The sequence below is a fragment of the Corynebacterium gallinarum genome, from assembly GCF_014837045.1.
GTDB classification, from domain to species: Bacteria; Actinomycetota; Actinomycetes; order Mycobacteriales; family Mycobacteriaceae; genus Corynebacterium; species Corynebacterium gallinarum.
The window spans coordinates 56,857-114,527 of record NZ_JACSPR010000007.1 but is presented as its reverse complement, the minus strand read 5'-3'; the positions used below and the strand labels follow the sequence as shown (position 1 = coordinate 114,527).

At 64.3% G+C, this 57,671-nt stretch carries 54 protein-coding genes (2 of these 54 only partly in view); 31 read left to right on the top strand and 23 right to left on the bottom strand.

Annotation, left to right across the window (positions count from 1 at the left end; all coding sequences use genetic code 11):
- The 3 genes in view from H9627_RS10640 to H9627_RS10630 are tightly spaced (at most 9 nt apart) and all read left to right on the top strand, a layout consistent with a single transcriptional unit that may run on beyond the window.
- On the top strand, positions 1-4,076 hold the 3' portion of the coding sequence (locus H9627_RS10640) for an ATP-dependent helicase (RefSeq protein WP_191734011.1). 697 nt of this gene lie to the left of the window's left edge; only the last 4,076 of its 4,773 coding nucleotides appear in the window; the start codon falls outside the window, past its left edge; it ends in the stop codon at positions 4,074-4,076.
- 9 nt (positions 4,077-4,085) lie between these two features.
- Complete coding sequence (locus tag H9627_RS10635; protein ID WP_191734010.1) at positions 4,086-4,868, top strand: Fpg/Nei family DNA glycosylase; 783 nt, start codon at positions 4,086-4,088, stop codon at positions 4,866-4,868.
- A complete protein-coding gene (locus H9627_RS10630) occupies positions 4,865-5,278 on the top strand; it encodes a YccF domain-containing protein (RefSeq protein WP_191734009.1) in 414 nt (137 codons plus the stop codon). The genes H9627_RS10635 and H9627_RS10630 overlap by 4 nt, the downstream gene beginning before the upstream one ends.
- A gap of 12 nt (positions 5,279-5,290) precedes the next feature.
- Here the strand turns inward: H9627_RS10630 and H9627_RS10625 are convergent, their stop codons facing one another.
- The 6 genes from H9627_RS10625 to H9627_RS10600 form a co-directional block, all read right to left on the bottom strand.
- Entirely contained in the window at positions 5,291-6,016 is a 726-nt protein-coding gene (locus tag H9627_RS10625; RefSeq protein WP_191734008.1) for a DedA family protein, read from the bottom strand.
- Positions 6,013-6,438, bottom strand: coding sequence for a DUF1707 SHOCT-like domain-containing protein (locus H9627_RS10620; RefSeq protein WP_191734007.1), 426 nt, complete (start codon positions 6,436-6,438; stop codon positions 6,013-6,015). Before H9627_RS10620 ends, H9627_RS10625 begins: the two co-directional genes overlap by 4 nt.
- A gap of 9 nt (positions 6,439-6,447) precedes the next feature.
- Complete coding sequence (locus H9627_RS10615) at positions 6,448-7,629, bottom strand: MFS transporter (protein ID WP_191734006.1); 1,182 nt, start codon at positions 7,627-7,629, stop codon at positions 6,448-6,450.
- A gap of 23 nt (positions 7,630-7,652) precedes the next feature.
- A complete protein-coding gene (pgi, locus tag H9627_RS10610; RefSeq protein ID WP_191734005.1) occupies positions 7,653-9,281 on the bottom strand; it encodes a glucose-6-phosphate isomerase in 1,629 nt (542 codons plus the stop codon).
- A 196-nt stretch (positions 9,282-9,477) separates the two neighbouring features.
- Positions 9,478-10,566 carry a baeRF3 domain-containing protein gene (locus H9627_RS10605; protein WP_191734004.1) on the bottom strand — a complete coding sequence of 363 codons (1,089 nt, stop codon included), beginning with the start codon at positions 10,564-10,566 and terminating at the stop codon, positions 9,478-9,480.
- 71 nt (positions 10,567-10,637) lie between these two features.
- Positions 10,638-10,940 (bottom strand): chorismate mutase, encoded by a 303-nt coding sequence (locus H9627_RS10600; RefSeq protein ID WP_191734003.1) that lies wholly within the window; start codon positions 10,938-10,940, stop codon positions 10,638-10,640.
- A 91-nt stretch (positions 10,941-11,031) separates the two neighbouring features.
- Here H9627_RS10600 and pcrA point away from each other — a divergent pair, with 91 nt between their 5' ends.
- Positions 11,032-13,464 (top strand): DNA helicase PcrA, encoded by a 2,433-nt coding sequence (gene pcrA, locus H9627_RS10595; protein ID WP_225213755.1) that lies wholly within the window; start codon positions 11,032-11,034, stop codon positions 13,462-13,464.
- On the opposite strand, the gene H9627_RS10590 is transcribed toward pcrA, so the two are convergent.
- The 4 genes from H9627_RS10590 to H9627_RS10575 form a co-directional block, all read right to left on the bottom strand.
- Positions 13,461-16,025 carry an FtsX-like permease family protein gene (locus H9627_RS10590; protein WP_191734002.1) on the bottom strand — a complete coding sequence of 855 codons (2,565 nt, stop codon included), beginning with the start codon at positions 16,023-16,025 and terminating at the stop codon, positions 13,461-13,463. The two genes, pcrA and H9627_RS10590, sit on opposite strands and share 4 nt — an antisense overlap.
- The gene (locus H9627_RS10585) at positions 16,022-16,696 is read right to left on the bottom strand and encodes an ABC transporter ATP-binding protein (RefSeq protein WP_191734001.1); all 675 of its coding nucleotides are present in this window, start codon (positions 16,694-16,696) and stop codon (positions 16,022-16,024) included. Before H9627_RS10585 ends, H9627_RS10590 begins: the two co-directional genes overlap by 4 nt.
- The gene (locus H9627_RS10580; protein ID WP_191734000.1) at positions 16,689-17,228 is read right to left on the bottom strand and encodes a PadR family transcriptional regulator; all 540 of its coding nucleotides are present in this window, start codon (positions 17,226-17,228) and stop codon (positions 16,689-16,691) included. Before H9627_RS10580 ends, H9627_RS10585 begins: the two co-directional genes overlap by 8 nt.
- A gap of 208 nt (positions 17,229-17,436) precedes the next feature.
- Positions 17,437-18,207, bottom strand: coding sequence for a M23 family metallopeptidase (locus H9627_RS10575; RefSeq protein ID WP_191733999.1), 771 nt, complete (start codon positions 18,205-18,207; stop codon positions 17,437-17,439).
- 632 nt (positions 18,208-18,839) lie between these two features.
- Here H9627_RS10575 and H9627_RS10570 point away from each other — a divergent pair.
- The 4 genes from H9627_RS10570 to H9627_RS10555 all read left to right on the top strand — a co-directional run bounded on the left by H9627_RS10570 (position 18,840) and on the right by H9627_RS10555 (position 23,333).
- The gene (locus H9627_RS10570; protein WP_191734047.1) at positions 18,840-20,258 is read left to right on the top strand and encodes a cell division protein PerM; all 1,419 of its coding nucleotides are present in this window, start codon (positions 18,840-18,842) and stop codon (positions 20,256-20,258) included.
- Positions 20,233-20,865, top strand: a complete 633-nt coding sequence (gene purN, locus H9627_RS10565) for a phosphoribosylglycinamide formyltransferase (protein ID WP_404826208.1) — start codon at positions 20,233-20,235, stop codon at positions 20,863-20,865. The genes H9627_RS10570 and purN overlap by 26 nt, the downstream gene beginning before the upstream one ends.
- 6 nt (positions 20,866-20,871) lie before the next feature.
- Entirely contained in the window at positions 20,872-22,437 is a 1,566-nt protein-coding gene (gene purH / locus H9627_RS10560) for a bifunctional phosphoribosylaminoimidazolecarboxamide formyltransferase/IMP cyclohydrolase (RefSeq protein WP_191733997.1), read from the top strand.
- A gap of 74 nt (positions 22,438-22,511) precedes the next feature.
- A complete protein-coding gene (locus H9627_RS10555; RefSeq protein ID WP_191733996.1) occupies positions 22,512-23,333 on the top strand; it encodes an HpcH/HpaI aldolase/citrate lyase family protein in 822 nt (273 codons plus the stop codon).
- On the opposite strand, the gene H9627_RS10550 is transcribed toward H9627_RS10555, so the two are convergent.
- From H9627_RS10550 to H9627_RS10515, 8 genes are all read right to left on the bottom strand, one after another.
- A complete protein-coding gene (locus H9627_RS10550; protein ID WP_191733995.1) occupies positions 23,311-23,982 on the bottom strand; it encodes a TetR/AcrR family transcriptional regulator in 672 nt (223 codons plus the stop codon). The genes H9627_RS10555 and H9627_RS10550 overlap by 23 nt on opposite strands.
- A 98-nt stretch (positions 23,983-24,080) precedes the next feature.
- Positions 24,081-24,938, bottom strand: a complete 858-nt coding sequence (locus H9627_RS10545; protein ID WP_191733994.1) for a putative nucleotidyltransferase substrate binding domain-containing protein — start codon at positions 24,936-24,938, stop codon at positions 24,081-24,083.
- A gap of 153 nt (positions 24,939-25,091) precedes the next feature.
- Entirely contained in the window at positions 25,092-25,343 is a 252-nt protein-coding gene (gene rpsR / locus H9627_RS10540; protein ID WP_003858407.1) for a 30S ribosomal protein S18, read from the bottom strand.
- 11 nt (positions 25,344-25,354) lie between these two features.
- A complete protein-coding gene (gene rpsN / locus H9627_RS10535; protein WP_006770094.1) occupies positions 25,355-25,660 on the bottom strand; it encodes a 30S ribosomal protein S14 in 306 nt (101 codons plus the stop codon).
- A gap of 3 nt (positions 25,661-25,663) precedes the next feature.
- Positions 25,664-25,828 (bottom strand): 50S ribosomal protein L33, encoded by a 165-nt coding sequence (rpmG, locus tag H9627_RS10530; RefSeq protein ID WP_042530058.1) that lies wholly within the window; start codon positions 25,826-25,828, stop codon positions 25,664-25,666.
- A gap of 2 nt (positions 25,829-25,830) precedes the next feature.
- A complete protein-coding gene (gene rpmB / locus H9627_RS10525; RefSeq protein WP_011075209.1) occupies positions 25,831-26,067 on the bottom strand; it encodes a 50S ribosomal protein L28 in 237 nt (78 codons plus the stop codon).
- A gap of 242 nt (positions 26,068-26,309) precedes the next feature.
- The gene (locus H9627_RS10520) at positions 26,310-27,911 is read right to left on the bottom strand and encodes a SulP family inorganic anion transporter (RefSeq protein WP_191734046.1); all 1,602 of its coding nucleotides are present in this window, start codon (positions 27,909-27,911) and stop codon (positions 26,310-26,312) included.
- Positions 27,912-28,045: 134 nt separating this feature from the next.
- Positions 28,046-28,459: an ArsR/SmtB family transcription factor gene (locus H9627_RS10515; protein ID WP_225213753.1), complete on the bottom strand. Its 414-nt coding sequence runs from the start codon at positions 28,457-28,459 to the stop codon at positions 28,046-28,048.
- Positions 28,460-28,761: 302 nt separating this feature from the next.
- Here H9627_RS10515 and H9627_RS10510 point away from each other — a divergent pair, with 302 nt between their 5' ends.
- The 6 genes from H9627_RS10510 (at position 28,762) to H9627_RS10485 (ending at position 33,668) form a co-directional block, all read left to right on the top strand.
- Positions 28,762-29,028 carry a type B 50S ribosomal protein L31 gene (locus tag H9627_RS10510; protein ID WP_191733993.1) on the top strand — a complete coding sequence of 89 codons (267 nt, stop codon included), beginning with the start codon at positions 28,762-28,764 and terminating at the stop codon, positions 29,026-29,028.
- A gap of 11 nt (positions 29,029-29,039) precedes the next feature.
- A complete protein-coding gene (gene rpmF, locus H9627_RS10505; RefSeq protein WP_011075210.1) occupies positions 29,040-29,213 on the top strand; it encodes a 50S ribosomal protein L32 in 174 nt (57 codons plus the stop codon).
- 234 nt (positions 29,214-29,447) lie between these two features.
- Positions 29,448-30,146 (top strand): response regulator transcription factor, encoded by a 699-nt coding sequence (locus H9627_RS10500; protein ID WP_191733992.1) that lies wholly within the window; start codon positions 29,448-29,450, stop codon positions 30,144-30,146.
- A gap of 41 nt (positions 30,147-30,187) precedes the next feature.
- The gene (locus tag H9627_RS10495) at positions 30,188-31,609 is read left to right on the top strand and encodes a HAMP domain-containing sensor histidine kinase (RefSeq protein ID WP_191734044.1); all 1,422 of its coding nucleotides are present in this window, start codon (positions 30,188-30,190) and stop codon (positions 31,607-31,609) included.
- Between the two features lie 79 nt (positions 31,610-31,688).
- On the top strand, positions 31,689-33,023 hold the full coding sequence (locus H9627_RS10490; RefSeq protein ID WP_191733991.1) for a S1C family serine protease: 1,335 nt from the start codon (positions 31,689-31,691) through the stop codon (positions 33,021-33,023).
- Positions 33,024-33,077: 54 nt separating this feature from the next.
- On the top strand, positions 33,078-33,668 hold the full coding sequence (locus tag H9627_RS10485; protein ID WP_191733990.1) for a MogA/MoaB family molybdenum cofactor biosynthesis protein: 591 nt from the start codon (positions 33,078-33,080) through the stop codon (positions 33,666-33,668).
- Positions 33,669-33,927: 259 nt separating this feature from the next.
- Here H9627_RS10485 and mscL read toward each other — a convergent pair whose 3' ends face one another.
- From mscL to H9627_RS10470, 3 genes are all read right to left on the bottom strand, one after another.
- On the bottom strand, positions 33,928-34,380 hold the full coding sequence (mscL, locus tag H9627_RS10480; RefSeq protein ID WP_191733989.1) for a large conductance mechanosensitive channel protein MscL: 453 nt from the start codon (positions 34,378-34,380) through the stop codon (positions 33,928-33,930).
- Between the two features lie 149 nt (positions 34,381-34,529).
- Entirely contained in the window at positions 34,530-35,186 is a 657-nt protein-coding gene (locus tag H9627_RS10475) for an SAF domain-containing protein (protein ID WP_191733988.1), read from the bottom strand.
- A 15-nt stretch (positions 35,187-35,201) separates the two neighbouring features.
- Complete coding sequence (locus H9627_RS10470) at positions 35,202-35,777, bottom strand: 5-formyltetrahydrofolate cyclo-ligase (protein ID WP_191733987.1); 576 nt, start codon at positions 35,775-35,777, stop codon at positions 35,202-35,204.
- Between the two features lie 72 nt (positions 35,778-35,849).
- On the opposite strand from H9627_RS10470, the gene H9627_RS10465 reads away from it, so the two are divergent.
- The 8 genes from H9627_RS10465 to H9627_RS10430 all read left to right on the top strand — a co-directional run bounded on the left by H9627_RS10465 (position 35,850) and on the right by H9627_RS10430 (position 43,749).
- The gene (locus H9627_RS10465) at positions 35,850-36,794 is read left to right on the top strand and encodes a UTP--glucose-1-phosphate uridylyltransferase (RefSeq protein ID WP_191733986.1); all 945 of its coding nucleotides are present in this window, start codon (positions 35,850-35,852) and stop codon (positions 36,792-36,794) included.
- A gap of 134 nt (positions 36,795-36,928) precedes the next feature.
- Positions 36,929-38,188: a molybdotransferase-like divisome protein Glp gene (glp, locus tag H9627_RS10460; RefSeq protein ID WP_191733985.1), complete on the top strand. Its 1,260-nt coding sequence runs from the start codon at positions 36,929-36,931 to the stop codon at positions 38,186-38,188.
- Positions 38,189-38,210: 22 nt separating this feature from the next.
- Positions 38,211-38,888 (top strand): GNAT family N-acetyltransferase, encoded by a 678-nt coding sequence (locus H9627_RS10455; protein ID WP_191734043.1) that lies wholly within the window; start codon positions 38,211-38,213, stop codon positions 38,886-38,888.
- Between the two features lie 92 nt (positions 38,889-38,980).
- A complete protein-coding gene (gene sepX / locus H9627_RS10450; protein ID WP_191733984.1) occupies positions 38,981-40,144 on the top strand; it encodes a divisome protein SepX/GlpR in 1,164 nt (387 codons plus the stop codon).
- A 71-nt stretch (positions 40,145-40,215) separates the two neighbouring features.
- Entirely contained in the window at positions 40,216-41,469 is a 1,254-nt protein-coding gene (locus H9627_RS10445; RefSeq protein ID WP_191733983.1) for a CynX/NimT family MFS transporter, read from the top strand.
- A gap of 15 nt (positions 41,470-41,484) precedes the next feature.
- Entirely contained in the window at positions 41,485-41,892 is a 408-nt protein-coding gene (locus H9627_RS10440) for a DoxX family protein (protein ID WP_191733982.1), read from the top strand.
- Entirely contained in the window at positions 41,885-42,556 is a 672-nt protein-coding gene (locus H9627_RS10435) for a zf-HC2 domain-containing protein (protein WP_191733981.1), read from the top strand. Before H9627_RS10440 ends, H9627_RS10435 begins: the two co-directional genes overlap by 8 nt.
- 14 nt (positions 42,557-42,570) lie before the next feature.
- Entirely contained in the window at positions 42,571-43,749 is a 1,179-nt protein-coding gene (locus H9627_RS10430; RefSeq protein WP_191733980.1) for an alpha-amylase family protein, read from the top strand.
- Positions 43,750-43,789: 40 nt separating this feature from the next.
- Here H9627_RS10430 and H9627_RS10425 read toward each other — a convergent pair whose 3' ends face one another.
- Complete coding sequence (locus tag H9627_RS10425; RefSeq protein WP_191733979.1) at positions 43,790-45,340, bottom strand: dolichyl-phosphate-mannose--protein mannosyltransferase; 1,551 nt, start codon at positions 45,338-45,340, stop codon at positions 43,790-43,792.
- Positions 45,341-45,387: 47 nt separating this feature from the next.
- Here H9627_RS10425 and rsmI point away from each other — a divergent pair, with 47 nt between their 5' ends.
- The 4 genes from rsmI (at position 45,388) to H9627_RS10405 (ending at position 52,222) form a co-directional block, all read left to right on the top strand.
- Positions 45,388-46,236, top strand: coding sequence for a 16S rRNA (cytidine(1402)-2'-O)-methyltransferase (gene rsmI, locus H9627_RS10420; protein ID WP_191733978.1), 849 nt, complete (start codon positions 45,388-45,390; stop codon positions 46,234-46,236).
- Between the two features lie 160 nt (positions 46,237-46,396).
- Positions 46,397-48,178 carry a BCCT family transporter gene (locus H9627_RS10415; protein ID WP_191733977.1) on the top strand — a complete coding sequence of 594 codons (1,782 nt, stop codon included), beginning with the start codon at positions 46,397-46,399 and terminating at the stop codon, positions 48,176-48,178.
- Positions 48,179-48,227: 49 nt separating this feature from the next.
- Positions 48,228-50,060 (top strand): methionine--tRNA ligase, encoded by a 1,833-nt coding sequence (metG, locus tag H9627_RS10410; RefSeq protein WP_191733976.1) that lies wholly within the window; start codon positions 48,228-48,230, stop codon positions 50,058-50,060.
- 110 nt (positions 50,061-50,170) lie between these two features.
- A complete protein-coding gene (locus H9627_RS10405) occupies positions 50,171-52,222 on the top strand; it encodes a RecQ family ATP-dependent DNA helicase (RefSeq protein ID WP_191733975.1) in 2,052 nt (683 codons plus the stop codon).
- Here the strand turns inward: H9627_RS10405 and H9627_RS10400 are convergent.
- Positions 52,209-52,826, bottom strand: a complete 618-nt coding sequence (locus tag H9627_RS10400; RefSeq protein WP_191733974.1) for a cyclase family protein — start codon at positions 52,824-52,826, stop codon at positions 52,209-52,211. The two genes, H9627_RS10405 and H9627_RS10400, sit on opposite strands and share 14 nt — an antisense overlap.
- A 20-nt stretch (positions 52,827-52,846) precedes the next feature.
- On the opposite strand from H9627_RS10400, the gene H9627_RS10395 reads away from it, so the two are divergent.
- The 5 genes from H9627_RS10395 to H9627_RS10375 form a co-directional block, all read left to right on the top strand.
- Positions 52,847-53,683 (top strand): TatD family hydrolase, encoded by an 837-nt coding sequence (locus H9627_RS10395; protein WP_191733973.1) that lies wholly within the window; start codon positions 52,847-52,849, stop codon positions 53,681-53,683.
- Between the two features lie 174 nt (positions 53,684-53,857).
- Positions 53,858-55,051, top strand: a complete 1,194-nt coding sequence (locus tag H9627_RS10390) for a resuscitation-promoting factor (RefSeq protein WP_191733972.1) — start codon at positions 53,858-53,860, stop codon at positions 55,049-55,051.
- 117 nt (positions 55,052-55,168) lie between these two features.
- Entirely contained in the window at positions 55,169-56,038 is an 870-nt protein-coding gene (gene rsmA / locus H9627_RS10385; RefSeq protein ID WP_191733971.1) for a 16S rRNA (adenine(1518)-N(6)/adenine(1519)-N(6))-dimethyltransferase RsmA, read from the top strand.
- The gene (locus H9627_RS10380) at positions 56,035-56,982 is read left to right on the top strand and encodes a 4-(cytidine 5'-diphospho)-2-C-methyl-D-erythritol kinase (protein WP_191733970.1); all 948 of its coding nucleotides are present in this window, start codon (positions 56,035-56,037) and stop codon (positions 56,980-56,982) included. The genes rsmA and H9627_RS10380 overlap by 4 nt, the downstream gene beginning before the upstream one ends.
- A gap of 12 nt (positions 56,983-56,994) precedes the next feature.
- On the top strand, positions 56,995-57,671 hold the start of the coding sequence (locus H9627_RS10375; RefSeq protein WP_191733969.1) for an ABC-F family ATP-binding cassette domain-containing protein. The gene runs 1,231 nt beyond the window's last position; only the first 677 of its 1,908 coding nucleotides appear in the window; the start codon lies at positions 56,995-56,997; the stop codon falls past the right edge of the window.

Genomic DNA, 57,671 nt, shown 5'->3' with positions numbered 1-57,671 from the left:
CCATTGTGGCCCCACCCTCGGAGAAGAAGTGGGCTCTCACCGTCACCGTCCCAGTGGAGGACATGTCGGATCTGCCCGTGCAGGAACCGGGATCCACCATCGGTGAATACGTCATTGATGATCCCCTCGGTCTGGCCGGCCCCGGTGAGGCGGAATCCGCCCTGCCCACGCAGGGTTCCATCTGGCCGTTCATCGAGCATCAGGTGTACAACCAGGTGATGTCGGCCAGGTCCACCCTGGTGTTCGTCAATTCGCGTCGCACGGCAGAACGCCTGACCAGCCGTCTCAATGAGATCTGGGCCCTGGAGCACGATCCGGAGTCGCTGTCCGCGGAGCGCCGTCGCCCGCCGGCGCAGGTGATGGTCTCCGCCGATGAGGTGGGGCAGGCCCCGGCGGTGATCGCGCGTGCCCACCACGGTTCGGTATCCAAGGATGAACGCGCCATGACCGAGACCATGCTCAAGGAGGGCACCCTCAAGGCGGTGGTGGCCACCTCCTCCCTGGAACTCGGCATCGACATGGGTGCCGTCGACCTGGTCGTGCAGGTGGAGTCGCCCCCGTCGGTGGCCAGCGGGCTGCAGCGCGTTGGCCGCGCCGGGCACTCGGTGGGTGCGACGTCGACAGGCTCCTTCTACCCCAAGCACCGCTCCGACCTGGTCCAGACCGCGATCACCGTCGAGCGGATGACGCAGGGGCTGATCGAGGAGCTGAAGGTGCCCATGAATGCGCTGGATGTGCTGGCGCAGCAGACCGTGGCGGCCACCGCGATCACGGATGCCCACGTCGATGACTGGTTCGACACTGTCCGCCGCGCGTACCCCTACCGCGAGCTGGACCGGGATGTCTTCGACTCGGTGATTGACCTGGTCAGTGGTGTCTATCCGTCGACGGATTTCGCCGAGCTGCGCCCGCGCGTGGTCTTCGACCGGGTTTCCGGCATGCTCGAGGGGCGCCCCGGCGCGCAGCGGGTCGCGGTGACCAGTGGTGGCACCATCCCGGACCGCGGCATGTTCGGTGTGTTCCTCATGGGCGGGGAGGGCACGCCCCGGCGCGTGGGTGAACTCGATGAGGAGATGGTCTATGAATCGCGGGTGGGTGATGTGTTCACCCTCGGTGCGTCGAGTTGGCGCATCGAGGAGATCACGCGTGATCAGGTGCTGGTCACGCCCGCGCCGGGGCATACGGGCAGGTTGCCCTTCTGGACCGGTGACCAGGCGGGTCGGCCCGCCGAGCTGGGCCGCGCCCTGGGTGCTTATCGACGCCGGGTTCTCGCCGATCCCACCACCTCCGGACTGGAGGGGTGGGCCCATGACAACCTGGTGACCTACCTGCGTGAACAGGAGGAGGCCACCGGCATCCTGCCCGATGAGAAGACGCTCGTGCTGGAGCGGTTCAAGGATGAGCTGGGGGACTGGCGCATTGTCCTGCACACCCCCTACGGCCGCGGTGTCAACGCCGCGTGGGCCCTGGCCATCGGGGCGAGAATCGCGGAGCTCACTGGGATGGACGCCCAGGCGGTGGCCGGTGATGACGGCATCGTGCTGCGCCTGCCGGAGGGTGATGAGGAACCCGCTGCATCACTGTTCATGTTCGACGCCGATGAGGTGGAGAAGACCGTCACCGAGCAGGTCGGTAACTCGGCGCTGTTCGCCAGTAGGTTCCGGGAATGTGCGGCGCGTGCCCTGCTGCTGCCACGCCGTAATCCGGGTAAACGCGCACCCCTGTGGCAGCAGCGCCAACGGGCGGCCCAGCTGCTGGACGTGGCCCGGAAGTACCCGAGTTTCCCGATCATCCTGGAGACGGTGCGTGAGTGCCTCCAGGATGTCTATGATCTGCCCGCCCTGAAGGAGTTGGTGGGGGATCTGCAGCTGCGCAAGGTGCGCATCGCCGAGGTGACCACCCAGCAGCCGAGTCCGTTCTCCTCCTCGCTGCTGTTCAATTACACCGGTGCCTTCATGTACGAGGGGGATTCCCCCCTGGCGGAGAAACGCGCCGCGGCACTCGCGTTGGACCCCTCGCTGCTGGCGAAGCTGCTCGGTGAGGTGGAGCTGCGTCAGCTGCTGGACCCTGATGTCATCGAGGAGATCCACACCCAGCTGCAGCGAAAGGGTGAGCGTCGGGCCCGCAACAATGAGGAACTGGCCGACAGCCTGCGCATCCTGGGGCCCATCCCCCTGGAGGAACTGGGCGAGCACATCAGTTTCGACGACCCGGACCTGGGCGACCGTGCGATGACGGTGCGCATCAACGGACGCCCGCACCTGGCTCAGGTGCTCGACGCCCCGCTGCTTCGCGACGCCCTCGGGGTGCCCGTCCCACCCGGCGTGCCCGCCCAGGTGGAGACCATCACCGACGCCCTCGAACAGCTGGTCAACCGGTGGGTGCGCACCCGTGGCCCCTTCGTGGCGCAGGACCTGGCCGATGCCTTCGGCCTGGGTATCGCCACCGCCCACACCGCGCTGCGCAACGCCGACGTGGTGCAGGGCCGCTACCGGCAGGGTGTGCAGGAACAGGAATACTGCGCCACCGAGGTGCTGCGCCGCATCCGCAGCCGGAGCCTGGCGATCGCGCGCCAACAGACCAAGCCGGTCTCCCAGTCCGCGTTCGCCCGGTTCCTGCTGGACTGGCAGCAGGTGGCCGGCGTCGACAAGCATCCCACCCTGCGCGGTGTCGACGGCACCTTCGCCGTCATCGAACAGCTCGCCGGGGTCCGTCTGCCGGCCAGCGCGTGGGAGGATCTCGTGCTGCCGCGCCGGGTGGGGGACTACACCCCGTTACACCTGGATGAACTCACTGCCAGCGGGGAGGTGCTGGTGGTCGGCGCGGGGCAGGCCGGGTCGCAGGATCCGTGGATCATGCTGCTGCCCGCAGACTACGCCGCCCAGCTCATGCCGGAACCGGTGACCACCGGGTTGACCGCGCTGCAGGAATCCGTGCTCGAGGTGCTTGCCCCCGGTGGTGGGTTCCGGTTCGCGGACATCCTCGCCGATGTCACCGGTGAGGATCTGGGCCTGATCACCGGACGCATCTCCCCGGAGCAGCTGCGCGAGGCGCTCTGGGGTCTGGTGGAGGCCGGTTTGGTCAGCCCGGATTCCTTCGCCCCGATCCGCGCGCGGCTGGCCTCCGGCACCACCGCCCACCGCGCCAAACGACGCCCCAACCGCTCCAGGCTGCGGATGGGACGCACCTCCTTCGCCCAGACGGAATCCTCACCACCGGATATGCGGGGGCGGTGGTCGCTGTCGGTGCGCCCGGCACTCGATGCCACCACCCGGTCACTCGCCCACGGTGAGGCGTGGCTGGACCGCTACGGTGTGGTCACCCGGGGCAGTGTGGTAGCCGAGGATGTCATCGGTGGTTTCGCCCTGGCCTACAAGGTGCTCTCCGGATTCGAGGAGAGCGGCAAGGCCATGCGCGGTTATCTCATCGAGGGCCTCGGCGCGGCACAGTTCTCCACCCCGGCCATCATCGACCGCCTCCGTGGCCTGGATGACTCCCCGGATGTGGAGGGCTGGCCCTCCGGCACCACCGACCCCGAGGTCTACCTCATCGCCGCTGCCGATCCCGCCAACCCCTATGGTGCCGCCCTGCCGTGGCCTGAACAGGGACCCAGCCGGGCAGCCGGTGCCACCGTGGTCATCGCCGACGGACTGCTGCTGGCCCACCTCACCCGCGGCGGGCGCACACTGACCCTGTTCACCGAGGAGATCGCTCATGTCGCCCGGGCACTCGCCACCCAGGAGAAACTGGTGGTGGAGAAGATCAACGGCGAATCCGTCTTCGAGTCCCCCCACCTGCCAGCCTTCCGCGCCGCGGGCGCCTCCATCACGCCGCGCGGCATGCGGTTCAGGTCGGGGGCGACGCCAGCGCAGGACACGCGCGCAGGGGGACGGAGCGTGGGTTCGCGCGCCATGGTCGACGCACCCCCGGTGCCGGGCCTGCCCCCACAGGCCGATGATGAAACCCTGTCCTTCGACGATCCCATCCCCTTCGACCCACCGGGGCGATCGCCTGGGGGATCGCCCTACCAACGCGGGAACAACAGGCCTTTTCGCGGTGGCTTCGGACGGCGTTAACCTGAAGACATGCCAGAGGGTGATTCCGTATTCCAGTTGTCCCGCCGCCTCCAGTTCATGAGGGGGCGGGAGGTGCTGGCCACCTCGCTGCGTGTGCCGTCGGTGGCACTGCATGATTTCACCGGGCGTACCGTGCACCGGGTCTGGCCGTACGGCAAGCACCTGTTCATGCAGTTCGGTGAGGAGATCCTGCACACCCACCTCAAGATGGAGGGCACCTGGTCCATCCACCGCAAGGGTGACCGGTGGCGCAAACCCGGCCACACCGCCCGCGTCGTCCTCGACCTGTCTGGGGAGGAGACCATCGAGGTGGTCGGGCATTCACTGGGCTTTGTCAAGGTCTTCCACATCAGCGACTACCCCGACCGGGTGGCCTACCTCGGCCCTGATGTCCTGGCCCCCGAATTCGACCTGGAGCAGGCGAAGGCCAATATCCTCGCCCGCCCGACACGCCCCATCGGTGAGGCACTGCTCGACCAGTCCAACCTGGCAGGGGTGGGCAATGAGTACCGCGCCGAGATCTGCTTCCTCATGGGTGTCCACCCCGCCACACCGGTGGCCCTGGTGGACATCGACAGGACCCTCCACCTCACCCGTCGCTTGATGTGGGAGAACCGCAATTCGCCGATCCGGGTGACCACCGGGGTCCGCCGCGCCGGGGAATCCAGCTATGTCTTCGGGCGCAACAACAAGCCCTGCCGACGCTGTGGAACCCGCATCGTCAACGCTGAGCTGGGGGATCGGATCATCTGGTGGTGCCCGCGCTGCCAGCCACTACTATCGGGCCCATGAGACTCCTCCTGAACATCATCTGGTTACTCTTCGGTGGCATCTGGCTGGCCCTCGGGTATGTCCTGTTCGGCGTCATCGCCTGCATCTTCATCGTGACCATCCCGGCGGGCATCGCGAGTTTCCGCATGGCCAACTACGCACTGTGGCCATTCGGCCGGACCGTGGTCCGCAAGACCCATGGTGGCAATGGTCTGTCCGCGATCTCCAACGTCATCTGGTTCATCGTCGCCGGACTGTGGCTGGCCATCGGCCACATCACCACCGCCGCGGCCCAGGCCATCACCATCATCGGTATCCCCCTGGCCATCGCCAACATCAAGATGATCCCCGTGACCTGCTTCCCCTTCGGCAAGCACATCGTGGACAATGACCGCATCCCCGTCGGTTATGAACCGATGATCAGGTTGTAGATCCCCCGGGATCTACCGCTGCCGGCGGGTGGACCCGGCACCGGAATCGGAGGACCCTCCGGTGGGATCGGTCACGGCATCCCCCGTGGTTCCTTCGGTGGTGGTGTCAGTGGATTCCCCCGTCGGGTCTTTCCTGAGGCGTTTGTTGTGTCGCCTCAGCAGGTACAGGACCACGCCGACGAGCACCAGCGCGATGAGGACATAGACCACGGAGGAATAACTCTCGAAGGCGCGGGTCACCGTCTCCCACTCCTCACCCAGCCACACACCGGCCCAGATCAGGATGGTGTTCCAGAGGAGGGAGCCCACCGTGGTCAGGGCACCGAAGACGAGGGGATTCATGCGGTCGATGCCCGCCGGGATGGAGATGAGACTGCGCACACCGGGGACCAGACGCCCGAAGAACACCGACCAGGTGCCGTACTTGTCGAACCAGGCCAGGGCGTCATCGACATCCTTGGCCTCCACCAGCCACATCCAGTCGGCGATCCGTCGCAGGCGCTCCGCACCGAAGGCCTGTCCGACGTAGTACAGCAGATACGCACCGGAGACAGAACCGATCACCGAAGCGATCAATGCCGCCCACACGTTGAATTCCCCCTGGGAGGCGGTGAAACCTGCCAGGGGGAGGACCAATTCACTGGGTATCGGCGGGAAGACGTTCTCCAGGAAGACAGCGATTCCCACGCCCGGCGCTCCGAGCGCCTCCATGACGCGGATGACCCAATCAATGATCACTTATTCCTACTTTCAGACTCGTAATAGACGATCTCCTCCTCCCGCCTCATATCCACAATGAGGCGGGGAATCATGGGGACCAGGAAAATCCCGAAGAATGCGAACATGTGCCATTCCACATGGAAGACAAAACGGATGATCCCCATAAACACGAAGAATACGGCGAGACAGACGATATCCAGGGTGGACAACTGACGCCCGCGCACCTGCTGGAAAGCACTGGGCGGGCGGGTGGTCCGGGGCATGTCACCCAGATCCTTGAAGATCCGTTCCAGGTCAGTGATGTCATCTGCCACCGCGATCAGGAGCTTCTTGGTCTCATGCTCCTCGGCGGTCAGCCTGCCGTTCTTCAGATGCAGATCGAGCGTACGCCTGGCAGCGGTCCTGTCATAAGAATTGAGACGGCTGTCTTTTGAACCCACGGGAAACTCCTAGTCTCTTGCCTGGTCTTCCACATGAACCTGACGGGTTGCGAAGAAACCACCACCGAGCACACATGCTGTTGCCACGAGAAAGAGAATGAAGACCATGGAAAAACCACCGGTGATGTCCACGATGATACCGGTGAGCAACGGCCCCGTGCATGCGATTGTGTAGGCCAGTCCCTGACCGAAGGAACTCAGTGCCGTAGCACCCGCGGTGGTGCGTGCCCGCACATTGATCAGGGTCAGCGCCATCGTGAAGGCGAGGGGCCCCAGACCGGACAGGGTGGTCCACAACCAGGGTGCGGCCATCGGTGCGAAACACAGACCGGCATTGCCGATCAGGAACACCATGGAGGAGATGACCAGGACGGGGTAGGGGTTGCGCATGCGCGAGGCCACCCACGGTCCGATGATGTTGAGGGGGATGCCCAGCAGCGACCACCAGCCGAGCAGGGCCGCACCCAGGGCGGGGTCGGTGACCATCTGGGGCAGGAAGGTCATCAGGGAGTAGGTGGCGAACGAGGTGAACCCGAACATCAACCCCAGGCCGATCCCGACCGGTGTTTTCCACACGGGGATCCGCATCGCCGGCACCGGGGTGGCTACGCCCGTCCGGGGTGCCGGGGTAGTCAGAAGGGGCAGCCAGGTCAGTGCGGCCACCAGCCCGAGCAGCGCCCAGGACCCCAGGGACCACCGCCACCCGGTCAGACCCATCTGGGTCGCCCACACGGAGAGGGGGACCGCCACCACCGGGGCCAGCGACTGGGCTACCTGGGAGGTAGTCAGGTAGGTCGTGGACATGGCACCCACCCGGTTGGGGAAGTACTCCCGCACGGCCAGTGGCAGCAGCGCGTTGGTGATGCCGATGGCGAACAAGGCCAGCACCGACCCTCCGACCAGACTGGTGGGGCCACCCAGTACGCGGAGGACCTGCCCGACAGCAGTGATGAGCATCGCCATCATCAGCAGCTGGGAGGTGGTGAACCGCGATTTCAGACCGGGCAGGGCGAAGGCGGCGATGGCGAACATGGCGGTGGGGATCATCCCCAGCACGCCGAACAACGAGGCCCCGACCCCCAGATCGTCCTGGATCTCCGGAACCAGTGGCGCGAGGGCCGTGATGGCGGTGCGCAGATTGGTTGCGGTCAGGGCGATGGCGGTCAGGGCCATCAATCGGGGATATCTCACACCCTCCGATCGTAAGGGATTACCTATCGGTTTGTGCGGTACCACCTGATCAGCGCGTCGGTGGAGGAGTCACCCGAGTCGACCTCCACGTCACCGGACACGGCCGGTGCCAGGTCGCTGGCCTGCTGTTTGCCCAGCTCCACGCCCCACTGGTCGAAGGAGTTGATGTCCCAGATGACACCCTGGACGAAGACAATGTGCTCGTAGAGCGCAATCAGGGCACCGAGCACCGCCGGGGTGAGTTCCTCGGCGAGGATGGTGGTGGTGGGACGATTGCCCGGCATGATCTTGTGGTTAACCAGGTCGGCGGCCACACCCTCCGCGGTGATCTCCTCGGCGGTCTTGCCGAAGGCCAGCACCTTGGTCTGGGCGAAGAAGTTGCTCATGAGCAGATCGTGCATGGATTTCTCACCGGCGGGCAGATCCTGCTTCGGGCGGGCGAAACCGATGAAATCCGCCGGGATGAGGCGGGTGCCCTGGTGGATGAGCTGGAAGAAGGCGTGCTGGCCGTTGGTGCCGGGCTCACCCCAGTAGATCTCGCCGGTGCCGGTGGTCACGGGGGAACCGTCGCGACGCACGGACTTGCCGTTGGATTCCATGGTCAGCTGCTGGAGGTAGGCGGCGAACCGGGAGAGATCCTCGGAGTAGGGGAGCACCGCGTGGGTCTCCGCGCCGAGGAAGTCGGTGTACCAGACACCCAGCAGCGCCATGAGGACCGGGACGTTTCCGGCGAAGTCGGTGTCACGGAAGTGCTCATCCATGGCACGGAAACCACCGAGGAAACGCATGAAGTCACGCGGGCCGATGACCGCCATGAGGGACAGGCCGACCGCGGAGTCCACGGAGTAGCGGCCGCCCACCCAGTCCCAGAACCCGAACATGTTCTCCGGGTCGATGCCGAAGGCGGTGACCTTCTCGGCGTTGGTGGACACGGCCACGAAGTGCTTGGACACAGCCTCCTCGGAACCGAGCTGTTCGATGAGCCAGTTCTTGGCGGCGTTGGCGTTGGCCAGGGTCTCCTGGGTGGTGAAGGTCTTGGAGGCGATGACAAACAGGGTGGATTCGGCATCCAGGTCCTCCAGGACGGAGACCATGTCGGCCGGGTCGACGTTTGAGACGAACTCCGCGGTGATGCCGGCGGTGGCGTAGGCACGCAGGGCCTTGGTGGCCATGGCCGGACCCAGGTCGGATCCGCCGATACCGATGTTGACGACCTTCTTAATGGTCCGCCCGGTGTAACCGAGCCACGCACCGGAGCGCAGCGCGGTGGCGAAGTCACGCATACGCCCCAGGACCTCGTGGACATCGGCGGCGACATCCTGACCGTCGACCTCGAGGTGTTCCTCGACCGGGAGACGAAGCGCGGTGTGGAGGACGGCGCGGTCCTCGGTGTTGTTGATGTGCTCGCCACGGAACATGGCCTCGATGCGGTCCTTGAGGCCGGACTGCTCGGCGAGTGAGATGAGGTCGGTGAGGATGGCGTCGTCAAGCAGGTTCTTGGACAGGTCCACCCGCAGACCGGCCGCGTCGAAGGTCAGCTTCTCCGCCCGCCCTCCGTCCTGGAAGAGTTCACGCAGGGTGGTGCCCTGGAAGGCCTCATGCCGTTCGGTCAGTGATTGCCAGGCCGCGGTGGTCGTGATGTCGTTCGCCATGAAAACTCCTCGGTGAGACGGGGGTAAAGGGGATACCTGTCAGGTTAGCGCGGATCACGGTGGCTGCGCAGGGTTAGAGCGAGCCAGTTCCCCGCCCCACCGTCCCCGGCGGGAGCGTGACGACGCGCGACAGCCCACCCCGGAAATCGTGAACTGGGGTGGGCTGGTGCTGTGGGCTGGCGTTGCGGGCTGGCAGCTAGTGGCGGAAGATGGCGCCTGCCGCATGGTTGCCGGGCAACTCGGGAACGGTGTCGACCCGACCGCTGTTGATGAGGGTGTTGGAGATCGCGGCATCAAGCTCCACGCTGCGCGGGTGGTTCTCCAGCGCACGATCGGCGAGGATGAGGGTCTCGACACGGCCGGTCATGGACTCGGTCATGATCAGCTCGGGATCATTGGTGGCCAGGCCGGTGCCGAGTGCCTCCGAGAGACGGTCGACGAGGTGGTCGTGCCTGCGGATGGATTCCTCCTTCACCAGCGGCCACGCCGCGGCATGCAGATCCAGCTCACTCACGCGGTCCGGGTTGCCGGAGACGATGGAGTCCAACAGGGTGACGGTCTTGAACTGGTCCCTCAGGGCACCCTGGTGCTCATCCACCGCGGCCAGGACCATGGGGCGTTTGTCGTTGGTGAAACGCTTCTCCACGTTCTTGCCCACGTTCTGGAGGAAACCGCTGAGCACATTGTGTTCACGGGGGCCGGTGCCGTGTGCAGGGCCGGCGCCGTGGGACGTCTGGTGCTGGATCCGTGGCTCATTGACCGCAGCGCCCTTGACCTCCTCGGCTGAACCGGGGATGTCCTCCAGGGGCAGTGGGGTGATGGTGGCACGGTCCGCGGCGAAGAGACGCACCTTGTTCTGGCTCAGGGCCAGCAGGAGGAACTCCAGATCATTGGTGACCAGCGACAGGACGGGGCGCAGGTTGGGGTGATCACCGACGGTGACCTGGGGGGTGAAACTGTGGTCCAGGCGGAAATGGCGGGTTCCCTCCGGCGTGGCGAAGATGGCCAGGCCATCGCACTGGGTCAGCCAGAAGGCTTCGTCCTTGATCAGGGTGACCACAGGCTTCAAAAGAGCGTCGGCATCAACATCCGGGTACTGCTGGGCCAGGATTTCACGGGCCTCCTCCATCAGGGGACGCAACCGCTGGGAGTCGGTGAATTTCTCAGCACCACCGCGGTGGGTTGGAATCACGAAGGACACGGTGGGGCCCGACTGCTTGGCCAGGCTCCGCAGGTCATCATGTCGGATCGGATCAGAGTGCTTGATGATGTTTCGGGTATCCATAACCTGACCCTACCTAAGTGATCAGCGTCACGACATAGTTTTGTCGCCACCCGGCATCACAGGGGGCTGTTCTACAGCTTTCCGCGGCCCATGCGCAGCAGAATGGCGGCCAGGGCCGGGCCTTCCTCACCGATCTCATCACGGAACTGGTTGATGATGGCCACCTCACGGGTGTGCACCAGACGGGTACCCCCTGATTCCATACGGGTCTTGCCGATGGCCTGAGCAATTTTGGTGCGACGTTTCACCGCATCGAGGATCTCACGGTTGAGACGGTCGATCTCCTCACGGTACTTCTGGATCTCCGCATCAGAGAGGGGGTCGTCGGTGCCTGACGGCATTCTGATATCGAAGTTCTCATCCGCATTAGTCATGGGAACTATTCTGCCATGGCCCCGATAAATCCATGACCCTGACCACCGCTGGGGTGGTGGTGTCCACCCCACCTAGTACGTTGGAGGGGTGATGAATACTGCACACAATCCCTTTGCCCAGAACCCCTCCGCCGCCGGTGTGACCCCGGACGCGGGTGCCGGTGCCGGAGCTGAGCTGACCTCCGGACTCAATGAACAGCAGAAGGCCGCCGTCGAACACATTGGTTCGCCACTGCTCATCGTGGCCGGTGCAGGTTCGGGTAAAACCGCGGTGCTCACCCGCCGCATCGCCTACCTGATGAGATACCGGGGTGTGCACCCCCAGCAGATCCTGGCCATCACCTTCACCAACAAGGCGGCCGCGGAGATGCGTGAGCGCGTGGCCGATCTGGTGGGGCCGGTTGCGCAGCGGATGTGGGTGGCCACCTTCCACTCGGTGTGTGTGCGCATCCTGCGTCAGCAGGCACAGCTGGTGCAGGGCCTGAACACCAATTTCACCATCTATGATTCGGATGACTCGCGCCGTCTGCTCACCATGATCGCCAAGGATCTGGAGCTGGACATCAAGAAGTTCTCCGCCCGCACCCTGGCCTCGGCGATCTCCAATCTGAAGAATGAGTTGATCACCCCATCGGAGGCACTCGCCGATGCCGAGCGCACCCACAACCCCTTCGAGACGGTTGTCGCACGGGTGTATGTGGAATACCAGCAGCGTCTGCGTCGCGCCAACGCCGTCGACTTCGATGACCTCATCGGTGAGGTTGTGCGCATCTTCACCGAGCACCCGCAGGTGGCGGATCACTACCGTCGTCGTTTCCGCCATGTGCTCATCGACGAGTACCAGGACACCAACCACGCGCAGTACCAGCTGATCGCCACCCTGGTGGGCCGCCCGGACCAGGATCCCGCCGAACTGTGTGTGGTGGGTGATTCCGATCAGTCGATCTACGCCTTCCGTGGTGCGACCATCCGCAACATCGAGGAGTTCGAGCGCGACTTCACCGATGCGCGCACCATCCTCCTGGAACAGAATTACCGTTCCACCCAGACCATCCTCTCGGCAGCCAATGCGGTGATCTCCCAGAACGAGAACCGCCGGCCGAAGAACCTGTGGACAGCCCTGGGGGAGGGCGAGAAGATCATCGGGTATGTCGCCGACAATGAACATGATGAGGCCCGATTCATTGCCTCGGAGATCGACGAGCTGGCGGACCGCGGCCTGAGTTACTCGGACATGGCGATCATGTACCGCACCAACAACTCCTCCCGCGCGCTGGAGGAGGTGTTCATCCGCACGGGTGTGCCCTACAAGGTGGTCGGTGGCACCAAATTCTATGAGCGCAAGGAGATCCGTGACATCATCGCCTACCTGCGGGTCCTGGAGAACCCGGAGGACACCGTCAACCTGCGCCGGATCATCAACACCCCGAAACGCGGCATCGGTGACCGCGCCCAGGCGTTCGTGGCCCTGCACGCCGAGAACAACCGCATCGGTTTCGGCCAGGCGCTTGTCGACGCCGCCGCCGGCAACGTGGAGCTGCTCGGGGGGCGTGGCCGCAATGCGGTGGCGAAGTTCAATGAACTGATGGACACGCTGCGCGCCGAACTGCCCTCCATGGTCAACGAGGTCACGGGCATGCCCGACATCGGCCAGGTGATCAGCCGCATCCTGGATATCACCGGGTACAAGGCCGAACTGGAGGCTTCCAACGATCCCCAGGACGGTGCGCGCCTGGATAACCTCAACGAGCTGGTCTCGGTGGCCCGGGAGTTCTCCTCCGATGCCGCCAACCGCATGGCCTATGACACCATGGACGGCAGCGAACCGGAGCTGGATGACAGCGAACCCATACCGGGCAGCCTCCAGGCCTTCCTGGAACGGGTCTCGCTGGTCGCGGATGCCGATCAGATCCCCGACAACGAACAGGGCGTGGTCACGCTCATGACCCTGCACACCGCCAAGGGGCTCGAGTTCCCGGTGGTGTTCCTCACCGGTTGGGAGGACGGGCAGTTCCCGCATCTGCGCTCGCTCGGTGATGCCAAGGAACTGGCGGAGGAACGTCGCCTGGCGTACGTGGGTATCACCCGTGCCCGCCAGCGGCTCTACGTCACCCGGGCGATGCTGCGCAGCTCGTGGGGTAACCCGGTGACCAACCCGGCCTCCCGCTTCCTGCAGGAGGTTCCTGAGGGCCTCATCGAGTGGCGCCGGGAGGAACCCACCAACTCCTTCGGATCAGCGTGGGCACCCTCAGGTTCGTCCTATGGTGGTGGTTATTCCTCCGGTGGATACGGGGCCCAAACCAGGAAGACCACCCCGAGCCGTCCGAGCATCCCCACCAAGATGACCCGGAACAAGGAGCTGGATCTGGCTGTCGGCGACCGCGTCAATCATGACAAGTACGGACTGGGTACCGTCCTCGCCGCCGATGGCAGCGGGCCGAGGGCGACGGTGACCATCGACTTCGGTTCCGCCGGCAAGGTGCGCCTCATGCTCATCGGTGGCGTGCCGATGGAGAAGCTCTAGTCCCGATATTCCGACAGTTCCACCGTCGGGGTGAACGCCCACCCAATGGCAGCGGTGATCAGCGGGGCGATCACCAGGGTGCCCAGGATCATCGGCCAGAGCGGTTCGATGAACTGGAGTGAGCCATAGAAGGTGGTCACCCCGTCCTCATTGACCTGGGACAATGATCCCGTGAGGGCAGCCCCGACATGGCCGGTGATCAGTCCCAGCAGGGCTGCGCCGAGGGCACACAGCGCACCGAAAAGGGCATTGGACCACCTGCTCAGGGTCGGTGCGGCACCCACGGCCTCCAGCACGATCCGCTGTCGACGGATCTGCTGGGAAGACAGGGCCAGCACCAGTGCCATCACCGCGATCATCAGCCCTGTGATGGCGGCAGCCCATAGCAGACTGTCCCGATTCTGATCCGAATTCCAGGTGGGGAAACTCAGACCCACACCGGCGGTATCCCGGAAGAAATCCTGGATTTCCTGGGTATCACTGCTGTTGATTGGCTCGCCGTGCACCAGCACCGCACCCAGATAACTGCGTTCCAGACCCAGGTCAGCAAAAGCCTCCTCGGTGACTAGACGGTCACCGGCGAGGGGAGGCAGAACCGGGCGGGTATCCACCAGAGTGGAAGCGATAACCTCAGTGTCGTAGCTGCGGTTGTCGTACCTATTCACCTGCAGTCTTATATCCTGCACCTGTTCATCCAGGGAAGATATCAGAACTGCCCGCCCGCCCAGATCAGCGTCATCCACATTGAAGAAGTCCATCAGTTCCGGTGATGCGATGCTGATGGTGCCACCGAGGGAATCACTGATGGGATAAACCCAGTCGCGGTCACCTGAGTAGCCGAAAGTAAAGCCATCAGCCTCCAGCCAGGTATCCAGATCGCGGTGCCCGTAGACATCGATGCGCTGAACACCATCAAGTTGCGCATCTACCTGGGCCACCGCGGCATCCAGATCGGATTCAATGCCATTATCCAGCGAGAGAAACATAGTGCCCTGCGGGTAGACGGAGTCCGTAGCCGCAGTGGATTTCTCCGACTCTGCACCGGCAGACACCATCAGGGTGGTGGCGATGAAGATGACACCGGCCAGGGCCGCAACAGCCGGGATGGATCTCATGGACTGGCGCAACAGATCGCGGGCGGCCAGCCGCACTGCGAGTGCGCCCTTCAGGTGACCCAGCAACCACACCATCATGGGTGCGGAAGCCACCACTGCAATAACCGCGAAGAGTGTTCCGAAGCTACGCAGGGCCTCCCGCCACGGGACATAGACACTGTCGGAATAGATCTGCGGAGAACCTGCGTCATCGGTGAGCTGAAGGTACAAAAACATCAGTCCCAGGATCACCAGCGACACCGGCCCGATCGTCATCCATTTCCGCCAACGCATGATGCGGTCTGCCTCACCGCCCTGCACACCCCGGATGATGCTGGAGCGTCCAGCGATGAAGGCCGGCAGGAAGGCAGCAGCCGTGGAGCCGACCACCGCCAGCCCCCACACCAGCAGCAGCCAGTGCCAGTCGATGACCACGGGCCAGGCCGGGTAGGTTGCTGACCACCATGCAGCCGCTCCGACGGTGCCGAGGAACAGGCCGAGGGTGGCACCCACCAGCCCTGCGAACAGGCCGTACATGAGCACTGCCCAACGGATATGCCGGGGAGTCGCCCCCTGGGAAGCCAACAGGGCGAAGTTACGGGTCTGCCGGGAAACAGAGATGGTGAACACCGGCGAGATGAGCATCAGGATGAGGAAGGCCATGATGGCCATGGGCACGAACCAGAGGGCCCACCCGAGATAATCCCACAAACTGGGTGAATAGGGTGCAGATTGTTCTTCAAACGCCACCTGATCCGCAGGCGGGGGATTGTCAATCACATCACGGGATGTCACCGTGAAGCCCACGGCGTTGAGTGCCAACACATCATCCCAGGTGAAGGCCTCCGGGCCGGTGATAGCCCAGGAGCCCCCGTAGTTGCCGTAGAGATCGTTATCGGCCAGACCCGAATAGTCTTCCAGGGACGTGACCGTGGGCTCGGGAAACACCGTCGTGCCAGACGGGGTCACCGCAGACACAGTGACCTGGGCACCGTTGGCCAGGGTGATGGTGTCGCCGACCTCTGCACCGAGGGTGTCCAGGAACCGCTGGGGCACAAATGCCTCACCCGGTTCCGGGGCCATTTCAGCTGTGGTCTGAGTGAAGTAGAGGTTTGCAGACTGGTCACCAAAAGTGGCTTCGATCGTGCCGCTGAGGGACAATGCGACGGTGAATCCCTCCGGGATGTTCTGACGCAATAACTCATACTCAGAACTCTGCGTATCCGGCTCACCCTCACACTCGGACAAATAGCCATTGACATTCTGTTCACACACCCCACCCAGATACGTCGCGGAGGTGCGGGGATTGTTCAGGAAGTAGGAACTGGACTGGGAACCACCGTGGATCACGCCGATGGCCGCGAGCACCACTGGGATCATGATGAGGATGATGGCAGCCAGTGAACGCCAGGGGTGTTTCACCACATCGCGCCGGGTCGGGCGGGTGGCGGCAGTAAAGGAACTCATGGCTGGATCACCCCATCACGCATCATGATGGTGCGATCCGCCCAGGCCGCGAAGCGGGGTTCGTGGGTCACCAGGATACCGGCGGCACCGGCATCAATACGTGAGCGCAGCACCCGCAGGACCTCTTCACCGGTGCTGGTATCCAGTGCGCCGGTTGGTTCATCCGCCAGCAGGACAGTACGTGGGCCGATGAGGGCCCGGGCGATGGCCACGCGTTGTGCCTGGCCGCCGGAGATCTCCTCGGGGAAACGGTCAGCCAGTCCGGCAAGTCCGACCTCCTCGAGAGCTTCGGCCACGGCCTCACGCGGATCCACACCATCCAGTTCCAGGGGGAGGCCGACATTTTCCCCGACGGTGAGAGTGGAGACGAGGTTGTAGTTCTGGAACACCACGCCGACCTTGGTCCTGCGGGCCTGGGCCGCGCGGGTGGGGCTGAGTTGTGAGACATCGGCGCCGTCGATAAGCACCCGACCGGAGGTCGGTTTCTGCAGCAGGCCGGCGACATTGAGCAGGGTGGATTTTCCCGACCCGGAGGGCCCCATGACAGCGACCAGCTCACCCGGCTCCACCGTGAGGGAGACACTGTCCAGCGCGACCACGCGTCGGGCTCCTTCGCCGAAGATGCACGAGACCTTCTGCAGTTCCAGGGCTGCGGGTTGGGTACTATTCATGGCCGTTCTCGCTTTCGGGGGTGTGGAGGGTTTCGATGCGGTCGAGCCAGCGGGCCTGGGCCTCCAGCTCAAAGATGCGCTTTTCGACGAGCAGGCGGTCGGTGGTCCGGGTATCCGGCAGGGTGCGGGTGCGTCGGTTGAGGGCGCGCAGCTCCTCCATGATGGAGGCGCGCTGGGTGTCCAGGAGGTGGATCAGATCAAGTTCCGGGCGGGTCTGGGCGAGGGTGACCTTGGTGACCAGCTCATCGCGTTCGGCCACCGGCTGCACCACCGGCGTGATGAACCAGTCATTCACCAGGGCGCGGCCTGTATCGGTCAGCTGGTAGCGCTCCGCGCTGTGCCCGGTGGGGCCGATGATGGTGCCTGCGGATTCGATGTGGCCGTCCCGCTGGAGTCGGCCGAGCGTCTGGGAGACCTGCCCGATGTTGAGCGGCCACACCCCGGCGGTGGTGTCGGCGAACCGGGACTGCAGTTGACTGGCGGAACGGGGTTCATCCAGAAGCAGCGCCAGGAGCGCGTGTTTGATGGACATGGCAGTCCTTAAATGAATGGGCAATAAGAATGAGTTACTTGGTAACTAACCCTCATTGTTACCCAGTAACTATTGGAGGGCAAGGGGTGACGGGGCGGGGGTTGGGTCGGGGCTGGGGCAGGTGGGTCCGGGAACGCAAAAAAAGAGGACAGTCCGGGTGGACTGTCCTCTTCGGGGATCCCGTTGACGGGTGGGGGATCCAGGGGTGTTAGGCGATGGTGACGCCGCGCTCGGCGAACCAGGGCAGCGGATCAACCGGGCCCATGCCGGCCGGGTGGATCTCGAAGTGGAGGTGGGAACCGGTGGAGAAACCACGGTTGCCCATGCCTGCAATCTTCTGGCCGGCGCGCACGGTCTGGCCGACGGCGACATCAAGGGTCTCCATGTGGCCGTAGACGGAGATGGAACCGTCGGTGTGCTGGATGCGGATCCAGTTGCCGTAACCGGAGGCGGGACCGGAATCGATGACGGTACCGTCCATCACAGAGAGGATCGGGGTGCCCACGGCGTTGGCGATGTCAATGCCCTGGTGGATGGTGCCCCAGCGGGGGCCGTAGCCGGAGGTGAAGGCACCTTCAGCAGGCTTGACCACGGAAGCACCACGGTTGTCCAGGTCGGCTTGGACGCGCTCGGCGTTGTACTCGATGGTCTTGGCGATCTGCTCGCCGAGGTTGACCACCGGCTTGAACTCCGCGATGGCGAGGATCTGAGGTGCGGAGCTGCCTCCGACGTACTCGGACTCAACGCCGTTGTTGGTGAGCTGGTAGTCCACCTCGACAGCTGCCTCGGTGACGGCCGACTGTGGCTGCACCTGGGAATGCTCCGGGGACTGCGCCTGGGTCTGCGCCACTGCCGCTCCACCTGCACCTGCGGTGGAGACCGCACCTGTTGCTACCGCCACAAAAGCCACACGGCCCTTGGCCGACTGAGAAGTGGTGTGCTTGCGGTGCTTGCCCACCTGCTGGGTCTGCTCCTGCAATTTAGCCTGCTTCCATCATCTGTCACATCAAACCAGTCACGAGGGGTTCTGAGGTCCCTGTTAAAGAATCACGATTGGTGTCTGGATTGTGACCATCTTGTTATCTACCGGAAGTAACACTAGCGCCTGACCCCCCGGGGATCAAGTGAAATGGAGACAGTGATTGCGATTTACTTCTTCGGCTGGGGCGGGCATTGTGATTTTGGGGAAAGTAATCTGGCTCTCACCTGCACGATTGACGGGAAAGACATCTTTTATGCAATTTTTGCGTGAAGTGTAATCTTTGTCGCATTTAGTAACAATAGAGCTGCTTTTCGAGATCTTCGGAGAGGATTTTCCCAGTTTTGTCCCCCGGTGGTATCGCAATGTAACAGCAGTGTGTCACTGGACAGGTGTCCTCCCATATGTCCGCCCGAGGGGCTTGAGGCGGAGGGAGGGGAGTCGGTCGCCGGGAGGGTTGTTCGCCGCCCGTTCCCGACGTGCCACCGACATTTTCCGGCACCGGCGTGGCACAGTTGATCACGATGAGCAAGAACAATAGTCCGCAGAAACGGCCCACCTCGGTCCGCCGTCGACGACCGAAGCCCCAGAACGCCACCCCGGCACCGGCCACCGCCGCCACGACATCGCGCGTGCGCCGACTCCTGCCGTCCGTTCTGATCCCCCATGGCATCGCCGTCCTCCTCGTCATCGTGGCAGCTGTCGCAGTGCTGCTGTTCTCCGCGTCGAGCATGGTGGCGCTGCCCGCGACGATCGCCCAGCTGTGGCTGGCGCTCAATATGAGCCCGGTCGCCGGCAGCGGGGAGGTGGTCGGTGTCCTCCCCATGGTCCCCGGCATGGTGCTGATCTGGGCCGTGGCCCGCCGGGTGTACAACTCGGTGAAGAAGAAGGCCAGCATCGCGGACCTCGCCGTGCTGACCACCCTGGTGCTCCTGGTACCGCTCGTGCTCGCCGGGATCGCCAGCCTCATGCTCCGGGACGCCTCCGAGGTGCTGGAGGTGGATGCCCCACCCGCAGCCGCGATGATCGGCAGGGTGTTACTCATCCACCTCATTGCGCTGGTGTTGGGAATGGGGCCCAGGTTGTGGCGGGCGCTGCTACGCCGCTACGGCGGTCCCTCCTGGTTGGTGGATGCGGCAATCCAGGCGATCCGGTTCCTGATCGCCTATGCCGTCGTGGCGCTGGTGGTGGTGATCGTGATGATCGCGGTCAACCACCGGGCCTTCCTGGCAACCCTCTCCGGTTATGAGGGTGGGGGTGCGGTGCCCGCCCTGCTGATACTCAGCCTGCTCTACCTGCCCAACATCGTTATCTATGCCATGGGTGTCCTCGCCGGCGCACCACTGCACTTCGGCGACGGGCTGATCAGTCTCTTCAGCGTCACCCTCGTGCCCCTCCCACCCCTGCCGGTGTTGGCCGCCGTTCCCTCCGCGGCACCGGAGTGGGCTGGGGTCCTCCTGCTGATCCCCGCCACCGTGGCGGTATGGGTCTGCCTGCGCACCCCACTGCGGTTGCTGGTCACACTCGTGTCGGCGGTTGTCACCGCGGTGTTCTTCCTCGCCGCCGCCGTGCTGGCCGGTGGACACCTGGGTGTCTACGGCCGGGTGGGTCTCGCTCTGCTGCCGGCAGCCGGCCTGATGTTCCTCTACCCGGCGGTTGCCGTCCTGCTCATCACCGGTATCGACAGGCTCCGGTCCGGTATGCGGCGTCCCGCGGCCCCTGCCCCCGTGCTTGTCGACGAAACCCCCGCCACCGACGAAGACACCGAGGACGCTGACGCAACTCCGGCTGAGGTGGAGGAGGTCGATACGGAGGCCTATATAGAGGAGACCGACGAACAAGAGGCGGATGCAGACACTGTAGACGCTGCAGACACTGCAGACACCGACGTTGAAGCGTCTCCCCCGGAAACCCCTGAGTCCCCGGAGGAATCCGAGGGTGGGGAGGACACCGACATCCCGGATGCGGAACCAGAGGAAACGGGGGACACCCCTGATCCTGGGGTTGACGGTCCGGAAACCGATGATGGTTCCCGACCAGACGGGCGTTAACATTGTGCCTGTGAACTCTGACTCATCGACCACCATTGTTGTTCTGGCCTCCGGCACGGGAACCCTCCTGCAGGCACTGATCGAGGCCCAGGGGAACTACCGGATCGCCGGTGTCGTCTCCGATGTCGAGTGCCCCGCAATCACACGGGCCACCGACGCGGGGATACCCACCCGGGTGGTGGCACTCGGTGCGGACCGTGCGGCGTGGAACGGGGAACTGGCGGATGCGGTGGCATCGTACGAACCGGACCTGGTGGTCTCCGCGGGGTTCATGAAGATTCTCGGGGAGGGTTTCCTGTCCAGGTTCCCCTCCCGCATCATCAACACCCACCCGGCGCTGCTGCCGTCGTTCCCGGGGGCCCATGCGGTCCGGGATGCGCTTGCCTACGGGGTGAAGGTCACCGGATCCACCGTCCACCTTGTGGATGCGGGGGTTGATACCGGCCCCATCATCGACCAGCGCCCGGTTCCGGTGGAGGTGGGCGATGATGAAAACAGCCTGCATGAAAGAATCAAGCAGGTAGAGCGTAAACTCATTGTAGAAGTCCTGAACCGTGCGGAGGTTTCCCGCACCCAGGGTGGCGTACAACTCAACTGGAGAGGCTAATCCTTCATGAGCGAAGATCGTAAGGCAATTAAGCGCGCACTCATCAGCGTGTATGACAAGACAGGCCTGGAGGATCTGGCACAGGCACTGCACCACGCAGGTGTGGAGATCGTGTCCACCGGATCCACCGCGGCGAAGATTGCCGATCTCGGTATTCCTGTCACCCCGGTTGAGGAACTCACCGGATTCCCCGAATGTCTGGAGGGCCGCGTCAAGACCCTCCACCCGAAGGTGCACGCCGGAATCCTGGCCGACACCCGCAAGGATGACCACCTCCGCCAGCTGGATGAACTCGGGGTCACCCCGTTCCAGCTCGTCGTGGTCAACCTGTACCCCTTCGCCGAGACCGTCGCATCGGGCGCCGGTTTCGATGACTGCGTCGAGCAGATCGACATCGGAGGCCCCTCCATGGTCCGCGCGGCGGCCAAGAACCACCCGTCGGTGGCTGTGGTCACCTCCCCGGGACAGTACGAGGATGTTGTCTCCGTGCTCAACACCGGTGGGTTCTCCCGCGCGGAGCGCACCAAGCTCGCCGCCGAGGCCTTCCGCCACACTGCCACCTACGATGTCACCGTGGCAACCTGGATCAGCGAGCAGCTGTCCGCCGCGGACACCGAGGTGGAGTTCCCGGGCTGGATCGGCTCCACCAGCACCCTGGCACGTTCCCTCCGTTACGGTGAGAACCCCCACCAGTCCGCCGCCCTGTATGTCAGCCACGGCGCCAACGGACTGGCGCAGGCCACCCAGCTCCACGGCAAGGAGATGTCCTACAACAACTACACCGACTCGGATGCCGCATGGCGTGCAGCCTGGGACCATGAGCGTGCGTGTGTGGCCATCATCAAGCATGCGAACCCGTGTGGCATCGCCGTGTCCGATGAGTCCATCGCCGCCGCCCACCGCCAGGCCCACGCCTGTGACTCCGTCTCCGCATTCGGTGGCGTGATCGCCTCCAACCGTGAGGTGTCCGTGGAGATGGCCGAGCAGGTCGCGGAGATCTTCACCGAGGTCATCATCGCCCCGTCCTACGAGGACGGCGCGGTTGAGGTCCTCAGCCAGAAGAAGAACATCCGTATCCTCCAGGCTGAGGCCCCGGTCCGTGAAGGATTCGAGACCCGTGAGATCTCCGGCGGCATCCTCGTTCAGGAACGCGATCTCATCCACGCCGAGGGCGACAACCCCGAGAACTGGACCCTGGCAGCGGGTGAGGCCGTGTCCGCTGAGGTGCTCAAGGATCTGGACTTCGCCTGGACCGCGGTGCGTTCCGTAAAGTCCAACGCCATCCTCCTGGCCAAGGACGGCGCCACCGTCGGTGTGGGCATGGGCCAGGTCAACCGTGTGGATTCCGCACGTCTGGCCGTCGAACGTGCCGGTGCGGAGCGTGCGACGGGTTCCGTGGCCGCCTCCGACGCGTTCTTCCCGTTCGCCGACGGCTTTGAGGTGCTCGCGCAGGCCGGGATCACCGCCGTGGTCCAGCCGGGTGGGTCCATCCGTGATGATGAGGTCATCGAGGCCGCCAACAAGGCCGGTGTGACCATGTACCTCACCGGTGCACGTCACTTCTCCCACTAGGAGAGCAGTAGGTGGGGGAGAGGCAGTCCGTGAAAGGACTGCCTTTTTCTCATTCCACGCGTACAACTGTAGGTATGTCTGATTTGATCACCGGTCCCGCCATCCTCTTCGCCCCCGCCAACCGCAGGGAGATCATCCCCAAGGCCGCCGCGCGCGCCGACATGGTCATCCTCGACCTGGAGGACGGCGCGGGGGACGTGGACCGCGCCACCGCCTACGCCAACATCGCCGACTCCGGTCTGGACCCCGCCCACACCATCGTCCGGGTGGTCGGGCCGGATGATCCGCATTTCGCCGAGGATGTGGCCTTTGTGCGCACCACCGACTACACCCTGGTGATGGTTCCCAAGGTCACCACCGGCATCCCGGAGGAGCTGGCGGGCCTGAAGGTCATCGCCATGATCGAAACGCCCCAGGCTGTGCTCAACGTGGCCCACATCGCGGCCCATGAGGACGTGGTGGGCATGTTCTGGGGCGCGGAGGATCTCACCCACCTGCTCGGTGGCACCCATTCCAGGTTCCTCGCCGATGAGCCCGGCACCGGATCCTACCGGGACACCATGCGCCTGACCCGTGCCCTCATGCACATCCATGCCACGGCGAACGGGAAATTCACCATCGACGCGGTCCACGCGGACTTCCATGATGTCCAGGGGCACTTCCACGAGGCCGCCGATGCGGCCCGATCCGGTTTCGCAGCCTCGGCGTGTATCCACCCGAAACAGATCGACACGGTCCGTCGTGCCTACCGCCCGGAGTCGGAGCAGCTGGGCTGGGCCCGGCGTGTGGTGGCGGAGGCGGAGAACTTCCCGGGTGCGTTCAAGCTGGACGGTCAGATGATCGATGAACCCCTCATCGCCCAGGCCCGGATGATTATTTCCCGTCAGCCTGCCTGAGCAGTTCCAGGGTGCGCTCCACCCGGTCCCCGGGCAGGTCGGCGCCGAGGACGGCGAGGGCGGCGTCGGCAAGCATGATGGCGGTCTCCGGCAGGCTGTCCTCCGACAGGGGGCTGGGGACCTTGCCGTCATTGCGGCGCATCTCGATGGCGGACATCGTGATGTGGAACGGTAGTTCCGCACGGGGATCGTTTTCACCGACGATCTCCGTGGCCAGGCTGCGGAAGGTATCGGTCAGGGTGGCCCGCTGCTTGTGGTACTCATCGAACTCCTCAGAGGCCACGATCGGCAGCTGGTAGAGGCGACCGACATTCCACTTCGTCGACAGCAGCAGACGCACCTCGGCCGCGACCAGCGCCCACAGGCGCAGCTCCGGGGAGGCCTCGAGATTGGCCAGGTCCCCGGCCAGCACCATGGATGGCTCCACGGTGGATTTCAGCAGGGTGAGGAAGATCTCCGTCTTGGAGGGGAAGTGGTAGTACAGGGATGCCTGTCGGATACCCACGGCATCGGCGATCTGGTGTGTGGAGGTGGTGGCGAAACCCTGACGGGTGAACAGTTCAGCTGAGGCATCGAGAATCTCCTCGCGGGGATTCTTGCCCGCCCGACGCGGAGCTGACCTCCGGGGGCGTCCGACTGCACCTGCCATAACCTCGTTGCACTTCCTTCAGTTGCGTGAACACTGCTGGTGATTGATATTTGAAAAGATTCTAGTGCCTCACAGGTCTGCCGTCCCACTGGGGATGGCTAACCGGCGTGCCGTGCCTCCACCGAACTCATCACCTGAGACAAAAGACGTGCTGCCGCCCCGTAGGTGGAACGCTGCAGGGCCGGCATGTCCCAGGCCGTGGCGTCCTGATCATGAATATGGTCCATCCACCGCCTGGACTGCAACTCCAGGGAGGATTTCCACACCTGGGTCAGCGCATCGGCCTCATCCGCGGTGATGACGTCGGCGGTGCGGGCATCGATGAGCCGCTGCGCGGTGGTCGGTGCGGTCGACCCCGCCTGATACGCGGCCCAGCGGGCGAGGTTGACCGTGGGGATCATCAGATCCGCGCGGACGTTCACGCTCATCTCCCGGGACGGGAGACCGTCGGCCAGCTCGATGGCCGGGGGACGGGAGGCGAGGGCGTCGTCAAGCAGGGTGCGCGCATCCACCTGCACCAGGGAGGCCACCCACGTGCCCGCATCCAGGTACACCTTGGCGTCCTCACCCGACCGCGCCCGCTCCTCCCACCGGCCGCGGGGGGCCGCCCCGACGGGCTCCGCGACGAAACCAAGATCCGTCAACATCCGAGCCAATGCCGGGTTGGGGTCCTCGGCATGCTTGCCGACGACCGTCAGCCACCTCACGGGCGAGGTGGGCAGCGCGTCACCACGTCCCACGGGGCCGGTGAGAACGATCTCATCGTCCACACCGGGGGAGTGCAGTGCATCAGTGATCACCCGGGAGAACCAACCTGCAAGCACCGAGGGGTCCTCCCCGTGCTGCAGCGCATTGCCGAGCAGCTCGCGGGAATCCGCCAGCACACCACGGACGGTGGCTGGATTCGCGCACAACGGTGCGCTCTCGGCGAGCTCGAGCAGGGAGGGGTGCAGCACGGTGGGATCCTTAACTATCGCGGTGGTGGTGTATCGCCTACTTAAAATACACCACTCAAAATACACCCAGACACAACAGAAAGAACCACCTGCTCCCCGGAAAACGGGAAGCAGGTGGTTCTCTAAATGTCGCTGTGTTCGTTATTCCCAGTCTTAGCGGCTGGTGAACGGCAGGAGAGCCATCTCGCGTGCATTCTTCACGGCGGTGGCAACCTCGCGCTGCTGCTGCGGGGTCAGGCCGGTGACACGGCGGGAACGGATCTTGTGGCGGTCCGAGATGAACTGACGAAGGGTGTTGATGTCCTTGTAGTCAACCTTCTCGATGCCCGCTGCCTTCAGCGGGTTCTTCTTGGGGCGGCGGGTCTGCTCGAGGCGGACACGCTTAGCGTTGTTGCGCTGCTTCATTGTGTGTGCTCCTACCAGCTGGACTTACGAACGCCCGGAAGCTCACCGCGGTGAGCCATCTCGCGCATACGGACACGGGACAGACCGAACTTGCGGAGGTAACCGCGGGGACGACCATCGTGGGCGTCGCGGTTACGAACGCGGACCTGAGCGGCGTCGCGTGGCTGACGGTTCAGTTCGAACTGTGCATCCAGACGATCCTCATCAGAGGTGTTCGGGTTACGGATGATGGCCTTGAGCTCTGCGCGACGCTCCGCGTAGCGGGCGACGATAGCCTTGCGCTGCTCATTCTTGGCGATCTTAGACTTCTTTGCCATGAATTATCGCTCCTCGCGGAATTCGACGTGCTTGCGGACTACGGGATCGAATTTCTTGAGGGTGATGCGATCCGGGTTGTTGCGCTTGTTCTTGCGGGTGACATAGGTGTAACCGGTGCCAGCCGTAGACTTCAGCTTGATGATGGGGCGGATATCATTACGTGCCATCTTTAGATCTTCTCCCCACGTGCGCGGATCTGAGCCACGACGGCTTCGATGCCATCGCGGTCAATGACCTTCAGGCCCTTGGTGGATACGGTCAGAGTGATGGTGCGTCCCATGGAGGGGACGAAAAACTTGCGACGCTGCACGTTGGGGTTCCAACGGCGGGAAGTGCGTCGGTGCGAGTGCGAGACAGACTTGCCGAAACTCGGCTGACGTCCCGTTACTTGGCAATGTGCCGACATAACTTAGCTTTCTCCTAGCCGCCCACAATCAGTTAGAAGACGCGCCGCACCGGACCAGGTCCGGGGCGCGAGCATGCCAGCTGAGAGGGCGATAACGAATATTTACGACAACAGCAAGGGACAATCTTACAGATGCGACCCCAAAACTCCTAATCCCCTCCCTGCATGCGGTTCATGTGGCGGTGATCCGGAGCGGTGGCATGGGGGCGTCGATAGGCACAGGTACCCGGTTGCCGGGCACCCTACCGTGACAGCGCCTCCCCGGACGACCCCGTGACGTGGCTGCGGGCGTGGGCGACGGCCGTGTCCAGATCGTCGACGAGATGGTTGGGGTCCCGCAGGGAGCGGATGGCACCCAGCACACCCAGCACATGGATATGTTCCTTACGCACACCCTTGATGATTACAGTCACCCCACGCCGTTCGAGGGCGTTCACCAGTTCCGCCAGCTGGTTGGCACCGGTGGCGTCGATCATCTGGATCTGGGACAGGCGCAGGATCACCACATCGATGCCGTTGGTGGCCTTATGCTCCAGGATCTGGTCCAGGATGCGTTCCGCCGCACCGAAGAAGAGGGACCCCTCGATCCTGAACAGTGCGATGCGTTCATCGCCCGGCATGGCCCTGCCGGGGAGTGCCTCGCGGAAGAGGCCGGTATCCAGGCTCATGCGGCGGAGGATGAAGAAGGCGGCCGCCGCGATGCCGATGCCCACCGCCACCACCAGATCCACGGTGATGGTGATGATCGCGGTGATGATAAAGACGACACCATCGGAACGCGTGGAACGCAGCACCCGGGATGTCACCTCCAGATTGACCATGCGGGCGGCGGTGACCATGAGGACACCCGACAGGGCGGCCAGGGGGATCACGGACACCACGCCGGCGGCCAGGTAGACCACCGCCAGCAGCACCAGTGCGTGGACGATGGCCGAGACCCGGGTGCGACCACCGGAGCGGACGTTGACGGAGGTGCGGGCGATCGCACCGGTGGCCGGCATGCCACCGAAGAATCCGGCGCCGATGGAGGCGAGCCCCTGGCCCACCAGCTCACGGTCGGCGTTGTAGGGGCCAGTATCCGCCATCGAGGCTGCGACGCGGGCAGAGAGGAGCGATTCGATCGCCGCGAGGGCCGCGACGGCGAAGGCGGGTCCCACCAGTGCGCTCACCAGCTCCGGATTCATCTCCGGCAGGGTGGGGGCGGGCAGGGAACGGGGGATCTCACCGATGTCGGCCACCGGGAGCCTGAGCACCAGCACGGCGACGGTCACCACGATGATTGCGAGGAAACTCGCCGGTGCCTTCGGGGCGAATCTGCCGAGCAGGAGCATGACGATGATGACCGCGGCCACCACCGCCAACGGCAGGAAACCGTCCGGCCATGCGGCGTGGGTGAGGGCATGCCAGGCGGCTGCGACGGTGTTCGGAGGCAGGGAACCGGTGTACCCGACCGCGGCCGGAACCTGCTGCATGAAGATGATCACGCCGATGCCGAGGGTGAACCCCTCGATGACGGGCCAGGGAATATAACTGACTGTGCGCCCCAGTTTGAACACACCCGCCAGTAGGACGATGGCTCCGGCCATGAGACTGACCAGTGCCACCGCCGCAACACCGTGGGCCATCACGATCGGGGCGAGGACCACCACCATCGCGCCGGTGGGTCCGGAAACCTGCACATTGGAACCACCGAAGACAGCGGCGATGAGGCCGGCGACGATGGCGGTGATCAGCCCCGCCTCCGCACCCACCCCGGAGCTGACACCGAAGGCCAGGGCGAGGGGGAGGGCGACGATACCGACGGTGATGCCGGCGGTGATGTCCCCGCGCCAGGTGGAGCGCAGGAGTACATAATCATCGGCGGAGGGGAGGAGGGAACGCCACTGCCCGCTCTGGGCCCGGGCGTTGCGACGGCTCCGGCGGGGCTGGGGCGTTGTGGTTGTGGGGTTGGGTCCCGGGGATGCGGGGTGGGGGATGGTCACGCGGTGGTCACCCCCGGTACCTGCGCACCCTCCTTATCCGGGTGACCCTCGAGGTCCGGCAGGGAGGAGATCGAGGTCAACTGGTCCGAGGAGTGGGCGAGCATCTGGTTGAGCAGGGCGCGGGCCGTGCGCAGCAGATCAGCCACCTGGGGGTGGGTGAGGCTGTAGGAGACCGCATTGGCATTGCGCTCGGAGGTGACCAGTCCGTATTTGCGGAGCACCGCGAGATGCTGGGACAGGTGGGATGACTCCAGCCCGGTCTCCTGGATCATGGCGGAGACGGGGACCTGGGATTCGGTGGAGAGGATCTCCAGAATCCTGATGCGGTAGGGATGGGCCAGACCCTTGAACAGGTTGGCCTTGCGTTCATACAGTGGGAGCTGCTCGGAACTGAACAAAAGACACCTCATTGACGTGGGAATATGATGAATCCATCATATCGGTAGATGGGGTCGATGTACAGGGAAATGGCTCGGATCCATGATCCGGGATGATCCCGGGGCAGAGGAATGTGGCAGGCGGGGAGCGCTGCCCGGCCAGGGACGTGCTATGGGGTGACGCTAGAGGGATTTTTGGTTCACCCGCACGCCGTGTAAGGTATTACAGGTTCATTGCCACTTGGGCAGTGCATACTTCACCGAACCCAACTCGGGCACGATCCGCGTCCTGTGGAACCGACCCGTAGTTTCAATCCTGAGGGAATCGAGAGTAAATGAAGAACGAAATTCACCCCGACTACCACCCGGTGGTCTTCCAGGACGCAGGTACTGGTTTCCAGTTCATGACCCGCTCCACCGTCACCAGCGATCGCACCATCGCCTGGGAAGACGGAAATGAGTACCCGCTGATCGTCGTTGACGTCACCAGCGAATCCCACCCGTTCTGGACCGGCGCACAGCGTGTCATGGACACCGCCGGCCGAGTCGAGAAGTTCGAGCGTCGCTTCGGCGGCATGGCTCGCCGTAAGAAGAAGGCATAGGAGAATAAACCATGGCAGTTCCAAAGCGCCGTATGTCTCGCGCCAACACCCGTATGCGCCGTTCCCAGTGGAAGGCTGACAATGTCGCCCTCCAGGATGTGAAGATCGACGGTCAGACCGTCCGCATCCCACGTCGTCTGGTCAAGGCCGCGCAGCTCGGCCTCGTTGACGTGGAGCAGTTCTAGTCCACTAGCCTAGTTCTGACGCAGGTGACTGCCCTGAGGCAAGTCACCACCAAACAGAAAGACCGGATATAGCAGCCGACTGGCTGACTATGTCCGGTCTCTTTGTTATGTCTAGTGCTATTATTGAGCAAATCCAAGGCTCCCTGTCAGATGGTTACACGCCAGGTTGTTGGGATTTCACAGCATGTTCAGAGGTGGCAGGTGCCTCTTTCTGTTTACAAGGGAAGTGTGTAAATGAAAGTTCTGGTCGTAGACGATGAACCAGCGGTACGTGAATCTCTGAGGCGTTCCCTGACCTTCAATGGGTACAACGTGGTGACTGCAGAGGATGGCATTCAGGCACTGGAGGTTATTGAGAGGGAACATCCCGAGATCGTGATTCTTGATGTCATGATGCCCCGGATGGACGGCCTCGAGGTGTGCCGCACCCTCCGCAGTCAGGGGGATGACCGCTCCATTCTCATCCTCACTGCCCGGGACAATGTCTCGGACCGCGTCGGCGGTCTGGATGCGGGAGCCGATGACTACCTGAGCAAGCCCTTCGCATTGGAGGAACTGCTCGCCAGGGTCCGGTCACTCGTGCGTCGCTCCGCGGTGGAATCCAATAACGCGGCCAGCAACCGCCAGACCGAACTCTCCTTCGGGGATCTCACCCTGAACCCGGAGACCCGTGACGTCTCCAGGGGAGGTCGCCCCATCAGCCTGACCCGCACCGAGTTCGCCCTGTTGGAACTACTCATGAAAAACCCCCGGAAGGTGCTGCCCCGCAACACCATCCTGGAGGAGGTCTGGGGTTACGATTTCCCGACCTCGGGCAATGCCCTCGAGGTGTACATCGGTTATCTACGTCGCAAAACTGAACTGGAAGGGGAGAGCAGGGTCATCTACACCGTCCGTGGAGTCGGATATGTCCTCAGGGAGACCGCTCCGTGACATTGAGGCGTATCGGATCATCACACCAGCCGGTTGAGGTGATGCTTGATCCGGGTGAGGACCAGCAGGAGGGATGGGGTTACGCCGCCTCCATGCGTTGGCGCCTCGCCTTCATGAGGGCTGTTCTCGTCGCCATCACGGTGGGGGTGATCTCGGTCGCCTCCTACTGGACCGTATCCTCATCTCTGACCTCGTCTGTTGACGAGCGCCTGGAACGAAAGGCATCCACGCTCCTTGAGCGCGCCCAGGATCCGGAATTCTACGCGAGCGTTGAGGAAGAGATAGCGATGCTCAAGTCCTACAACCAGGACTTGCGTGTGGCTTTGTCCCCTCCTGGATGGGAGTACGTGGTGGGCGATTCCATCGCCCTCCCGGCGGACCTTCCCCCGGTCCGTGAGACCCCCGGCACCAGGATCATGAGTAGCGCCAGCGGGGAACGCATCGTCGTCATGAGCGACGAGACGGGTGCCGCGGTTGTCATGACCCTGCGGATGGACGAGACCCACCAACTGGTCACCTCCCTGGGGGTGTCGCTGCTGGTCATCAGCTGCGCGGGTGTGCTCATCTCCCTTCTCCTGGGGTTTGTCATCTCCGATGCCAGCCTGAAACCGCTGGCGCGACTGCAGCGTGCCGTGGAGACCGTCGCCCGTACCGACCAGCTTCGCCCGATCCCGGTCGTGGGAAATGATGAACTGGCCCGGTTGACGGTGAGTTTCAATGAGATGCTCGAGGCGCTCCGGGTATCCCGGATGCGGCAGTCCCAGCTGGTGGCTGATGCCGGACATGAACTCAAGACCCCGCTCACCTCCATGCGCACCAACATTGAACTGCTCATGATGGCATCCCGTCCGGGTGCGCCCCGGATCTCAGAGCAGGACCGTCACGAGCTGGAACGTGACGTCCTGGCCCAGATGGAGGAGATGTCCACCCTCATCGGGGACCTCGTCGATCTGACCCGCGAGGAGGAGAAGAACGTCCTGGAACCGGTTCACCTCAACCGGGTGCTGGAAACCGCGGTGGAACGGGTGGACCGACGGCGTCATGATGTGGAGATCCTCACCCACACGGTGTCCTGGTATCTCAACGGCGATGGATTCTCGCTGACCCGGGCCCTGGTCAATGTCCTGGATAATGCCGTGAAGTGGTCCCCGGAGGATTCCCAGGTCCGGGTCTCCATGAAGCCCATTGACGAACACCATGTCCAGATCGTGGTGGAGGATTCCGGGCCGGGAATCCCGGAGGAGGAACGCGAGATGATCTTCGAACGGTTCTACCGTGCGGTACAGTCGCGTTCACTGCCCGGATCCGGACTCGGGTTGGCCATTGTCCGGCAGGTGGTTGACCGCCACGACGGGCATATCGAGGTGGGGGAATCCGATGACGGGGGAACCAAGGTCACCCTGGTGTTCCCCGGCACCCAGGACCCCGCGCAGCTGTCGCCGGGGCAGCCCAACCCGCGATAGTGGGTCGTTCACCAACCTCACAGCCAGCATTCAGAATCATGAGAGTGGCCCCGCAGCCAGGAAGGTCATACTAGAGACCATGACATATCCCGATCCCCACAATAATGAGGCGAATCCCACGCCGGACAACGAAACCTCCTCATTTGAACCCGTTCGGAGTGCGTATCCCTCGTGGGGAACCCCGCCGGAGCAGACCCCGGGGGCGAGTACCGGATTGAACACCGGGGCGAGCACCGGGACAGGCGCGCAGGCAGGCATGGCGGCGGGAACCCCGGCGTGGACCAGCTGGGACACCGACACCACCCGGGTGGAGCCCGTCCAGCCGGAGAAGAAGCAGAAGAAATCCGTCGGACTGGGCACCGCACTCGCCCTCATGGTGGTGGGTTCTGTGGCCACAGGTTCCGTCGTGGGTGTGGCTAGTACTCAATTCGGGGATGACACCGGCGGCTCCGGTGTGGTCAATGCTCTGGACCAGCAGAGCTCCGAGCGCACCGTCACCGCCGAACCGGGATCCGCGGAACAGGTCGCCGATCAGGTGCTGCCGTCAGTGGTCTCCATCCAGGCACTCACCCGGAATTCCGCCTCCGAGGGATCCGGGTCCATCATCTCCTCCGATGGTTATGTGATGACCAACAACCACGTCGTGGCAGGCGTGGAGCAGAACGGTGTGCTGCAGGTGACCATGTCCGATGGATCCTCCTATGAGGCGGACTTCATCGCCGGGGATGTCTCCACTGACATTGCGGTGATCAAGATCCGTAATGCCAACGACCTGCCCATGATCAGCTTCGGTGATTCCGATTCCCTGGCGGTCGGGCAGGAGGTCCTCGCGGTGGGGTCCCCGCTGGGATTGAGTTCGACCGTGACCAGTGGCATCGTTTCCGCCCTCAACCGCCCGGTGCGTGCCTCCGGCGAGGGGGGAGAATCCTCCCTCATTGACGCCATCCAGACCGATGCTGCCATCAACCCGGGTAACTCCGGTGGCCCCCTGGTGGACATGGAGGGAAATCTCATCGGGATGAACTCGGTGATCGCCTCGATCTCCACCGGTACTGACACCGGGGGCTCGATCGGTCTTGGTTTCGCCATCCCCGCCAATTTCGCCAAGCGGGTTGCGACCCAGCTCATCGAGACCGGGGTGGCCACCCAGCCGATGATCGGTGTCTCACTGGCCAACGGCGCCAACGTATCGGGGGCATTGATCGCCAGCGTCCAGGACGGTGGCCCCGGGGCAGTAGCTGGCCTCATGCCCGGTGATGTGGTGACCAGGCTCAATGACCGTGTCATCGACAGTGCAGATGCATTGATTGCCGCTGTTCGCTCACAAGATTTCGGGGAAACGGTTACGCTGACAGTCACCGCACAAGATACCTCGCAGACCCGGCAGGTGGAGGTTACTCTCACCAGCGAGTAGTTTGAGTGCAGAATGTGTGATTGAAACGGCCCTATAGAGTTTGAGCGAGGAACGATGACGAACGATCCGCTGGGAAATCTCACTGATGTCCTGGAGAACCGGGAGCCCCTCCCCAATGTGGAGCCGGACCCGGAATACCTGATGGCTACGGAGCAGGAGTCCAACCCCTCAGCCTTCCGTCGGGCCCTTGTTGTACTGGTCAGTGATCACCCTGGTGAGGTTGCACAGGAGAAAGGCCGTATGGTCACCGAACTGCTGGTGGAAACCGGTTTCGCCGTTGATGCGGTGGTTCAGGTTCCGTCCAGGAAGTCGCAGATCCGCCAGGCCATTGAAACTGCCGTGGTCGGTGGTGCCGATCTGGTACTCACCGTCGGTGGTGTCGGTGTCGGACCACGGGATAAGGCACCCGAGGCCACCCGTTCGATCTTGGACCAGTCTGTCCCCGGTATCGCCCAGGCCCTCCGGTTCTCGGGTCTGTCCTGCGGAGCCGTGGATGCCTCCGTGTCCCGCGGTGTGTCGGGTATCTCCGGGTCGACCCTGGTGGTCAACCTCGCGGAATCCGATGAGGCCATCCGGGAGGGCATGACCGCCATGGGGCCACTGGTGCACCATGTGGTGGATCAGATGCAGGCCTCCGTCGTCTAGGGGGCCTGGACGTCGATGAGGAAACGCAGGAGAGTTTTCAGGGAATCGCCCGCCGGTGACTATGATCGGACGGCTGACACTCCGGCACCATTACCGGAGGGCGATGAGGCCCGGGAGGTCATTCTCGATCCAGAGCAGGATGATTCGCCTGTCGGGGAGGATTTCTGGCAGGAACAGCTACCACCCCACCACGGGTGATCCCAGACCCAGGTATGACAAAAAACCACCCTACGGGGTGGTTTTCGTCATTCGAGACGGTCTACAACTCCACTCCGCCATCCCGGCCAGTTTCCTGCGGCCCCACCTGCTGTTTCTTCTGTTCCCGCAGCAGATCCCGGATCTCGGTGAGCAGTTCAGCCTCCAGGGATGCGGGTGTCCCCTCTTCCTCCTCCACACCCTTGCGCCGGGCGAGTGCCTCATTGAGTTTGTTCATGGGGGTGATGAGCACGAAGTAGACGATGGCGGCGATGATGAGGAAGTTGATGGCTGCGGTGATCACCGCTCCGAAATCAACGAAGGTGGCCGGGTTGTCGGAGAAGATGTGGAACCCGAGGCCAGAGACATCAGCGCCACCGACCGAGGCGATCAGGGGGTTGATGATGTGATTGGAAAATGCGGTGACGATGCCGGTGAAGGCGGTGCCGATGACCACGGCCACAGCCAGTTCGACGACATTGCCACGGAGGATGAAATCCCTAAAGCCTTTAAACATGTATGCGCTCCCAATTCATGAGGTCAGTGTGGGTCAGTGTGGGTTCAGTGAGGATAATGTGCACCCGGTACTGCGTACCCACCGGTGTGTGAACAACACTCGCACTCTAGCGGAAAACTATCACCGACCCCCACCGGGATGGATGGGGGTCATCCGGCGCGATCACCGGTGAGTACCACCGCGAGTGGGGTATTGAGGGAGGCTGCTGCGACGGCGTCCGCGTCGGCTTGGGGGAGCGCGATCAGGACCGTCGACGGATCCGCGGCGGCGGTGTCACCGACCAGCACCACCTTGCCACCGGAGGCGATGGTGGCGGGCAGGCCGGTGTCCGGCTGGTGGGAGATCACGGAGATCGTGTCGCCGGGGAGCAGCAGGGGGATGATGGATGGATCGGCGAGTTTGAGCGGAACCATGTTGAACGGGCCGGTGGGTGGTGCGGTGGGTGGTGCGGTCGGGTCATCCTCGGTGAGGGAGGAGACCAGCTCGGTGCCGACGAATCTGGGTGCGGTCACCCATTCCCCCGCGGTGATCGAGGAGGCGGTGATTCTCCCGATCGCCTCCTCGGGGGTGCGGATGACCTGATCGGGAACAAGATCGGAGGGGATCTGTTGCAGCTCCAGGTCCTGTGCGGTGATCTCGGTGCCCGCGGGGATATCCCGGGAGAACACCACCACCCGGGGATCGGTGCTGAGGATGGAACCGGTGAATAGAATGCCGGCGGCGAGGAGCAGGATGGCGGCGATGGTGCGGCGGAGCAGTAGGGTACGGTGCCATCCGGGAGTGGTGAGGGTTGTTTTCAGGTTCATACCCTCTTGGACTGTTTAAGTACGCCCGAGGTTCCGCACCCCGGCGGGGGTGATGATGATGTTGACGGGGAGGTCATGTTCCTCCACGGTGATGTCCTCGCGGATCTCACCGTTGAACAGGAGCGTCAGGGAGGTCCCCTTCACGCCGGTGGCCAGGGCACGGTCATAGTAGCCTCCGCCCTTGCCCAGGCGGACGCCCTCCGGGGTGCAGGCCAGGGCGGGGGCGATGACCACATCGCAGAAGTTCACGGCCTCGGGTCCGAGCCTGGTCCCTGAGGGTTCCCGGATGCCGAAGGGGCCGGGAACCAGTCCGGTCGGGCCCTCGTAGAGGGCCCAGTCCATGCGGCCATCATCGAGGGCGACGGGCAGGATCACGGCGGGGACCTCGGACTGGAGGGCGTCGAGAAGCATCCGGCCACCCGGCTCGGTCCGGGTGGGGACGTACGCGGCCACGCGCTGGGGTCGCTTGGACCGGAGATAGTAGGAGATGTTGGCTATCAGTGCGGCGTTCTCGGCCTCACGGCGGTCCGCCGGCATGGTGGCGCGTGCCTCTTGCAGCTTGTCCCGCAGCTTCTGTTTGCTCTCGCTCATGGTTTAAAGGATATCCCTTATTTCTGGTGGGGCACGGGGTTTGGTCAGACGGCTGCAGGTAGGGTGGTGTCCATGAGTCTGTCTATCAAAGAGCATGTGAACGCGGTCAAAACTGTCGTGGTACCTGCTGCGGGAATGGGGACGCGCTTTCTCCCCGCCACGAAGACGGTTCCCAAGGAACTGCTCCCCGTTGTCGATACCCCCGGCATCGAGTTGATCGCGGAGGAGGCCGCCAAGCTGGGGGCCACCCGCCTGGCAGTGATCACCGCCCCCAACAAGGCAGGGGTGCTGGCGCACTTCGAGCGGTTCATGGAACTGGAGGCCACCCTGGAGGAACGGGGTAAGACAGACCAGCTGGAGAAGGTCCGTCGTGCGGCGGGGCTCATCGATGCGGTTCCGGTCACCCAGGAACACCCCCTCGGCCTGGGGCATGCCGTGGGGCTGGCTGAATCCGTGCTGGATGAGGATGAGGATGTCGTTGCGGTCATGTTGCCCGATGACCTCGTCCTGCCCTTCGGTGTCATGGAGCGCATGGCGCAGGTACGTGCCCAGTTCGGTGGTTCCGTTCTGTGCGCCGTCGAGGTTGCCGATGATGAGGTGAGCAATTACGGCATCTTCCAGGTGGAGGATGCTGGTGACCAGGGCACCGACCCGGATGTCAAGCGTGTGACGGGCATGGTGGAGAAGCCGGCCGTTGAGGATGCCCCCTCCAACCTGGCCGCCACCGGCCGGTACCTCCTTGACCGTTCCATCTTCGACGCGCTGCGTCGCATCACCCCCGGCGCCGGTGGGGAGCTGCAGCTCACCGACGCCATCGCCCTGCTTATCGACGGCGGACACCCCGTCCACATCGTCGTCCACCGCGGCAAACGGCATGATCTGGGCAACCCCGGCGGGTATATCCCGGCCTGTGTCGACTTCGGTCTGGACCATCCCGTGTACGGCGCGCAGCTCCGTCGCGCGCTCACCCAGATCATGGTGGATCATGGCGTGGTCGACGCCTCCGCCATCAGGTAGGCAGGCCCCCGCGGCCGTTCCAGCTCGGTTGCCCGTCAACATTGTGGGACGCACTGTCGTCACCGCTGTGGGGTTTCCACCCCCCGACCATCCAACCGACGTAAAATAGCTCGCTGTTCCTGAAGGAGGTCCTATTGCGGTCAGTCGAACAACAGCTGGCTATGGTGACGCAGGCGGCCGTGGCACCGGAGCCGGTGCGTATCGCCATTGCCGAGGCACTCGGTCTCATGTGCGCCGAGGATGTCCAGGCGAGCCGTGCGCTGCCTGGTTTCGCCCAGGCTGCCATTGATGGTTATGCGGTGCGCGCCGTGGATGTCGGTGGTGAGCGGTCCCTGAGCCGGGAGATACCGGTCGCCCCACCGGAGAAGTCCCTCCCTGTTGTCGGTGAGGTGGCGGCGGGGTCACAACAACCCCTGCGCCTGCAACCCCGGCAGGCGGTGCGCGTCCAGACCGGTGCGCCCCTGCCCACCCTCGCCGATGCCGTCCTGCCCCTGGCCTGGAGTGACCGCGGACGCAAGCGTGTCACGGCACAACGCCCCGTCCGGTCGGGGGAGTTCGTCCGCAAGGAGGGCGATGACATCCAACCGGGTGACGTCGCGGTCAGCGCCGGTGCGGTGCTGGGCCCCGCCCAGATCGGACTGCTCGCCGCCGTGGGCAGATCCAAGGTGCTGGTCTACCCCAAGCCCCGCATGTCGGTGATCTCGGTCGGTGCAGAACTGGTCGACATCGACAGGCAGCCTGGTCTCGGCCAGGTCTATGACGTCAATTCCTACTCCCTCGCCGCCGCCGGCCGGGAGGCGGGTGCTGATGTCTACCGTTACGGCATCGCCGCCGGTGAGCCACGGCGCATCAAGGAGATCATCGAATCGCAGATGCTGCGCGCTGAGATCGTCGTCATCGCCGGAGCCGTGGGTGGTTCCGCCTCCGAGGACGTCCGGGAGGTGCTGCGTGAGCTCGGCGAGATCGACACCGAGCGTGTGGCCATGCACCCGGGTTCCGTCCAGGGGTTCGGGTTGCTGGGGGAGAACCGCATCCCGGTCTTCCTCCTGCCCTCCAACCCCCTGGCTTCCCTGGTGATCTTCGAGACCTTCGTGCGGCCGCTCATCCGTCTCAGCCTGGGCAAGTCGAATGCGAACCGACGGGTGGTGCGTGCCCGGGCACTCAACCACGTCGCCTCCGTCGCAGGCCGGAAGGGGTTCATCCGGTCCCGGCTCATGCGTGATGCGGAGACCCAGGACTACCTGGTCGAGGCACTTGGTGGCGCCACCGGCGCCCCCTCCCACCTGCTGGCCGGATTATCCGAGGCCAACGCCATGATCAGGATCCCCGAGGAGGTCACCGAGATCCGTCCCGGTGATGTTGTGGATGTCATCTTCCTCGCCCAGGGTCGATGAGGGCGCGGGACTGATCCTCACCATGTTGAAGCCATTCGCCTCGGGTCCCAGCCGGGACCGCCCGCATCTGACGCACCCGGGTTGGCGGGAATCCACCCCCCAGGTCACCCTGCCCGCGGGCGGTTCCCTGCGTCTGCGTCCCCTCAGACGCGCTGACTACCAGGCATGGTCCGCGCTGCGCATCCGCGATGAGCACCACCTGCGCCCGGTGGAGCCGACCGTCCCGGGGTCCTGGCGCGACGCGCATTCGAAGATATCGTGGTGGGACACCTCCGGATATCTGCTCAGGGCCGCGCGCCGGGGAACGGTCCTTCCCCTGGTCATCGAGTTGGACGGTCGTTTCGTCGGCCAGCTGACCATCGGTAACATTCAGCACGGTGGCGTGTCCGATGCGTGGATCGGGTACTGGGTCTACAGCGGGGTGACCGGCAGGGGGGTGGCCACCGCCGCCTGCGCGCTCGGCGTCGACCATGCTTTTCGACGGGTGGGTCTGCACCGCCTCACCGCCACCTACCTGCCCAGCAATCCGGCCTCCGGGCGGGTGCTGGCGCTGTCCGGTTTCCGGGAGGAGGGGTACTTCATCCGCAACCTCCATATCGACGGCCGGTGGATGGATCATCATTTTGTGGCATTGTTGGCTGATGAATACCCCTCGACCGCGGTGGCGCGTCTCAGACAGGCTGGTCGTCTGAGGCCGTGAATCCGGCGTGGCGGTCGTGTTGAAACCGTCACACCCGTTAGTGTCGTAAGTGTCTTGAACGTGCACCCGTCTCGGAAGGTTTGGTGCTTTAAGTGTCCAATTTCCTCTTGATCGGCCTGATCGTGGTGGTGTGGCTTGTCGTGCTCGCACCACTGCTTCTTCGGAGCCAGAAGCCAATCCGGAAGGCCGGTGAGGCTTTCGATGACACCCGTGTCATCCTCGAGGGCGGTAGCAGCGTTCCGATGCGCCGCCGTCCCCGCCTCGGTGGTGACACCGGGGAGGATGACAGTGCCACCGACCGGGAGGACGAGGAGTACGAGCTGGAGGATTCCCCCAGTATCTTCCGCCACCGTCGCGAGGATGTCCGTGAGGACGACGACAGGGAGGACCGGGACGACCGGGACGACCGGAACGATGACGACCGTGCTGTGGATGACGACACCCACACCGGCGCCGGTTCCACCGCCCTCAGTACGGTGATCGCCGAGGCTGACACCGCCAACGCGGTGACCGCCGATGCGGCAGAACCCGTCGCCGAGGTGGACACCGATGAGGACACAACCGACAGCCCGGATGTTGAGGTCATCGCGGAGTGGAATGCCGAGGACCACTACGCCCTGGATGACAGTTACACCGCACCGATCGATCTCATGCACCATGAGGAACGCGTGCGGGCCATCGCGGACTACCGTGCCGCGCGGGCAGCCGGTGACCCGGTCGAGGACACCGATGATGAGACGACCGGGGAGCCTGTGGGCTCGCGCGGCCCGGAGGATGAGGCCGGGGAACTGACCCAGGCGGACATGGAGTTCGCAGCCCGTCGTCGTGGACGTGGTTACTACGATCCCCAGGCCGACCGGGAATTCGCCCACAACCAGCACATCCGCCGTCAACGCACCCTCCTGGGCCTGGGTGTCGCGGTCGTTGTGACCCTCATTCTGGGGTTTGTCCTCGGTGGTGGTGTCTGGGCCCTGCCGGCCATCGCCGTGGCGATGACCGCACTGTACCTGGTGGCGCTGCGTCGTCAGGTCCGCGCGGAGAACGAGCTGCGCGCCCGCAGGATCCGCCATCTGCGTCGCTCCCGCATGGGTGTGCGCAGTTCCGGGGAACTCCCACCCCGTCTGCGTCGTCCCGGGGCCGTCGTGCTCGAGCTCGATGATGAGAGCCCCGATTTCGAGGGCCTGGACACCACCTACCTGCCGGTTGAGGACCACGACGATGGTTACAGGACCGGCCGCACCCGACGCGTGAGCTGACCCGCCTGACCTGAACCTGGCATTACATAAATCGCTAGACCGTTTCTGTTTCCGGGGTAGAGTTGCCGTCTATGGTCACAGCTCCATCCCGAGGCACACAGATCTTTGCCTTCATAGCCGTCCTCGTGGCGGCTTTCAATCTTCGTACCGCCATCGTGTCCGTCGGGGCCGTCCTCGATGACATCATCGTGGCCTTCGGCGCCACCGAGACACAGGCGGGCATCATCACCGCCATCCCCGGTCTGACATTCGCCATCTTCGGTGTGGCCGCCGTGCCGCTGGCCCGCTGGATGGGTCTGTCCGGGGCCATGGCGACAGGCATGGTCATCGGGTTGATCGGCCTGGCGGTCCGGCCCTGGGTGGGGGATATCTGGAGTTTCATCTTCCTCACCGGTCTGGTGGTGATCGGCATCGCCATCGCCAATGTCCTGCTCCCGGCCTGGGTCAAGACGCACGGTGGCAAAAACACCGTCGCACTGATGACGGTGTACACCTCCGTGCTCGGCGTGGGGTCCACCGTGGGCCCACTGTCGGCCCTGGTGTTCGGCGGGGAGGACGGGTGGCGCTGGGCGATCTTCATCTGGGCCTTCGCCGGCCTGGCGCAGGTGCTGATCTGGTTGCCGATGTGGGCCGTCAAACGGCATGATTTCCCCGCGGAGACCGCAACCACGGGCACCCGGGGCCGGATCTGGACATCACCCACCGCGGTGTTCATCATGCTGTTCTTCGGACTGCAGTCCATGAACGCCTACATCCAGATGGGGTGGCTGCCCAAGATCCTCATCGACAGCGGCGTCAGCTCCGGGAACGCAACCCTCGGGCTGGCTATCCTCGGTGTGCTGGGTATCGTCGGTGGTTTCATCATGCCGGTGACCATCGCCCGGACCCGGGATCATCACCTGGCCCGCATCCCCGTTTTCCTCGCCGTCTGCATGCTCACCGGTTACCTGGGCATCTGGTTCCTGCCCACCCAGGCATGGTGGCTGTGGTGCTTCTTCCTGGGTGTGGGGGCACTGTGTTTCCCCATGGCCATCGCCCTGATCCCCGCCCGCACGCGTGATCCCCGCGTCACCGCCAGCCTGTCCGGTTTCGCCCAGCCGGTCGGTTACCTCCTCGCAGCACTGGGGCCTCTCGTGGTCGGGGCGCTGTTCGGGGTGTTCGGCTCCTGGCCACCCATCCTGGCGATCCTGGCCGCCGGCACCGTCGTCCTCGGGGCGGTCGGGTACCGTGCCGCCAGGAACCGGATCGTGGATGATGAGCTGGATGCCCCCACGGCGGCGGGACGGGACGCATCACCGTCCGGATCAACTGTGTCCGGTGGCTGAGGTAACCTGTCAAACATGGATAAACCGGTCGTGAGGGATGCAGCCCTGCTGCTATTTCGCGTTATGCTCGGCATCATCTTCGTGGCACACGGGTGGGAGAAACTGTTCATCAGTGGCACCACGGCCACCACGGGGCAGTTCTCGGCCTGGGGTGTGCCACAGCCTGCACTGTCGGTGTGGATCGCGGCGGTCGCGGAGCTGCTCGGCGGTGCCTTCCTCGTGGTGGGTCTGCTGACCACATTCGTGGCCGGTGCCCTGGCGCTGCTCATGCTCGCCGCGGTGTACTTCGTGCACCTGGACGCCGGTTTCTTCGTCAGCACCAACGGGTTGGAGTTCCCACTGCTCATCATCATCTCCCTGATGATGATCGTGGTCTTCGGCCCCGGCCGGGCGAGCATTGATGGGGTTCTGACACGTGGTTGATTGTCAGGGGATCCAGGCTGCCCTGTCCGCGCGGCTGGACGGTGAACCCACCGGCATGGATGATGCGGTCATTGACACCCACCTCGCCCACTGTGAGGCCTGCCGTACCTTCTACGACCGGGCTGCGGCACTTAACAGGAAGTTGAGTCTGTCGGCGGTGGAACCCCGCACCATGGTGCCCCCCGACCTGTCGGAGATCATCCTCGCGGAGGTCGAGCCCCAGTGGCGTCGCCGGGCGAACACGCGGGTCATCGCCAACACCGTGTTGCGGTTGGTGCTGGTGGTACTGGCGGTGGTGTACACCGTGTGGGCGGGAACGATGCTGGGGGACACGGCGTCGATAAGCGCCCAGGACGACCCGCTGACCGCGCGCCTGGCCGCCGAGGCCGCCACCTTCCGCCTGGGGCTGGCCGTGGGCCTGTTCTTCGCGGCGTGGAAGCCCTCGATCATCACGGGTATGCTGCCGATCTTCGGCGCGCTGTGGGCGTTCAGTCTTGGGTTCGCCGCGCGGGACCTGCTCATCGACACGGCTGATTCCACCACCGCCACCACCATTGTGCTGCTGCTGGTGTCAGCACTCGTGCTGGGCATGACCTGGCTCAATCATCTGGGTGCCGGTGTGCTGCGTCGGACCTGGAGTTCCAGCAGCGCCACCCCATCCTGACTAGTGTGGGAGCCATGAGTTTTGCTGAACACGCGATCATCTGGCATGTCTACCCCCTCGGCGCCACCGGTGCGCCCATCTTCCCGGGCGAGCCCCAGCAACTGACACACCGCCTGCCCATCCTCGAACAGTGGTTGGACTACGTGGTGGAACTCGGGTGCAACGCGGTGCTGCTCGGCCCGGTGTTCGCCTCCGACACCCACGGATACGACACCCTGGATTTCTTCACCATCGACCCCCGCCTGGGCGATGAGGCCGACCTGGTGGCGTTCATCGACGCCGCCCGCGCGCGCGGGATCGGGGTGCTTCTCGACGGGGTGTTCAACCACGTCTCACGCAACTCCGGGTACACACACCTGACCACCGGTGGGGCCTTCGAGGGCCATGACGCCCTGGTCGAGCTGGACCACACCCGGACAGAGGTGGCGGATCTGGTGGTGGAGGTGATGACCTACTGGCTGGACCGGGGGATTGCGGGCTGGCGACTGGATGCGGTGTACGCGATCGACCCGTCGTTCTGGCGCAGTGTCCTGCCACAGGTGCGCACAACCCACCCCGATGCCTGGATTCTCGGCGAGATGATCCATGGCGACTATGCCGAGTACGTGGCTGAATCCGGCATCGACTCGATCACCCAGTATGAACTGTGGAAGTCGATCTGGAGCAGCCTGAAGGAGGAGAACTTCTTCGAACTGGAATGGACCCTGCGCCGCCACAACGATGTCCTGGAGCATTTCGTGCCCCAGACCTTCGTGGGCAACCATGATGTCACCAGGATCGCCACCCAGGTCGGCCCGGAGAAGGCCGTCCTGGCCGCCGCCGTCCTGTTCACCGTCGGTGGTACCCCCAGCATCTACTACGGCGATGAACAGGCCGTGACGGGTGTGAAGGAGGAACGTTTCGGCGGCGATGACCAGATCCGCCCGCCACTGCCGGAGGAGTATTCACCCCTCGGTGGATGGATGCGTCAGATCTACCATGACCTCATCGCGTTCCGCCGCACCAACCCCTGGCTCCACGCGGCACGCACCGAGGTCGAGGACCTGGCCAACACCCAGATCACCTATCGTTCCTATGAGGTCGATGCCCGTGGCGTGGACACCGGTAACTGGGTGCGGGTGAAGCTCAACAGCATCCTCGGCAGCGTGGAGATCACCGACAACGCCGGTCGGCGCTACACCCACCCCGCCTGACGGTGGCCTGAGGTGGCCTGGGATGGGCCACTCGGGCGGTCTAGCGCCAGCTCGGCAGCCACATCAGGGAGTCGAAGACGGAATCGGGGATCATGTAGCCGTACAGGATGGGTGAGAACGCCAGGAACATGGTGACCACCAGGGCCATGTACCCGACCACCGCCATGGAGCCGGTGGTCAACCCGTTTTTCAGCATGGTGCCACGCTGCCAGAGCTCCCCGCACGTCAGTGCCAGCATCACCACGATGAACGGGGCGAGGGCGGCGGCATAGAAGAAGTACATCTGCCGGTCGTAGGCGGCCAGCCAGGGGAGGAAACCGGCGGCGAAGGCCACCAGCGGGACAATGTAGGCGCGCTGTTTACGGATGAACAAGGACCACAGGGCCCAGAAGATCACCGGCACCGTCAGCCACCAGATGGCGGGGGTGCCGAAGAGGTAGATCATGCGTCTGCAGGTATCGCCCATCGTGCACTCGATGTCGGTGGAGGAGAAGTAGAGGATCGGGCGTCCCGCCACCAGCCAGGACCAGGGCTTGGAATCCCACGGATGGCTGTGCCCCGCGGAGGTGGTCAGGGAGCCATGGAACTCCAGCACACTGAGGTGGTAGTGCAACCAGCCGGCGATGGAATCCGGCAGCAGGCTGAGGAAGGAACTGCCCTCGATGGTCCCATCGGAGTTGGCGTGCCGGTAGACGGAGGTCTCCGAGGCGAACCATGCCCGCCAGCTCCAGATGTAAAGGAGGGCCGGCAGCAGCACCAGGGAGGCCAGGGCCGGCAGCACGTCATGGCGCAGGGTGCCCAGGACGTAGCGTCGCACCCCGTAGCGTTTCCGCAGCCACAGATCGAGGAAGACACTGGCCAGGCCGAAGAAGGCGATGTAGTACAACCCGGACCATTTCACCGACAGAGCCAGACCGAGGAAGACACCGGTGGTGAAACGCCACCAGCGGAAACCGAACCGGGGTCCGAATTCGCTGGCGGTGATACCGGCGGCGTGCAGCCGGTGGTGCATCTGTTGGTGATCGCGTACCAGGGCCCAGGCGGCGGCGGTGATGAAGAAGACCTGGAAGATGTCCAGCATGCCGAAACGGGCGGACACCAGGAGCACGCCGTCGGCGGTGGCGATGATGCCGGCGATGAAGGTCACCACCGTTGACCCGCTGAGACGACGGGTCAGCGCCATGACGGCCAGTACGGTCAGCGTGCCGAAGAGAGCGGCCATGACCCGCCACCCCAGGGGCGAATACCCGAAGACCAACTCGCCCAGGGCGATGATCTCCTTGGCCAGGGGAGGGTGCACCACCAGCCCGAACCCGGGGTTGGATTCGATGCCACCGAGGACGGGGTTGAACCAGGATTCGACCATGTCCCACGCCTGGGGGACGTAGTGCTTCTCGTCGAAGACCGGGGTGCCGGAGGAGGTCGCACTGGTCAGCCCGATGAACCGGGTCAGGGTGGCGAACACGGCGATGATGGCCCACGTCCAGGTGTCCTGGGGGGTCCATCGAAACGTCGGTGGTGCGGGGGCACGGGTACCGGCGAACATACCCTGGTCCCGCACCTGGTTACGAACTGGCAGGGCTTGGCTCACCCAGTTGATTCTAGGGTCTGGGAACATATTTGTGGGAAGCTGGGGGAATGGATGTCGCTGAACTAACCCTGCCCACCGGAATCATCATCGCCGCCACCCCGCTCGGCAACATCGGGGATGCCTCCCCGCGCCTGGTGCATGCACTGGCCAATGCCACCGTCATCGCGGCGGAGGACACCCGCCGGACCAAGGCCCTGGCGGCCGCGCTGGGGGTGGAGATCACGGGGCAGGTGGTCTCTAACTTTGACCACAATGAGGAATCCCGCGTGGAAGGTCTCATCGCCGCCGCCCGCACGGGCAGCGTGGTGATCGTGAGCGATGCCGGCATGCCGGTGGTCTCCGATCCGGGGTTCGCGCTCATCGACGCCGCCCACGACGCGGGTATCCCGGTCACGTGTTTCCCCGGCCCCTCCGCCGTGCCCACCGCACTGGCGCTGTCTGGTCTGCATGTGGGGCGGTTCGCCTTCGATGGTTTCGCGCCCCGCAAACACGGCGCACGCGTCACCTGGTTGGAGAGCCTGCGCACCGAACAGCGGGCGGTGTGTTTCTTCGAATCCCCGCACCGCATCGCGGACACCCTGGCCACCGCCGCGGAGGTGCTCGGGGACCGTCGGGCCGCGGTGTGCCGGGAGCTGTCCAAAACCTACGAGGAGGTCAGGCGGGGCACCCTGCCCGAACTGGCGGAGTGGGCCACAGAGGGGGTGCGCGGTGAGATCACCGTGGTCATCGAGGGGGCGGGTGATGTCAGCGTTGACGTGGACTCCCTGGTCGCACTTGCCCAGGAGCGTGTCGACGCCGGCGAGCGCCTCAAGGCTGTGTGTGCCGAATTGGCGCGTGTCCACGGGGTGAGCAAGAACGAGCTTTACGATGCCGTCATCACCGCCCGCGAACAGTAATCGTTACACCTTTGTGATCAGGTCGGTTGGAAAGCCTCGCTAAGCTGGGCATCATCCACATTTCAGGAAGATAAACCTTGGGTAGACAGATCCCGCTGACAGTATCTGTGCAGCGGATCTGGATTTGCTTCCCAGTTGAGTCCACACAAAGGTGGTTGCCATGACTACACCCGATCCACATCCACACCAACCCCCAGGGGATGATGCTGAACAGTTGACCGCCACGCAGGAGTTGGCGGGTCTGCTCGAGAGTTCACACGCCATGGGCTCTGAGGCGGCCGGCTCCACGGAGGAGGTGACCCTGGAGGGGGAGTCACAGGATTCCCCTCTCAACTGGGGTGTCATCATCCCAGCTCTCGTGGTGGTGCTCGCGGCCGTCGCCTGGGGCATTGGGCTGCCGGACAGTTTCTCCTCTTTCGCCGGCAATGCCCTGGCCTTCGTGGTGGGCAATCTCGGATGGGCCTTTGTCCTCTTCGGCACGGTCTTTGTGTTCTTCGCCGGGGCCATTGCGGTGAGCAAGTTCGGTCAGATCCGGTTGGGGCGCCAGGATGAGGCGCCGGAGTTCCGCACAGTGTCCTGGATTGCCATGATGTTCGCCGCCGGCATGGGCATCGGCCTGATGTTCTACGGCACCACTGAACCCCTGACCTTCTATCGCAACGGCGTACCCGCCCACCAGCCGCAGGAGGTGGGTACCGCGATGGCATCCACCCTGTTCCACTGGACTCTGCACCCGTGGGCCATCTACGCCATCGTGGGTCTGGCCATTGCCTACTCCACCTTCCGGGTGGGGCGCAGGCAGCTGCTGAGCTCCGCCTTCGTGCCCCTGATCGGGGAGAAGCGGGCCAATGGCTGGCTGGGACGCCTCATCGACATCCTGTCGATCATCGCCACCGTCTTCGGCACCGCATGTTCCCTGGGGCTTGGCGCACTTCAGATCGGTGCAGGTCTCACCGCGGCGGGCATCATTGAGGAACCGAGCCAGTGGACCGTGTTGGGGATCGTCTCCGTCCTCACCCTGGCGTTCATCCTTTCCGCCCTGTCCGGCGTGGGCAAGGGCATCCAGTACCTGTCCAACGGCAACATGGTCCTGGCGGTGATCCTGGCCATCTTCGTGTTCGTGGTCGGTCCCACCGTTTCCATCCTCAATATGATCCCCACTTCCCTGGGCGCATACTTCTCCTCCTTCTTTGAGATGGCCAGCCGCACCGCCGTCAGTGCGGACGGCACCGCAGGGGAGTGGCTGAGTGGCTGGACCATCTTCTACTGGGCCTGGTGGATCTCCTGGTCCCCCTTCGTGGGCATGTTCCTCGCGCGTATCTCCCGTGGCCGCACCATCCGGGAGTTCATCCTCGGTGTGATGCTGGTTCCTGCGGGTGTATCCACTGTATGGTTCTCCATCTTCGGTGGCACCGCCATCTACAAGGAACAGAATGGTGAATCCATCTGGGGTGAGGGTGTGGCGGAGGAGCAACTCTTCTCGCTGTTGCAGTCCCTGCCCGGTGGCCAGATTGTCTCCATCGTGGCGATGATCCTGCTGGGTACCTTCTTCATCACCTCCGCGGATTCCGCATCCACGGTCATGGGGTCCCTCAGCCAGCGCGGGCAGCTGGATGCCAACAAGTGGGTCGCCGCCGCCTGGGGACTGGCCACCGCGGCCATCGGTCTCACGCTGCTCATCTCCGGAGGGGATGATGCATTGAACAACCTCCAGAATGTCACCATTGTCGCAGCCACCCCCTTCCTCTTCGTGATCATCGGCTTGATGTTCGCGATCGTGAAGGATCTGCGCAATGACATCATTTACGTCGACTACCGCGAACAACAGAAGTTCGCAGCCCGTCTCGCCCGCGAACGCCGTATCCATGCGGAGACACAACGTCGCACTGAATTGGCCCGTCGCAAGCGGGAGAGACAGCCCCGGGCACCGCGACGCTCATAATCTCAGCCTGATACGGCTTAACCGCGCACCATAAATTAAGGTGGTACGCATGACGAAGAACGTGCTCGTATCAGTTGCCTGGCCGTACGCCAACGGACCCCGTCACATTGGACATGTGGCGGGGTTCGGTGTCCCCTCCGATGTCTTCGCGAGGTTCCAGCGAATGCGTGGCAACAATGTGCTCATGGTCTCCGGAACCGACGAACACGGCACCCCACTGCTGGTGCAGGCTGACAAGGAGGGCGTGAGCGTCCAGGAGCTGGCGGACAAGTACAACCGCCAGATCGTCGAGGACCTCACCGGCCTGGGTCTGTCCTACGACCTGTTCACCCGCACCACCACCTCCAACCACTACGCCGTGGTGCAGGAACTCTTCCGCGGTCTGCACGACAACGGGTACATGATCAAGGAGACCACCCTCGGTGCGATCTCCCCGTCGACAGGCCGCACCCTGCCGGACCGCTACATCGAGGGCACCTGCCCGATCTGCCACGCCGACGGCGCACGCGGCGACCAGTGCGACAACTGCGGCAACCAGCTCGACCCGGCCGACCTGATCAACCCGGTGTCCAAGATCAACGGGGAAACCCCGGAATTTGTGGAGACCGAGCACTTCCTGCTCGACCTGCCCGCCCTGGCAGACTCCCTCACCGCATGGCTGAAGGGACGCGAGGACTGGCGCCCCAACGTGCTCAAGTTCTCCCTCAACCTGCTGGATGACATCCGCCCGCGCGCCATGACCCGCGACATCGACTGGGGTATCCCCATCCCCGTCGAGGGCTGGCAGGACAACAACGCCAAGAAACTCTACGTCTGGTTCGACGCCGTGGTGGGCTACCTGTCCGCCTCCATCGAATGGGCCTGGCGCACCGGTGACCCGGAGGCGTGGCGCACCTTCTGGAATGATCCGGAAACCTCGTCCTACTACTTCATGGGCAAGGACAACATCACCTTCCACTCACAGATCTGGCCCGCCGAGCTGCTCGGTTACGCAGGCAAGGGCTCCCGTGGGGGAGAAGTCGGGGACCTGGGGGAGCTGAACCTGCCCACCGAGGTGGTCTCCTCCGAGTTCCTCACCATGTCCGGCTCCAAGTTCTCCTCCTCCAAGGGCGTGGTCATCTACGTCAAGGATTTCCTCGCCGATTTCGGTCCCGACCCGCTGCGCTATTTCATCGCGGTGGCCGGCCCGGAGAACAACGACACCGACTTCACCTGGGACGAGTTCGTCCGCCGCGTGAACAATGAGCTGGCCAACGGTTGGGGCAACCTGGTCAACCGCACCGTGTCCATGGCGCACAAGAACTTCGGTGAGGTGCCGGTGCCCAGTGCGCTGACCGACTCCGACCAGCGCATCCTGGATCTGGCGGCCTCCACCTTCGACTCGGCGGGCGCTGATCTTGAACTGTCCAAGTTCAAGAACGCCATCACCCAGATCATGCACGTGGTGGGTGAGGCCAACGCGTATATCGCCGAGCAGGAGCCCTGGAAGCTGGCCAAGGACGAGACCCAGCGTGAGCGTCTGGCCACCGTGTTGTGGACCGCCCTGCAGGTGGTCTCCGACTGCAACACCATGCTCACCCCCTACCTGCCGCACACCGCGCAGAAGGTCCACGAGACCCTGGGGCGTGAGGGGATCTGGGCGGCCAGCCCCCAGATCGTCGAGGTCACCAACGAGTCCCCCCGCCAGCCCGTCGGTGTCGGGTTGCCCGACCCGGCTCACACCTACCCGGTAATCATGGGTGACTACCAGACACAGGCCGCGAAGTGGGAGCGTATCGACATGGTTCCCGGCACCGTGCTGAGCAAGCCGGCGCCGCTGGTGACCAAGCTCGATCCCGAGCTCGGCGAGACCGGCCCCGAGTGGGCACCGGTACAGAGCTAGACGACGCATGGATAGCGGGACCTTATTCAAGGTCCCGCTTTTCCGTTATCCACCGGTGCCTTTCCTTCGCGGGTGCCCCCGTGTCCACCCCATGGTGTTAGGTGGAGGGCATGAACGCAGCGAGAGAAGAAGCCAACCAGCTCCTGGAGGGTATCGCCGGCCCCGGGGCCACCCTCCGCGATGACCAGTGGGTGGCCATTGACGCCCTGGTCAACCAGAGCAGACGCATGCTGGTGGTCCAGCGCACCGGCTGGGGTAAATCCGCCGTCTACTTCATCGCCGCCAAGCTGCTGCGCGCCCGGGGAGCCAGTGCCGCGGTGATCATCTCGCCGCTGTTGGCACTGATGCGTAACCAGGTCGCGGCGGCGGAACGCGCCGGGATCCGGGCGGCCACCCTCAACAGTGCGAACATGACCGACTGGGATCAGATCCAGACGGAGGTGACCGCAGGTGCAGTCGATGTGCTGCTGATCTCCCCGGAACGCCTCAACAACCCCGATTTCCGGGATGCCGTCCTGCCCCGCCTGGCCGCGGAGACCGGGTTGGTGGTGGTGGATGAGGCGCACTGTATCTCCGACTGGGGTCATGATTTCCGCCCCGATTACCGCCGCATCCGTGATTTGTTGGCAGGTCTGGCGCCGGGAGTGCCGGTGCTGGCGACCACCGCGACCGCCAATGACCGCGTGGTGGAGGATGTCCGCGCCCAGCTCGGGGAGGACACCGGTCTGCTGCGTGGTGGCCTGGACCGGGAATCGCTCCACCTCGCGGTGGTGAACCTCCCGGATTCCACGGCACGCCCCGCGTGGCTTGCCACCCACCTCAACCAGCTGCAGGGCTCCGGCATCATCTACTGCCTGACCGTGGCCGCCGCCCATGACCTGGCTGATGCACTCAACGCGGTGGGGTGGACCGTGGCCGCCTACACCGGCCGCACCGAGGCCGGGGAACGCGAACGCCTGGAACAGGCCCTGCTCAACAATGAGATCAAGGCGCTGGTGGCCACCTCCGCACTCGGCATGGGTTTTGACAAACCGGACCTCGGATTCGTGGTTCACCTGGGCGCACCCGGTTCGCCGGTGTCCTATTACCAGCAGATCGGCCGTGCCGGCCGTGGCACCGACCGCGCCGATGTCATCCTCCTGCCCGGCACCGAGGACAGGGAGATCTGGGAGTACTTCGCCTCCGTGTCCTTCCCACGGGAACCGGTGGTCCGCCAGCTGCTCAGTGTCCTCACCGAGGAGGCACAATCCACCATCAAACTGGAATCCCAGGTGGATCTGTCGAGATCCCGCCTGGAGCAGGTACTCAAGGTGCTCGATGTGGACGGCGCGGTCTGCCGCGTGCGTGGTGGCTGGGTCTCCACCGGGGCCGAGTGGATCTACGACGCCGAGCGCTACCGTGGTCTGGAACAGGCCCGCACCGAGGAACAGAACAGCATGCTCACCTACCAGCGCACCGACGGGTGCCGGATGCTCTATCTGCGCCGCGAACTGGATGACCACACCGCCACCGACCCCTGCGGACGCTGTGACAACTGCACCGGGAAGTACTGGCCCACCGAGACCGACAGTGCCGTCACCGCCGAGGTGGGCAGACAGCTCAGTGCACCGGGCACCCGGGTGCAGGCCAGGAAACAGTGGCCCACCGGCATCGCCGTGAAGGGGAAGATCAAGGGCCTCAACGAGGGCCGTGCACTGGGACGCCTCAACGACATCGGCCGTGGCCCGGCCCTGCGGGAGCTGCTGGACTCCGGCACCTTCACTGAGGAACCCTGGATGCAGCGGATCATCGCGGTGCTGGCGGACTGGGACTGGGCCACCCGCCCGGTCAACGTCGCAGCTCTGGGGCAGGTGGATGAGAAAAGAACCGCCCTGACCCAGCAGGTGGCGGAAACCATCGCCCGGGTGGGGCGGATGAACTACGCCGGGGTGCTCCCGGTGGCACCGGGGGCAGTGGAGGTGACCGCGCAGAACTCCGCCTACCGGGTGGCAGCACTGCTGGATCACTGGGATTACTCCCTGGGTCTGAACCTGGTGGACGGTCCGGTGCTCCTGGTCACCGATCTCATCGACACCGGGTGGTCCGTGACCGTGGCCGGAAGCGGTATCGCGGAACGCTCCGGGCAGGAGGTACTGCCGTTCGCACTGGCTAGTCGGGGATAAAAGCCAGGGGGCGCACCGGGAAACTGGCCCCACCCACCGGAACGGGGAAGGCGCAGACGATGGTGGCACCGGTATCGGGTACCCGCTCCAGCCGGGTGAGGTTCTCGATCTGCCAGTGGTCATGGTGCAGCCACCAGCTCTGGGCCTCAAGGGTGGGATCGGTGTCGGGGAGATCATGGCCGATCGCTGTGACACCACGGTCATGGAGGAGCTCCAATGCCGGAACGCTCCACCCGGGTGCCGTGCCCTCGGCACCCCAGTCCCATCCGGTGTGCAGGGCCACGAAGCAGCCTGGGGGAATCGGGCCGTGGGTGGCCTCGACCTCGCGCAGATGATCCGGGGTCAGCAGACCTGGTTGGTCAAACCGCACTGTATATAGAGGAAGAATCAACTCGTCCACTGCGATCTCATCCAGGGTGCGTCCCGTTGGATCAAAATGGGCCGGTGCGTCAATGTGGGTGCCCCAGGGCCCCACGAGGTGGTAGCGGTGCATGAGGAACCCATCATCGGCGATGGTGCTGATGGTCTCTGTCACCTGGTCCGGATCACCGGGATACCGGGGTTGACCTGGGTGAAACGGGTGGGAGAGATCAATGACCTTCATGGGACTAGAATATAAGGCCTATGTCTAAGAAGAAGCCCCGTCCCATTCCGGTTCCGGCCCAGTTCATTCCCGGACTCATCGATGCCCACACCCACCTGACCTCGTGCAGGGATGATATCGCCACGCTGGTGGCACGAGCGGGGGAGGCGGGCGTCGACAAGCTCTGCACCGTCGGTGACGGCCTCGAGGAGGCCGGGTTCGCGCTCGACGCCGCCCGGCAGTTCGATAATATGTGGGCGGCCTGTGCCATCCACCCGACCAAGGCCGGGCAACTGGATGAGGCCGCACGTCAGAGGTTGACCGAGATGGTTGCAGATCCGGCCTGCGTGGCGGTGGGGGAGACCGGACTGGACACCTACTGGATCACCCATGACCCGGAGAACACCGCGGATCTGGAGACCCAGGAGGAGGCGCTGCGCTGGCACATCGACCTGTCGGTGTCCGCGGGCAAGACCCTGATGCTCCACAACCGGGAGGCGGATGCGGACCTCATGCGGGTGCTGGCGGATGCTCCGGCCGCGCCGAACACCATCCTGCACTGTTTCTCCTCACCCCTGGAGATGGCTCGGGAGGCACTCGACCGGGGATATGTGTTGAGCTTCGCCGGGAATGTCACCTTCAAGCGCAATGAGGAGCTGCGCGAGGCAGCGCGTCTGGCCCCGCTGGAGCAGATCCTCATCGAGACGGATGCGCCGTACATGACCCCGGAGCCGTTCCGAGGAAGCAGGAACGAGCCCTCGCTGATCGGTCACACAGCCCTGTGTCTCGCTGAGGTGCGTGGCATGGCGGTCGAGGAGCTCGCAGAGGCGCTCGGGGCCAACTTCGACCGGGTTTATGGGCTCGCGACGCAGCCATAACCATAATCGTGACATAGCTCATAGGGTGGGTGAAGGTCGTGGTCATCTGTGGCTATTGGGACTGTTGCGTAGAAAGTTGCATGTCATCAGGGTTTAGTTCTGGACTCTCACGGGTCGTTATCGTATTGTGACTAAGTGTTCATCACCCCGAGAGCGAAGAAGTAGAGCATTCACATGGCGATTCATCAGAAATCCCGGATCAACCAACTCAACGGCACCCGGTCCGTGCCCTTGCGTCTGGCCACTGGCGGTATGCTCGCCACCCTGCTCATCGGTGGGGTCACCGTCGCCACGGCCAAGAAGGACGTCATCATCGACGTCAATGGCGAGCAGATCGCGCTGACCACCCTCTCGGGAACGGTCGAGGGTGCCTTGGAGCAGGCCGGCGTGGAGCTGGGCGCGCAGGATTTCGTCTCCCCCGCCCCTGATTCCTCCCTGACCAGTGAATCCGTGGTCACCGTGCGCACCGCCAAGCAGGTCGCCCTCGTGGTCGACGGTCGGGAAGAGACCCTCACCACCACCGCTGTCAGCGTTGAGGACCTCCTCGGCGAGCTGGATAAGATCAGCCCGGCCGATGCCATCGACGCCGACCCGGACACCACCATCCCGGAGTCCGGTCTCGAGCTGAAGGTGACCAAGCCGAAGATCATCTCCATCAACGACGGTGGCCGCGTGGTGTACACCTCCATCGCCGCAGGCACCGTCGGCGAGGTGCTGGAGCGTCGCGGCATCACCATCGATGAGGATGACCGCCTCAACCTGGATGCCAACCACAGGATCACCACCAACACCGAGATCGTCATCGACCGGGTGGAGACCGCCGAGGTCACCGAAACCGTCGACATCGCCGCACCCGTGACCTACGTGGACAATCCGGAGGCCGACAAGGGCACCGAGACCGTGGCCGCCGAGGGCACCCCGGGCGCCAAGGAGATCACCCGCCAGATCGTCACCGTCAACGGTGTCGAGGCGGAGAACGTGGTCCTCCGCGAGGTTGTGCTCACCGCCGCCACCCCCACCACCATTGAGCGTGGCACCAAGGTGGCCCCGACCACCGCCCCAGCCTCCGGCTCCCCCTCCGCGACATCCGGTTCCTCCGCGTCGGCCCCATCCGTGGCCGGTGGCTCCGTCTGGGACGCACTTGCCCAGTGTGAGTCCAACGGCAACTGGTCCATCAACACCGGCAACGGTTTCTCCGGTGGTCTGCAGTTCCACCCACAGACCTGGCAGGCCTACGGCGGCGGGCAGTACGCACCCACCGCAGGCGCAGCCACCCGCGAACAGCAGATCGTCATCGCCCAGAAGGTCCAGGCAGCCCAGGGCTGGGGTGCCTGGCCAGCCTGCACCGCCAAGCTGGGTATCCGCTAGTACCCCGGGGGAGATCCGTCCGTGGCACCCCACCGCTGCCGGGTGCCAACTGTCGGGCGGGATCACCGGCACGGTCAATAGTAGAAATCCCACATCCGGGCGGTAGATTGGGATGCTATGGAAGAACCTTCAGGTGCACAGCTGCTCGGACCGGTGGAGATCCGCGCGCTGGCGGAAAAGCTCGATGTCACCCCGACGAAGAAGTTGGGACAGAACTTCGTCCACGATCCCAACACCGTGCGACGCATTGTCGCCGCAGCTGACCTGACCCCGGAGGATCACGTCGTGGAGGTCGGCCCCGGCCTGGGGTCGCTGACCCTGGCGCTGGTGGAGAAGGCGGCGTCTGTGACCGCGGTGGAGATCGATCCCCGCCTCGCCGCTGAACTTCCCGCCACCTTCGCCTGGCGTGCCCCACAGCTGGCAGACAAACTGACCGTGGTGCAGAAGGACGCACTCAAGGTGCAGCAGTCCGATTTCGCCACCCAGCCCACCGCGCTGGTGGCCAACCTCCCGTACAACGTCTCCGTCCCGGTGCTGCTGCACATGCTGGCGGAATTCCCCACCATCACCAAGGTGCTGGTCATGGTCCAGCTGGAGGTCGCCGACCGGCTGGCCGCAGACCCGGGGTCGAAGATCTACGGTGTGCCCAGCGTGAAGGCATCGTTCTATGGGGACGTGTCCAAGGCGGGCACCATCGGCAAGCATGTGTTCTGGCCGGCCCCGCAGATTGAATCCGGGCTGGTCAAGATCGTGCGCACCAAGACCCCATGGCCACAGGATAAGGAAACCCGGGCGAAGGTCTGGCCTGTCATCGATGCCGCCTTCCTGCAGCGCCGCAAGACCCTGCGTGCCGCGCTGTCGGGTCATTTCAGTTCCGCCCCGGCCGCTGAGGAGGCCCTGCGCGCCGCCGGTATTGATCCGCAGTTGCGCGGCGAGCGCCTCGACGTGGCTGATTATGTGCGTCTGGCCGGGGTGATCGGATCGTGAGGATCACCGCCCGGGCCTGGGGCAAGATCAATCTGCATTTGGGGGTTGGCCCTGCCCGCGAGGACGGCTACCACGAACTGGTCACGGTCTTCCAGACCATTGATCTCGCGGAGACAATCACCCTGACCACACTCGAGGATGAGCTGGTGGAGGAGGGGAGCGTCGTCAAGCAACTCACGGTCACCGGACCGCGTGGGGTGCCCACCGGCCCGGATAACCTGGCGTGGCGGGCGGTGGACGCGCTCGTCGAGCGCCGCCGTGAGCGTGACCGTACGCCACTGCTGGCCGTCGACCTGCACATCACCAAGGGCATCCCCGTCGCCGGTGGCATGGCCGGTGGCTCCGCCGATGCGGCCGCCGCGCTGCGTGCGGTGGATGCCTGGATCGGCCCGTTCGGGGAGGAGACCCTGCTGGAGGTCGCCGCCGAACTCGGTTCGGATGTCCCGTTCTGCCTGCTCGGTGGTACCAAACTGGGCACCGGGCGTGGTGAGCAGCTGGTGGATATGCTCAGCCGCGGTACCTACCACTGGGCGCTCGTGGTCTCCCCGAAGGGACTGTCCACCCCGGAGGTGTTCGCCAAATTCGATGAGATGTCCCTGCAGTCCACCATGGATGTCACCCCGATGAGTCAGGCACTGCTTGACGGCAGCGCCGGGGCTCTCGCGGAGGTGTTGGAGAATGACCTCGCGCCCGCCGCACTCAGCCTGCGCCCCGATCTGCGCAAAACCCAGCTGGCGGGCCTGCGCGCCGGTGCCCTGACCACGATGGTCTCCGGTTCCGGCCCCACCATCGCCCTGCTCTGTGATGATGCCCAGTCCGCCCGGGATGTTGCGGATGCCCTCATGGAGGAAGGCATCGGCCTGTCCGTCCACCCCGCCACCAGCCCTGTCCCCGGGCCCGCGAAGAACCGCGGCGCCCACATCGTGTCCATCGAATCGGAGTAGAAGAAAACAACAATGGCCAATCTGATCAATCTGGAGAACGTCACCAAGACGTGGGGACTCAAGACGCTTCTCGACGGCGTCTCCCTCGGCGTTCAAACCGGCGACCGCATCGGTGTCGTCGGCCTCAACGGTGGCGGCAAGACCACCCTGCTTGAGGTGCTCACCGGCATTGAACCCCCGGATTCCGGCCGCGTCTCCCACAACTCCGACCTGCGCATGGCGGTGGTGACCCAGCGCGCCGAACTCAACGACGAGGATACCGTCGCCGATGTCGTGCTCGGGCCGCTGGGCCTGGAGGTCTTCGAATGGGCCTCCAACGCCACCGTCCGCGACGTGCTCGGTGGACTCGGCATCGTGGATCTGGGGCTGGACAGTAAGGTCGGTCAGCTCTCCGGAGGTGAGCGCCGCCGCACCAACCTCGCCGCCGCACTCGTGCAGGACCTCGACCTCATCATCCTCGACGAGCCGACCAACCACCTTGACGTGGAGGGTGTGCAGTGGCTGGCGGAGTATCTGCTCTCCCGCAGGATCGCCATTGTGGTGGTCACACACGACCGCTGGTTCCTGGACACCATTGCCACCACCACCTGGGAGGTGCATGACGGTGTGGTCGACGCGTATGAAGGCGGTTACAACGACTGGACCTTCGCGCGTGCCGAACGCTCCCGTCAGGCCGATGCCATCGAACA

Bases quoted from the DNA above. Each gene is read 5' to 3' on its own strand.
- H9627_RS10635 (WP_191734010.1), top strand. From the start codon at position 4,086: ATGCCAGAGGGTGATTCCGTATTCCAGTTGTCCCGCCGCCTCCAGTTC.
- H9627_RS10630 (WP_191734009.1), top strand. From the start codon at position 4,865: ATGAGACTCCTCCTGAACATCATCTGGTTACTCTTCGGTGGCATCTGG.
- pgi (WP_191734005.1), bottom strand. From the start codon at position 9,281: ATGGCGAACGACATCACGACCACCGCGGCCTGGCAATCACTGACCGAA.
- H9627_RS10605 (WP_191734004.1), bottom strand. From the start codon at position 10,566: ATGGATACCCGAAACATCATCAAGCACTCTGATCCGATCCGACATGAT.
- H9627_RS10600 (WP_191734003.1), bottom strand. From the start codon at position 10,940: ATGACTAATGCGGATGAGAACTTCGATATCAGAATGCCGTCAGGCACC.
- pcrA (WP_225213755.1), top strand. From the start codon at position 11,032: ATGAATACTGCACACAATCCCTTTGCCCAGAACCCCTCCGCCGCCGGT.
- H9627_RS10590 (WP_191734002.1), bottom strand. From the start codon at position 16,025: ATGAGTTCCTTTACTGCCGCCACCCGCCCGACCCGGCGCGATGTGGTG.
- H9627_RS10585 (WP_191734001.1), bottom strand. From the start codon at position 16,696: ATGAATAGTACCCAACCCGCAGCCCTGGAACTGCAGAAGGTCTCGTGC.
- H9627_RS10580 (WP_191734000.1), bottom strand. From the start codon at position 17,228: ATGTCCATCAAACACGCGCTCCTGGCGCTGCTTCTGGATGAACCCCGT.
- purN (WP_404826208.1), top strand. From the start codon at position 20,233: ATGGTTCCCGACCAGACGGGCGTTAACATTGTGCCTGTGAACTCTGAC.
- purH (WP_191733997.1), top strand. From the start codon at position 20,872: ATGAGCGAAGATCGTAAGGCAATTAAGCGCGCACTCATCAGCGTGTAT.
- H9627_RS10555 (WP_191733996.1), top strand. From the start codon at position 22,512: ATGTCTGATTTGATCACCGGTCCCGCCATCCTCTTCGCCCCCGCCAAC.
- H9627_RS10550 (WP_191733995.1), bottom strand. From the start codon at position 23,982: ATGGCAGGTGCAGTCGGACGCCCCCGGAGGTCAGCTCCGCGTCGGGCG.
- rpsR (WP_003858407.1), bottom strand. From the start codon at position 25,343: ATGAAGCAGCGCAACAACGCTAAGCGTGTCCGCCTCGAGCAGACCCGC.
- rpsN (WP_006770094.1), bottom strand. From the start codon at position 25,660: ATGGCAAAGAAGTCTAAGATCGCCAAGAATGAGCAGCGCAAGGCTATC.
- rpmG (WP_042530058.1), bottom strand. From the start codon at position 25,828: ATGGCACGTAATGATATCCGCCCCATCATCAAGCTGAAGTCTACGGCT.
- rpmB (WP_011075209.1), bottom strand. From the start codon at position 26,067: ATGTCGGCACATTGCCAAGTAACGGGACGTCAGCCGAGTTTCGGCAAG.
- H9627_RS10515 (WP_225213753.1), bottom strand. From the start codon at position 28,459: ATGAGGTGTCTTTTGTTCAGTTCCGAGCAGCTCCCACTGTATGAACGC.
- H9627_RS10510 (WP_191733993.1), top strand. From the start codon at position 28,762: ATGAAGAACGAAATTCACCCCGACTACCACCCGGTGGTCTTCCAGGAC.
- rpmF (WP_011075210.1), top strand. From the start codon at position 29,040: ATGGCAGTTCCAAAGCGCCGTATGTCTCGCGCCAACACCCGTATGCGC.
- H9627_RS10500 (WP_191733992.1), top strand. From the start codon at position 29,448: ATGAAAGTTCTGGTCGTAGACGATGAACCAGCGGTACGTGAATCTCTG.
- H9627_RS10495 (WP_191734044.1), top strand. From the start codon at position 30,188: ATGCTTGATCCGGGTGAGGACCAGCAGGAGGGATGGGGTTACGCCGCC.
- H9627_RS10490 (WP_191733991.1), top strand. From the start codon at position 31,689: ATGACATATCCCGATCCCCACAATAATGAGGCGAATCCCACGCCGGAC.
- H9627_RS10485 (WP_191733990.1), top strand. From the start codon at position 33,078: ATGACGAACGATCCGCTGGGAAATCTCACTGATGTCCTGGAGAACCGG.
- mscL (WP_191733989.1), bottom strand. From the start codon at position 34,380: ATGTTTAAAGGCTTTAGGGATTTCATCCTCCGTGGCAATGTCGTCGAA.
- H9627_RS10475 (WP_191733988.1), bottom strand. From the start codon at position 35,186: ATGAACCTGAAAACAACCCTCACCACTCCCGGATGGCACCGTACCCTA.
- H9627_RS10470 (WP_191733987.1), bottom strand. From the start codon at position 35,777: ATGAGCGAGAGCAAACAGAAGCTGCGGGACAAGCTGCAAGAGGCACGC.
- H9627_RS10465 (WP_191733986.1), top strand. From the start codon at position 35,850: ATGAGTCTGTCTATCAAAGAGCATGTGAACGCGGTCAAAACTGTCGTG.
- H9627_RS10455 (WP_191734043.1), top strand. From the start codon at position 38,211: ATGTTGAAGCCATTCGCCTCGGGTCCCAGCCGGGACCGCCCGCATCTG.
- H9627_RS10445 (WP_191733983.1), top strand. From the start codon at position 40,216: ATGGTCACAGCTCCATCCCGAGGCACACAGATCTTTGCCTTCATAGCC.
- H9627_RS10440 (WP_191733982.1), top strand. From the start codon at position 41,485: ATGGATAAACCGGTCGTGAGGGATGCAGCCCTGCTGCTATTTCGCGTT.
- H9627_RS10430 (WP_191733980.1), top strand. From the start codon at position 42,571: ATGAGTTTTGCTGAACACGCGATCATCTGGCATGTCTACCCCCTCGGC.
- rsmI (WP_191733978.1), top strand. From the start codon at position 45,388: ATGGATGTCGCTGAACTAACCCTGCCCACCGGAATCATCATCGCCGCC.
- H9627_RS10415 (WP_191733977.1), top strand. From the start codon at position 46,397: ATGACTACACCCGATCCACATCCACACCAACCCCCAGGGGATGATGCT.
- metG (WP_191733976.1), top strand. From the start codon at position 48,228: ATGACGAAGAACGTGCTCGTATCAGTTGCCTGGCCGTACGCCAACGGA.
- H9627_RS10405 (WP_191733975.1), top strand. From the start codon at position 50,171: ATGAACGCAGCGAGAGAAGAAGCCAACCAGCTCCTGGAGGGTATCGCC.
- H9627_RS10400 (WP_191733974.1), bottom strand. From the start codon at position 52,826: ATGAAGGTCATTGATCTCTCCCACCCGTTTCACCCAGGTCAACCCCGG.
- H9627_RS10395 (WP_191733973.1), top strand. From the start codon at position 52,847: ATGTCTAAGAAGAAGCCCCGTCCCATTCCGGTTCCGGCCCAGTTCATT.
- H9627_RS10390 (WP_191733972.1), top strand. From the start codon at position 53,858: ATGGCGATTCATCAGAAATCCCGGATCAACCAACTCAACGGCACCCGG.
- rsmA (WP_191733971.1), top strand. From the start codon at position 55,169: ATGGAAGAACCTTCAGGTGCACAGCTGCTCGGACCGGTGGAGATCCGC.